Annotated in this window: 37 protein-coding genes, 1 tRNA gene and 2 pseudogenes; 21 read left to right on the forward strand and 19 right to left on the reverse strand. The window is 37.6% G+C overall.

What is annotated here, in order from left to right:
• Positions 1 to 255: 255 nt before the first annotated feature.
• From PN471_RS04840 to PN471_RS04860, 5 genes are all read right to left on the reverse strand, one after another.
• Positions 256 to 3,570 (reverse strand): type I polyketide synthase, encoded by a 3,315-nt coding sequence (locus PN471_RS04840; RefSeq protein WP_271775880.1) that lies wholly within the window; start codon positions 3,568 to 3,570, stop codon positions 256 to 258.
• Positions 3,571 to 3,574: 4 nt separating this feature from the next.
• A complete protein-coding gene (locus PN471_RS04845; RefSeq protein WP_271775881.1) occupies positions 3,575 to 4,927 on the reverse strand; it encodes a beta-ketoacyl [acyl carrier protein] synthase domain-containing protein in 1,353 nt (450 codons plus the stop codon).
• 293 nt (positions 4,928 to 5,220) lie between these two features.
• Complete coding sequence (locus tag PN471_RS04850; RefSeq protein ID WP_271775882.1) at positions 5,221 to 6,951, reverse strand: SDR family NAD(P)-dependent oxidoreductase; 1,731 nt, start codon at positions 6,949 to 6,951, stop codon at positions 5,221 to 5,223.
• A gap of 285 nt (positions 6,952 to 7,236) precedes the next feature.
• Positions 7,237 to 12,582 carry a type I polyketide synthase gene (locus PN471_RS04855; RefSeq protein ID WP_271775883.1) on the reverse strand — a complete coding sequence of 1,782 codons (5,346 nt, stop codon included), beginning with the start codon at positions 12,580 to 12,582 and terminating at the stop codon, positions 7,237 to 7,239.
• Positions 12,583 to 13,387: 805 nt separating this feature from the next.
• Positions 13,388 to 13,603, reverse strand: coding sequence for a hypothetical protein (locus PN471_RS04860; protein ID WP_271775884.1), 216 nt, complete (start codon positions 13,601 to 13,603; stop codon positions 13,388 to 13,390).
• 696 nt (positions 13,604 to 14,299) lie between these two features.
• Here PN471_RS04860 and PN471_RS04865 point away from each other — a divergent pair.
• From PN471_RS04865 to PN471_RS04895, 7 genes are all read left to right on the forward strand, one after another.
• Positions 14,300 to 15,511 carry an ABC exporter membrane fusion protein gene (locus tag PN471_RS04865; protein ID WP_271775885.1) on the forward strand — a complete coding sequence of 404 codons (1,212 nt, stop codon included), beginning with the start codon at positions 14,300 to 14,302 and terminating at the stop codon, positions 15,509 to 15,511.
• A gap of 67 nt (positions 15,512 to 15,578) precedes the next feature.
• Positions 15,579 to 16,757 carry an ABC transporter permease DevC gene (gene devC / locus PN471_RS04870; RefSeq protein WP_271775886.1) on the forward strand — a complete coding sequence of 393 codons (1,179 nt, stop codon included), beginning with the start codon at positions 15,579 to 15,581 and terminating at the stop codon, positions 16,755 to 16,757.
• A gap of 195 nt (positions 16,758 to 16,952) precedes the next feature.
• On the forward strand, positions 16,953 to 17,957 hold the full coding sequence (locus tag PN471_RS04875) for an NAD-dependent epimerase/dehydratase family protein (RefSeq protein WP_271775887.1): 1,005 nt from the start codon (positions 16,953 to 16,955) through the stop codon (positions 17,955 to 17,957).
• Between the two features lie 24 nt (positions 17,958 to 17,981).
• Complete coding sequence (locus tag PN471_RS04880; RefSeq protein ID WP_271775888.1) at positions 17,982 to 18,944, forward strand: glycosyltransferase family 2 protein; 963 nt, start codon at positions 17,982 to 17,984, stop codon at positions 18,942 to 18,944.
• Between the two features lie 101 nt (positions 18,945 to 19,045).
• The gene (locus PN471_RS04885) at positions 19,046 to 19,513 is read left to right on the forward strand and encodes a DUF2141 domain-containing protein (RefSeq protein WP_271775889.1); all 468 of its coding nucleotides are present in this window, start codon (positions 19,046 to 19,048) and stop codon (positions 19,511 to 19,513) included.
• Between the two features lie 92 nt (positions 19,514 to 19,605).
• The gene (locus tag PN471_RS04890) at positions 19,606 to 20,865 is read left to right on the forward strand and encodes a glycosyltransferase (protein WP_271775890.1); all 1,260 of its coding nucleotides are present in this window, start codon (positions 19,606 to 19,608) and stop codon (positions 20,863 to 20,865) included.
• A gap of 311 nt (positions 20,866 to 21,176) precedes the next feature.
• Positions 21,177 to 22,433 carry a glycosyltransferase gene (locus PN471_RS04895; protein WP_271775891.1) on the forward strand — a complete coding sequence of 419 codons (1,257 nt, stop codon included), beginning with the start codon at positions 21,177 to 21,179 and terminating at the stop codon, positions 22,431 to 22,433.
• A gap of 496 nt (positions 22,434 to 22,929) precedes the next feature.
• Here PN471_RS04895 and PN471_RS04900 read toward each other — a convergent pair whose 3' ends face one another.
• Positions 22,930 to 23,196: a Uma2 family endonuclease gene (locus PN471_RS04900; protein ID WP_271775892.1), complete on the reverse strand. Its 267-nt coding sequence runs from the start codon at positions 23,194 to 23,196 to the stop codon at positions 22,930 to 22,932.
• 129 nt (positions 23,197 to 23,325) lie between these two features.
• On the reverse strand, positions 23,326 to 25,368 hold the full coding sequence (locus PN471_RS04905) for an SPFH domain-containing protein (protein ID WP_271775893.1): 2,043 nt from the start codon (positions 25,366 to 25,368) through the stop codon (positions 23,326 to 23,328).
• A gap of 333 nt (positions 25,369 to 25,701) precedes the next feature.
• Between PN471_RS04905 and PN471_RS04910 the strand changes: the two genes are divergently transcribed.
• Positions 25,702 to 29,334, forward strand: a complete 3,633-nt coding sequence (locus PN471_RS04910) for a DUF7149 domain-containing protein (RefSeq protein ID WP_271775894.1) — start codon at positions 25,702 to 25,704, stop codon at positions 29,332 to 29,334.
• A gap of 69 nt (positions 29,335 to 29,403) precedes the next feature.
• Here the strand turns inward: PN471_RS04910 and atpC are convergent, their stop codons facing one another.
• The 3 genes from atpC to PN471_RS04925 all read right to left on the reverse strand — a co-directional run bounded on the left by atpC (position 29,404) and on the right by PN471_RS04925 (position 32,437).
• Positions 29,404 to 29,817 (reverse strand): ATP synthase F1 subunit epsilon, encoded by a 414-nt coding sequence (gene atpC, locus PN471_RS04915; RefSeq protein WP_271775895.1) that lies wholly within the window; start codon positions 29,815 to 29,817, stop codon positions 29,404 to 29,406.
• Positions 29,818 to 29,910: 93 nt separating this feature from the next.
• Positions 29,911 to 31,359 (reverse strand): F0F1 ATP synthase subunit beta, encoded by a 1,449-nt coding sequence (gene atpD / locus PN471_RS04920; RefSeq protein ID WP_271775896.1) that lies wholly within the window; start codon positions 31,357 to 31,359, stop codon positions 29,911 to 29,913.
• Positions 31,360 to 31,921: 562 nt separating this feature from the next.
• A complete protein-coding gene (locus PN471_RS04925) occupies positions 31,922 to 32,437 on the reverse strand; it encodes a phosphoribosyltransferase (RefSeq protein ID WP_271775897.1) in 516 nt (171 codons plus the stop codon).
• A 295-nt stretch (positions 32,438 to 32,732) separates the two neighbouring features.
• Here PN471_RS04925 and PN471_RS04930 point away from each other — a divergent pair, with 295 nt between their 5' ends.
• From PN471_RS04930 to argS, 4 genes and pseudogenes are all read left to right on the forward strand, one after another.
• Complete coding sequence (locus tag PN471_RS04930) at positions 32,733 to 34,184, forward strand: MFS transporter (protein WP_271775898.1); 1,452 nt, start codon at positions 32,733 to 32,735, stop codon at positions 34,182 to 34,184.
• A gap of 187 nt (positions 34,185 to 34,371) precedes the next feature.
• A pseudogene (locus PN471_RS04935) lies at positions 34,372 to 34,734 on the forward strand (MFS transporter); the annotation flags it as partial.
• Positions 34,735 to 34,848: 114 nt separating this feature from the next.
• On the forward strand, positions 34,849 to 35,307 hold the full coding sequence (locus tag PN471_RS04940) for a DUF29 domain-containing protein (protein WP_271775899.1): 459 nt from the start codon (positions 34,849 to 34,851) through the stop codon (positions 35,305 to 35,307).
• A gap of 27 nt (positions 35,308 to 35,334) precedes the next feature.
• Complete coding sequence (gene argS / locus PN471_RS04945) at positions 35,335 to 37,125, forward strand: arginine--tRNA ligase (RefSeq protein WP_271775900.1); 1,791 nt, start codon at positions 35,335 to 35,337, stop codon at positions 37,123 to 37,125.
• Between the two features lie 126 nt (positions 37,126 to 37,251).
• Here the strand turns inward: argS and PN471_RS04950 are convergent, their stop codons facing one another.
• Positions 37,252 to 37,866 carry a chorismate lyase gene (locus PN471_RS04950; RefSeq protein ID WP_271775901.1) on the reverse strand — a complete coding sequence of 205 codons (615 nt, stop codon included), beginning with the start codon at positions 37,864 to 37,866 and terminating at the stop codon, positions 37,252 to 37,254.
• A 321-nt stretch (positions 37,867 to 38,187) separates the two neighbouring features.
• Positions 38,188 to 38,270: transfer RNA gene (locus PN471_RS04955), tRNA-Leu, on the reverse strand.
• A 280-nt stretch (positions 38,271 to 38,550) separates the two neighbouring features.
• On the opposite strand from PN471_RS04955, the gene accC reads away from it, so the two are divergent.
• Complete coding sequence (gene accC / locus PN471_RS04960; protein ID WP_271775902.1) at positions 38,551 to 39,897, forward strand: acetyl-CoA carboxylase biotin carboxylase subunit; 1,347 nt, start codon at positions 38,551 to 38,553, stop codon at positions 39,895 to 39,897.
• Between the two features lie 142 nt (positions 39,898 to 40,039).
• Here accC and PN471_RS04965 read toward each other — a convergent pair whose 3' ends face one another.
• Positions 40,040 to 40,327 carry a YggT family protein gene (locus tag PN471_RS04965; RefSeq protein ID WP_027401501.1) on the reverse strand — a complete coding sequence of 96 codons (288 nt, stop codon included), beginning with the start codon at positions 40,325 to 40,327 and terminating at the stop codon, positions 40,040 to 40,042.
• Between the two features lie 352 nt (positions 40,328 to 40,679).
• Between PN471_RS04965 and psbX the strand changes: the two genes are divergently transcribed.
• The 4 genes from psbX (at position 40,680) to PN471_RS04985 (ending at position 43,334) form a co-directional block, all read left to right on the forward strand.
• Positions 40,680 to 40,799 (forward strand): photosystem II reaction center X protein, encoded by a 120-nt coding sequence (psbX, locus tag PN471_RS04970; RefSeq protein ID WP_193893808.1) that lies wholly within the window; start codon positions 40,680 to 40,682, stop codon positions 40,797 to 40,799.
• 156 nt (positions 40,800 to 40,955) lie between these two features.
• Positions 40,956 to 41,885, forward strand: coding sequence for a Ycf66 family protein (locus PN471_RS04975; RefSeq protein ID WP_271775903.1), 930 nt, complete (start codon positions 40,956 to 40,958; stop codon positions 41,883 to 41,885).
• A 32-nt stretch (positions 41,886 to 41,917) separates the two neighbouring features.
• Positions 41,918 to 42,478, forward strand: coding sequence for a TolB family protein (locus PN471_RS04980; RefSeq protein WP_271775904.1), 561 nt, complete (start codon positions 41,918 to 41,920; stop codon positions 42,476 to 42,478).
• A gap of 91 nt (positions 42,479 to 42,569) precedes the next feature.
• A complete protein-coding gene (locus PN471_RS04985; protein ID WP_271775905.1) occupies positions 42,570 to 43,334 on the forward strand; it encodes a sterol desaturase family protein in 765 nt (254 codons plus the stop codon).
• Positions 43,335 to 43,715: 381 nt separating this feature from the next.
• Here PN471_RS04985 and gatC read toward each other — a convergent pair whose 3' ends face one another.
• Both gatC and PN471_RS04995 read right to left on the reverse strand, forming a co-directional pair.
• Positions 43,716 to 44,006 (reverse strand): Asp-tRNA(Asn)/Glu-tRNA(Gln) amidotransferase subunit GatC, encoded by a 291-nt coding sequence (gatC, locus tag PN471_RS04990; RefSeq protein ID WP_271775906.1) that lies wholly within the window; start codon positions 44,004 to 44,006, stop codon positions 43,716 to 43,718.
• An 89-nt stretch (positions 44,007 to 44,095) separates the two neighbouring features.
• Entirely contained in the window at positions 44,096 to 44,617 is a 522-nt protein-coding gene (locus tag PN471_RS04995) for a photosystem I assembly protein Ycf3 (protein ID WP_271775907.1), read from the reverse strand.
• 328 nt (positions 44,618 to 44,945) lie between these two features.
• Here PN471_RS04995 and PN471_RS05000 point away from each other — a divergent pair, with 328 nt between their 5' ends.
• The 3 genes from PN471_RS05000 to PN471_RS05010 all read left to right on the forward strand — a co-directional run bounded on the left by PN471_RS05000 (position 44,946) and on the right by PN471_RS05010 (position 48,064).
• Entirely contained in the window at positions 44,946 to 45,920 is a 975-nt protein-coding gene (locus PN471_RS05000) for an ABC transporter ATP-binding protein (RefSeq protein WP_271775913.1), read from the forward strand.
• Positions 45,921 to 46,012: 92 nt separating this feature from the next.
• Positions 46,013 to 47,827 carry an ABC transporter permease subunit gene (locus PN471_RS05005; protein ID WP_271775908.1) on the forward strand — a complete coding sequence of 605 codons (1,815 nt, stop codon included), beginning with the start codon at positions 46,013 to 46,015 and terminating at the stop codon, positions 47,825 to 47,827.
• A gap of 6 nt (positions 47,828 to 47,833) precedes the next feature.
• Positions 47,834 to 48,064: a hypothetical protein gene (locus PN471_RS05010; protein ID WP_271775914.1), complete on the forward strand. Its 231-nt coding sequence runs from the start codon at positions 47,834 to 47,836 to the stop codon at positions 48,062 to 48,064.
• 15 nt (positions 48,065 to 48,079) lie between these two features.
• Here PN471_RS05010 and PN471_RS05015 read toward each other — a convergent pair whose 3' ends face one another.
• Positions 48,080 to 49,180 (reverse strand): glycosyltransferase family 4 protein, encoded by a 1,101-nt coding sequence (locus tag PN471_RS05015; protein WP_271775909.1) that lies wholly within the window; start codon positions 49,178 to 49,180, stop codon positions 48,080 to 48,082.
• Positions 49,181 to 49,222: 42 nt separating this feature from the next.
• Positions 49,223 to 50,500, reverse strand: coding sequence for a glycosyltransferase (locus PN471_RS05020; RefSeq protein ID WP_271775910.1), 1,278 nt, complete (start codon positions 50,498 to 50,500; stop codon positions 49,223 to 49,225).
• Positions 50,501 to 50,729: 229 nt separating this feature from the next.
• Here PN471_RS05020 and PN471_RS05025 point away from each other — a divergent pair, with 229 nt between their 5' ends.
• Positions 50,730 to 51,203: a TspO/MBR family protein gene (locus tag PN471_RS05025; protein WP_271775911.1), complete on the forward strand. Its 474-nt coding sequence runs from the start codon at positions 50,730 to 50,732 to the stop codon at positions 51,201 to 51,203.
• A 101-nt stretch (positions 51,204 to 51,304) separates the two neighbouring features.
• On the opposite strand, the gene PN471_RS05030 is transcribed toward PN471_RS05025, so the two are convergent.
• Positions 51,305 to 53,707, reverse strand: a complete 2,403-nt coding sequence (locus PN471_RS05030; RefSeq protein WP_271775912.1) for a ComEC/Rec2 family competence protein — start codon at positions 53,705 to 53,707, stop codon at positions 51,305 to 51,307.
• 49 nt (positions 53,708 to 53,756) lie between these two features.
• A pseudogene (locus PN471_RS05035) lies at positions 53,757 to 53,936 on the reverse strand (glycerol kinase); the annotation flags it as partial.

Raw genomic sequence — 53,936 nt, forward strand, 5'->3', positions numbered from 1 at the left:
ACTACACAAACAAAGTCCACCTGCGTGGACTAACGAAAAATCAAGGCTTTTGAACCCACGAAGGTGGGTTTCGTCTGTGTAGCTGCGACTTCTAGTCGCCCTTGCAAGTAATAAATTAGACTTTTCAAACACCCTCTTAGTCTGATTTTCAGGCTATTTCTGAACACAGTTCAGTTAAGCATTTTTTCTTCCCTCCGTGTCCTCTGTGCCTCTGTGGTTAGTTAAAAAAGAGTTTTACACTTAACACTAAGTGAATTATTTCTCTTCCTTGAGTAAGTTTTGAGCGCAAGCTAGTTGCAATTGAATAATTTCGCTCATTTGCTGACTGAAATCCTGTCTAGCTGCTAAGAAGTTTGTGTGGGTTTTGGTTAATTTAGCAGTATTGTTACTCAAGTTTTGATACTGAGCTTTTTTTAAATCATTCATGCTAATTTTTTCACCAGATTCTTGATTTATGTTGGGCTTTAAGATTTTTGTTGACTCAAAGAATTTTAGTTTCTTTGACAATTCCAAACCGTTCTCCATGATCGTTTTCATGGTATTTTTCTGTAGCTTGGGTTGGGGTTTGGAGTAAATCTCTGTGGGTGCTATTTTTTCCGTTGTCTGTAGGGAGTTGGTGATTTTATACTCTGGCTGAGTAAAAATTGTTTGCTTGTGGTTATTAGCAAAAATTTTCCGATTTTCTGCATTTAAAATTGCAGAAGTCATGGAATTACCACCTAATGTAACTTCCCTCAGTGCAGCTTTTTTTTGTTGAGTGTTTTCCAAGGATAAGTTATATAAAGGAGCGAGATTCAAGTTTACTTGATGACTCAATAGTTTTGCTAATGCTTTAATTAGGGAGGTATGATCATCTGTACCCCGTCGGTTTAGGGATACGGTAAGATGTTCTTGATTAGCTAGATTTTTATCTATCCAGCGCGAACAAATACCACCAGCACCGGCTTCAATAAAGATTTTTGCACCGTCACTATAGACGCGATTAACTAAGCGGGGAAAGTCGAGTTGTTGACATAATCCTTTGGCAATCTTGTGAGCAATTTCTTGGCTGTCAAGTTCAATTGATTGATATTCAGCCGCAGAATAAAACTTAATTCCCGGTATTTTTCGCGCTGGTATAGTGTATAATTTTTCCAACTCTTGAGATTCTGATTGCATTGCTTGACAATGAATTACATGATCAAAAGGAGCAGGAAAGGAATTACAACCCAGGGTTGTAATTACTCGTTCACACGCGGCTGGTTCTCCGGCAATTAATACTTCTTCTGCTGTATTAATCTGTGTCAAATAAACGTGAGTTTCATTTTTTAAACATTCTCTAACTTGGTCTGGAGTAGCCATAAGAACGTAGTTAGCCCATAACTTATTTTCTGGAAATATGTCAGTTTTTGGTAATCCCCAATACTCACGGACAGCATTTTTAGGACCTGATAATCTATCTCCAAATAAAGCTGATGAGTTAAATGTGTGACTGACTTCATAAAAATTGCTCCATACTCCTTGAGCAACCATCATGCTAGTTTCACCTAAGCTATATCCGAAGATATATTTAGGTTTAATGTTAAAATCCTCGGTGATAATGGTGGAGATTAATCTGGTAAAAAGCACTTCTGCTTCAAACATTGCCCAGGAATCATCCAACAATTTCTTTTCTAGAGTTTCTAATTGTCGAGTTGACAATTTACTCAAACTTCTCGGAAATACCAATTTTTCCACATCCGCAGCCCGTTCATAAAGACTTTTGATAATGGCATCATCTAAGACTTTAGGAAATAAACGGAAAAGACTCCGACCAATACCCAGATAAGTATTAACAGCGGCGGGATAAACAAAGGCAATTTCTCCATCTTTACCCAGGGGTTTTGGTGTAAAATAACTACCTATGGGGGTTTGCCAATCTTTACCATTTGCAAAGGCATTAGTTACACCTTTTTTCGCAGAATTAATTTCTTTGATTAATTCTTTTTGATTGCGTCCAGTTAGAGATAAGGTGTATTTACTTCGAGAATGCTGTTGAAATTTAACAAAGGTTTGACTCGCAATATTTTTGAGAGAATCAGTATTTTCAATTGTTGCTTGCAAATTATCTAATGCTGTTAATAAGCTAGATTGATCATCTGCGACAATGGGTAATAAATACAAAGGTCTGGATTCTAAATATTTGCTGGTGCGTTCTGGTTGCTGGGTTTCTTCTGATAAAATAATATGGGCAAAAGAACCGTCACAACCAATACTATTAATTGCAGAAATTCGAGATTTGACTTCTTTTTGCAAAAACCAAGGTCTAGACTCAGTAGCAACATAGAAAGGACTACCTTCCCATACTTGCGGTGTTTTGACACCAGACCAATTGGGTGTTCCAGGAATATATCTGTGATAAATACTCAGTGCAGTTTTAATTAAACTGGCAATTCCAGACGCAACGAAGGTATGACCAATATTGGATTTAACGCTACCTATAGCGCAGTGTAACCCATTGCCAACGGCAGGATAAGCTTGGAGGATACCGTTAATTTCAGCTTCGTCTTCTGCGGGAATACCACTAGCGCAGACTTCCAAATAATTGACTTTTGTGGGTTCAATGCCGGCTTGTTGAAAAGCTTGTTGACAGACTTTGGTAATGGTATGGCTATCTACAGCCATTGAGGCAGATTGACCAATGCTAACACCATTAATTACTGCATAGATACGTTCATTGTTTGCTAACGCCGTATCATGACGTTTAAGAACTACTGCACCTGCACCTTCTCCCACATTCCAACCATTGGCTTTTTCGTCAAAACTTAAAGTATTGACTCCTGTATTAATTTTGCCAAATTGACTTCGCAATAAAACGTTTTCTACACCTCCTGCTAAGTCAACAGCACCCACAACTACAGCTTCTACTTCATGAGTATCTAGCAGCATTTGCGCTAATTCTAAGGCTTTGAAAGCGGCTGTTTCGACAGCACTAATGGTAAAAGATGGTCCAGATAAATTCCATAAAGAGGAAATTCGACTAGCCATAATATTGGTAACGTGGCTGAGATATTCACTCAGTTCGACTTGATTGTGAATACTGTCTTGAACTATGCCTTCTAATTGATTAATTTTTTCTGGTGATAAGGCAATTTCTGCCTCATTTAAACCATCTTTAAGTTGCCAAGATGAATTCCATCTTTGCTGGAGTTGGTGTACAGATAATTCTGTATCTGCGGCAATAATTACCGCTACGTTGCTATTAGGTGAAATTCCCGCATCTTTGAGGGCATGGTCAGCAACCCTTAATAATAAAAGTTGTTGTGAGTTGATTTTTTCAACTTCATTAGGAGGGATTTTGTACGCTAAAGTATCAACTTCAAAATTATCAATATACGCTCCCTGGGGGACTTTTCCAGCTTCTAAACCATACTCTCGCAGTAAAGTTTCTTGTTCATTAATACCATGCCATCTTGATTCTGGTAAAGGAATAAAATGTTGTTTTCCGTCGTAAATGCTGCTCTCAAAGGCATCTAATTCTCGACATTCTCCAAAAAAGGCATCCATGCCCACAATTGCCATTTTGGCGGTCTTATTTTGCTGAATATTCATTTGCTTACTTCCCCTGTTCTAGAATGATATGAGAGTTTGTTCCACCAAAACCAAACGCACTTAAAGCTACTCTTTTAGTTCCTTGACTCGGCCATTTCGTAGGCGTTCTAACAATGTTTTTTGGAGAGATAACATTGTTTTCTGAACCTATAGGTTGAGTCACATTAATAGTTGGAGGAATAGCGCCATGAGACATACTTAAAATTGTCTTGGTTATGCCTACCATGCCGGCAGCAACAAGTAAATGACCAACATTTGTTTTTGTTGAACCTACTAATGATGCTGCTTTATATGGACTAAAAAATTCTTCAATTGAGTTGCATTCGGTGGTATCTCCCAATGGAGTACCGGTGGCATGGCACTCTAAATAATCAATAGTTTGGGGGTTAAGTTTAGCTTCAGAATAAGCTCGTTGATATGCCAGAGTTTGCCCTTGAGGATTAGGACTGAGAAGATGTTTTCCTTTACCATCATTAGATAGTCCATTACCACAAATTGTTGCCAGAATCTTGTCACCATCTCTAACAGCATCACTATATCTTTTGAGCATTACCATGCCAATTCCTTCGGAGGTAATTAACCCGCGTGATGATTTATCAAGAGGACGACTAATGCCATTATCTGGATATCCTTGAATACCAGAAAATAACATTCTAATAAATAATGGATCTGAACAACTAATAGCACCAGCTAACATCAAATCGGCTTTACCAGATTGCAGATAATGAGATGCTAATTTAATGGCATAAAATGATGAGGAACAAGCAGCATCTATACAGAAATTGGTTGCAGATAGAGAAAATGCTTTGGAAACTATGGCAGCGGGTAAACCGGAAACCATAGCATTGTATGGAGAAACTTTTGTAGAGGTTGATAAACCTCCTAAATGAAAGTGTTTTTCCTGTAATAATTCACCAATTGCAGGTTGAATATTTTGCTGATAAATAGGAGCAAATAGACTATTAGAAGCTTTAGTTGGTAATCCTAAAGTTCCTAAAATTACGCCACATTTTGCCAGTGCAGTTTGATTTTCCCAATAGCCACTTTGAATAATGGCTTGTTTAGCAGCATATAATGACCATTTGAAGGTATTATCTAAGCTTTCAATAAATGCCGCAGGTAAGTTATACTCGTTAGCATCAAATTTAAAGTCGCGGATAAATCCACCTCTTTGAAAGTAGAATTTTTCCGGTTTACCTTTATTTGGATCGTAAAATATAGCGGGATCTATTCCCAAATCCGCTACACTTATAGATGATGTAGAATCTTTTTCTGCTGTGAGATTCTGCCAAAATTCTTCAGGATTATTCGCATCGGGAAATAGGCAAGATAACCCGATGATTGCTATTTTTTCCACTTTTGAAATCCTCATTGGGGGGTGAGGGAAGGAGATATTATTTACTCTTTTCCCTATGTTATTTAGGATTTACGCGATTCCCCAATGTTTACGGATTTATGGACGCAGGAAGATAATTAAGAGAAATTAACCACGAAGGAGCGAAGAACACGAAGGAAGAAGAAAGAAGAAAGAAAGTAAATTGTAGGTTGGGTTGACGGAAGGAAACCCAAAAAAGGTTTAGAAATGTTGGGTTATGCCTTCGGCACGCTACGCGAACACTTCGTTCTACTCAACCTACTGGATTTAGATTCTTACTTTTTATTTAACATTTTCATTGGCCAAATTACGGCTTTTGCTCCTAAGATTTTGGAGTAGATTTTTCCTTCACGATTGTGAATAATGAAGTTGACTGTTGCACCTGTGTCGGTTTTGGCTATGATTTCACAGGAAACATAAAAGGGGACGTTAAATGGTACTGCTGCATACTGTTCACAGTATGTTAATTGTCCTGGTAAACAAACTTCTTTATGGATGTAATTTAACCATAACCATAATGTTTGGGTACTCAAATCAATGATATAAGGATTGTGCCATTTTACGGGGAATTGTCCTTGTTCTTTGGCTGTGATTTCCTGCCAACAACATTCGGCTGTGAGTTTTTTTGGGCTAATATTTAAAACTTTGGTAATTTTCTGGAATGCAGGTCCATGAAATAAGGATAAATCACCATTTTGATAGAAGTCTTTGTCCGTATCAGTAACGATATTATCTTCTCTGAGATCCATTGCTTCATAAATGGGTGCTTCTGGCATATTCTTTACGAGTCTTATCAAAGAACTAAAGTGATAATGAGTTCTACCTTCGGGGGTTTTGCTCAATATTTTGGTCTGAAATTCGACAAAATCACCATCAACTTTGGCAATTTCTTTTAGTTCTAAAATATGTTCTTCAGCTAAGGTAGAATTAAAGGTGATGCCTTTTAAAACTTTGAAGTCTTGGCAACTAAAATATGTGTACCCTGGATAAAGTTCTTCACAGCCATTTACCATCCATGATTTAGCACAGGTGGCTGGTAATACTGGTGAACCGGCAATTGTATGATCGTGTAAAAAAGGGTTTTCTGCTAATGTCATTCGTCTGCGAATGCGATAGCTCCGGAGTTCTGAACCTAAAGGAGCAGGTGGTAGTTTCATAGGACTACCAATGACAACTTGTGGATAATTTTGATAGGCTGGATGCAGTTCATTAACTAACATTTGTGTGCCAATTTCTACGGGAATAATATCAATTCCTCTTTCGGCAAATGCTTTTTTTAATTGTGGTGTCACCATGCCACTATCCCAACCACCCCAGTTAATTGCGACTACATGACAATTGGGGTTATATTGTTTCATCAAATGGGCTGATTTACTGAGAATTTCGTTAGCGATCGCATAATCACTTTGACCGATATTACCATAAAATCCAGTCACGGAAGAAAACAATACTAAATGTTGTAATTGCTGGGGATTAACACAATTGAGGAGATTTTCTAAACCCTGAACTTTGGCTGTGTAAACTTTCTCAAAATCATCTTCTGTCTTTTTTTCAATTAACTTATCGGCTAAGTTACCAGCACCGTGAATAATCCCGGTAATTTGACCAACTTTTTGAGAAATTTCCTGGAGTTTCGCTTGCAAATTCACAGTATCAGTGACATCAACACTAATATATTCAGCCGTTCCTCCTGTCGCTTCAATAGCTGCTAAGGTTTTTTTAATTTCTCGACTAGAATTAATTTGATTAAATATCTTTTGTACCATCATGGGTGTTGGTTTCTCACCTTGAGAAATCAAATTTTCCATAATGCGCTTTTTCAAAGCCGAATCTTCAAAACAATCACTAACATATTCCGGTTCTGCGGTAATTTCAGAACGACCTAAAAGAATAAATTTACAAGGTTGATGTTGAGCTAATTTAATCGTACATTGAGCAGTGATTCCCTTTGCCCCACCACTGACAACAAAGACAGAAGATGGACTAACTTGAACTGTTGCAGTCATAAATCCTCACGTAAAAAATCAAAATATCAAACAGAATCTAAATCGAAAAATCATCCCTCTCTTCTTCTTTTCTTCCTTGGTGTTCTTCATCCCTTCGTGGTTCATTTAATCCATATTCTTCGAAAAAGAAGAGAATAATTGTTGAAATATAGCAATCCTATTTGAGTTATGAACTAGGTTTTTAACGAACCACAGAGGCACAGAGGACACAGAGGTAAGAAAATAAGAGATGTTCACATTTTATTTAGGATTGGTATAGTGGGTAATTAATACCCACTATATAAATTATTCAGCTTTAGCAACTAGGGTTACTCTTCCTTTATTACCATAACCAACTTCCCCAATGTAGCGATTAGAATCATGCAATTCAGCAACGATATATTGGGCAGATTCGTGAGGATCTAAAGTGGGATTGAGGTCAATTGCTCGGAAGAAGACTTGTGGCCATTCCCAGCGCAAACTTTTTGTTAAACCAAACAAACCGGCAGCGATCGCACTAAAATTAGTTTGATGTCCTAAGCCAAATTCACCGTCAAGATGGGCAACTGTACAAAAACTGGTTCTTCCTGGTAAAGATGCGGCATTATTCAAACTTGCTTTCAGATGTTTTGCCATTAAAAACACTTGTTTAAGAATCCCCTTTTCTGCTTCGGGATAGGAAATATGTCCAGGTTTTTCCGGTGTAAATTGAGGGTGGAGGTGAATAAATGCCCCAATCGGTCCGTGTTTAGTCGTCACACTTTGCAATAATAATTGCAGATGTTGTTCACTCATATTTGCCAAGGTGACGCGGGTAACACCTACAGGTAATGGCAATTGTTCGGGAACTAATGATTGGGGGAAACTCAAAACTACTACTTTCCAACCTTGTTCTATCAGTGCATGGGCGAGTTTAGTGGTAGTTAAAGAACCATCATCTGTAATTAAACCAATGTGTCCTTCGGGTAGCTGCGCTTCTAAAAAATCTGGTCTGGGTAAGGTTTTAAGTTGAGCAGGACGACGGGGAAGATTAGGATCTACGATAGGTGGTGGGGTTAAATCAACCACTTCAGGAGAGCCTGGGCGGGGAGACCCCGCCCCTACGGTGGGTGGGATGAGGTCAACTATCGAGTTAACATCAATGTGCGGCTTTTTTTTTTCACCCCCCACCAGTGATTGGAGGTAGTTAACGATTTGTCCGATTGTCCGTAGGTCGCCTAATTCTTCTATATTGGGTTTGGGTAAGTCAGGATACGCTTCCTGCATGGCTCCCAGTATTTCTACCCGTTTGATGGAATCTATCCCTAAGTCGGCTTCCATGTCCATGTCTAGTTCCAGCATTTCCACCGGATAACCTGTTTTTTCACTGGTGATGTTTAACAGGGTTTGTCCTAAATCTGCATATTCGTTACTGTCACCTGTCACCTGTAACCTGTCACCTGTTCCCTCTAAACTGTCACCTGTCACCTGTAACCTGTCACCTGTTCCCTGTCCTTGCAGATATTCGACAACTTGACCAATGGTACGTTTTTCTGCCAGTTCTTCCAGGTTGGGTTTAGGTAAGTTGGGATATAATTCTTGCAATCCTCCCAAAATTTCTACTCGTTTAATGGAGTCAATTCCTAAGTCCGCTTCCATGTCCATATCGAGTTCTAGCATTTCGATAGGATAACCAGTTTTCTCGCTGGTGATGCTTAATAGGTTGTTAGCTAAATCATCCAGATTTAAGTTGCTGCTTACAGGTGCGGGTTCTGGGACAAATGCAACTGGGGACTGGGGAATAATAATTGGTTCAGGTTCAATGACTGGCGCTGCAATTACAGGTTCTGCAACTTTAATTACTGTGGGAATAGGTGCTTCTAATTGAATTTTCGGCTCAATTACTGGTACTGGTTGGGGGGGGATAATATTAACGGTGGGGGTAGGGCGGGGAGACCCCGCCCCTACAGAGGGGGCTGCTTGGGTGTCAGAAATAAGTTGAGAATATTCTTCTTGAATGAGTTGGAAAAAGTGTTTGGTATATTCTATCTGTTCCCGCAGATATTGTTCATGAATACGGAGGGTTTCACCTTGTTGGGAATGAAACTGAATCATACTCCGCTCTAAGCTTTCCATAATTACTTGCTTAATTTGAGCGGCTTCAGTGGATGATTTAGCATTAGCAAATAAGGTGTTTTGCTGCTGCATTAATTGAAAGAAGGTTTTGGCGTATTCTATTTGATGGTTGAGATATGTGCTGTGAACTTCTAAATTCTCGCTTTGGTTGTGCTGGAACTGGCTCAGAAGTTGTTCTAAGCTGGTGAGAATTTGTTGGCAATTTATCAGTTTATCAGGTGTTTGCATCTTCTCGCTGGATTGGGGTGCGAACAGTTGTGGATTGGATTGTTTTTGAATGGTTGCAGTGGTAGTCATCTGATGCTGTAGCTGGAACTGGGTTTCAATGAGGGGTTGTTTTTTATGTCCGTTACCGTTACCGTTGCCGTTATGTCCGTTGGTTGAGGGAATTTTGGCAATTACAGGAGTTTGTATTTCTAAACTCTTGAATTCCTGAATTTCTTCCAAATTGGGCGCGGAGACCGCGCCCCTACGTTCCTGAACTCCTGAAATTTTGTGTCCGTCCTGTAAGGCTTCTTTGAAGGCGTTTTTGGTTTTGTCGGAAATGTAGTTGATGCCAGTTAATTTGACGCTGAGGGTCTTTTTGGTAGAAACGGGGGGAAGTACGGCAGGAAGTTTGTAGGGGTCAAGATTGCCCAAATTCATGCCAATGACGCGCAATTGGACGGCGGCTTCTCGGAGGGAGCGATCGCTGTTTTTGGAGGCACTGGGATTGAGAGATATGGTAAGATGGGGGCGATCGCCTAAAATATCTTTTACCAAGTTACTCAACACCCGTTTGGGTCCAAATTCTACGAAGCAATAACCACCAGCGGCATAGATATTTTCAATCTCCTGTTTAAACAGTACTGAACTAGCCAAATGGCTTTCTAAATTCTTTTGAATCGCCGCTGCATTTTGCGGATAATGTTTACCAGTGACATTACTAAAAACCGGAATTTGCGGACTTTGGAAAGTTACCGATTTAGTGGCGATCGCAAAGGATTTTTGTGCGAAAGCAATCAACGGAGTATGAAAAGCCGCAGACACAGGCAATAAAACTGCACTGTATCCTAATTTTTGGCAAGCAGCTTGGATTTTCTCAATTTCCAGCTTTGGACCGGCTAAAACAATTTGGGTAGGAGAATTAAAGTTAGCAATACTTACTTTCGGAAACTGTTTCAACAGCGGTTCAATTTTGCTGATATCTTCTTTCACCGCCAACATACTACCAGCATCATGATCTGGGTCTTTGGGTGCAGCCATAGCCTGTCCTCTAGCCTTCACCAGGAACAAATAATCAGCCTCACTCAACACTCCAGCCGCCCATAAAGCCGTTAATTCTCCAAAACTATGACCGGCGGCGAAATCTGCCTTAAAACCAGCCTGTTGCAAAATTCCATACAAACCAGCACTAAACACCCCAATTGCCGGTTGGGCATATTCCGTTCTTTGCAAAGTTGCAACTTGGGCTTTTTTCTCAACTTCATCAAAGCTAGAACGAGGGAAAACCACTTCAGAAACCGGTTGCAAATTACCCTGCTTAAACAGATGATCCATCTTCCCATATAACTGTCGTAAGCTAGGGAAATTCATCACCGCTTCTCGTCCCATTTCCAAGTATTGAGAACCTTGTCCAGAGAATAAAGCGACAACCTTTCCACCCAAATCCATGCCAGCAGAACGGTAATAAATACCTTGAGGATGTTCCCAAGAAATTGCATCAGCCTTACTTTTTAATAAACCAATTCCAACTTCCAGCAACTTACAAGCCTCTTGTAAATTATCGGATACAAATCCAATTCTGACCGCAGTTTTAGGAATAGTTAGAGATTGACAATCTAGAACTAATTGGGAATAGAATCTTTCCCCATCATCAGCTTGCAAATTATTTAAAGTCACTTCTAACTTGCTAATTAATTCCCCGTGAGTAGCACCAAACAACAGCACCTCACCCGGATCACCATGTAAACGATAGGAACTTTGTTGTTCCGGTTCGTATTCTTCCAAAACAACGTGGTAATTTGTGCCACCAAAACCAAAGGCACTCACCCCCGCCCGTCGAGGAGTTTCACCTTCTGCCTTTATCCAAGGTCTAGTTTGAGTATTTAGATAAAAGGAAGAATTTTCAATATCTAATTTGGGATTTGGTTCAGTAATATTGATAGTTGCTGGCAATATTTTATGATGCAATGCTAGGGCAGTTTTAATTAAACTAGCAGTACCCGCAGCGGCTTTTGTATGTCCAATTTGGGACTTCACACTTCCCAAAGCAATATGTTGTTTTTGGCTGTCATATTTGCCAAAGAAATCCTGCAAAGAACTAAATTCTGTCGGATCTCCAGCCATTGTTCCTGTACCATGTGCCTCCATTAAACCCACAGTAGCCGGAGAAAAACCAGCATCATCATAAGCCCGTTCTAAAGCCTTAACTTGTCCTTCTTTTCGAGGGGCATAAATACTCTTATAACGCCCATCACTAGAAGTACCAATTCCCTTGATTACCGCATAGACTTTATCCCCATCTTTTTGGGCATCTTCTAAGCGTTTGAGGAGAATCATCCCAATCCCTTCACCTAACATCATCCCATCGGATTTAGCATCAAATGGTTTGACATTATCGCTAGGAGTAACCGCAGGAGTTTTGCTGAAGGAAATGTAAGCCATGATTGTGTTATCGGTGTCTACCCCACCAGTTAACATCATATTGCTACGATGTTCAACTAATTCACTAATGGCCATTTTTAATGCCCCAAAGGAACTAGCACAGGCAGCATCAACTACACAGTTTGTCCCACCAAAGTTGAGACGGTTAGCAATTCTGCCAGCAACCACATTTGCTAACATTCCAGGGAAAGCATTTTCATCCCATTTCACATAGGCAGATTTGATTTTATCAACAATTTTTTTAGTATCTTCGTCAGACAAACCACTGCTTTTTAGCACTTTTTCCCAAATGGGATATTCTAATCTGGCAGCTAATGGCATTCCCAATTGTTTGCCCATAGCCACACCCAGAATTACACCAATATTTTCGCGGCTAAATTCACGGGAGTCACCATAGCCAGCATCTTCCATTGTTTCTTTAGCAACTACCAAACTTAATAGTTGTGAAACATCTGTAACTTCTAAAATGCTGGGAGGTATGCCAAATTCCATCGGGTTAAAATCAACTTCAGGAATAAACCCACCACGTTTACAATAAGTTTTATCTTCTGCTGTTCTCGGATTAGGATCATAGTAATCTTCTACACTCCAATGGCTAGAAGGAACATCCGTAATACAGTCAATTTTATTAACAATATTTTGCCAGTAATCTCTTAATGTTCTCGACTGAGGCATTAAGGAACTCATGCCAATAATAGCTATAGGAGTTGTGTGCAGTTTTCTATTAATTTCCTTATTTGACATAGAATTTATTGAGTTTTCTAAGTTTTCTGAATTCATTTTTCCTTCCTCTATAAACTTCAGCACAGCCTGTTCAAAACTATTAATTTGGGCTTCTAATTCCGTCAAAGAACTTTTTATGGTGTCTATCTTTTGAGGGGGGCAAGACATAGGACATAGACTAATTTTGAGTACCGTGAATTGTGCAGCAGACTATTGACAGATAGTTATCCAATCTGCATTTGTGCGTGCCGCAGGTAAGTTTAAATGCTTGACTTAACAAAATTTTGAGTATTTTTTGGATATTTTTCCACAATTTTAGAATCTTGTATTCGTGAATAAATACTAGAAAATACTCAACTTGTGAATAATGAAATCCAGTCAGCAAATTGTAAAGTTTGTAGGGGCGCGGGGCTTGCGCCCTCGATTATATTGCACCAAGCGTGATTACCGCTATAAAAAGTGTCAATTACATTGTGTTAATAACTGGCAAAAGGACATACTTAAACTGGAAGTGGTTTTATCTCTTAATCATTGAATGTTTTACCTATTGGATAACAATGTTGTGTATGTTGATATATAGTAATCCTATTTGAGTTATGAACTAGTTTTTTTAACGAACCACTCCAGACACAGAGGACACAGAGGTAGGAAAATAAGAGATGTTCACATTTCATTTAGGATTGCTATAGAAATTGCCAGTTGTGAAAGTCCAGGATAACCTATTTTAGATGATTAGACTCATCAAAGTTGCCAAAATCGTTACAAAAATAATAAACACTCTGTGGAGAATTTTGTAAATAGTGAAAAAATACTCAAACAGTTTTCAATTATTTAGTAGTTGCTAACTTAGTGAGATCCAAAACACCGGTTTATTCAGGGATAGGTTTTGTTTCTTTAGGCAATCCTACTGTAAAAAACTGCATGGATTTTAGTATTTCTTCTGTGAATTGAAATCAAATCAACAATTTATTTTTTATCTATAAATGTTGAATGTTGAATTAATAGAAAGACTAGCATAATTTATGAAAGCGGAATAGTTCATTTTTGCTAATTTTTGGGAAAAAATATTTGTCAGATTACCCCATTGTCCATAAAACATAACTAGGCAAGTATAATCTAGAACTATATCTATCCATAGCATATCCCAAGTAATTACGGATTTAATATCAATCTTAGCTTGACTATTCAAGAGTTGTAGTTAAATTGTCTTACAAGCAACTAATCAACAAATATACACAGGAAACATTTGAACATAATTGGGTCTTCTTTGAGGAAACTATCATAATCAAGTCTTTGTTTTTGATGAATTTATAAGATAACTTACCTTTTCTAGATAATTGGTTATTTATAAACCAAACATTAATTTATGGGATGTTGATCATTAACCTGTAAACATATCAATTGTGATGAAATATGGACAATTGACATCTATTTACGATAATTTGCTAAAAAAAGTACAGATTTTTAAATTAATTTATGAGTAATTAAATATAGTATATAGTCAAGGATTTTATTAATTCAAACAACCGAGTTTAGTTGACAATATCCAAGTTATTTGGGATAATTATAGGTAAGTTTATTGATTTACCTAAGTTATTAGCATCATCACAACTTGGGCGGTGCAGATTTTTGTTTCTCCTTAAAGATATCGTATTTTAGGCTACTTAATTAAATGGCAAATCAACCTAAAATTAATAGCATGGCGTGGCATAAGCTATAGATAATTGGAAGTAAAAAACCGCTAATTTAGGTATTTATAACAGCTAAAATGCTGACAACAATTCATACATAAATAATTAGACATATCTTTTCTCTAAAAATAACAGAGAATAAGTCTATAAACATGACAAGTATTTTTCCGAAATAATACCGTTGGAATAAAAATATGGCAGTAAATAAAGAACCCCAACTATTCAACCTGACTGCATTAAAATGGAGAATAATTCTGGCAACTTCTCTAATTTTCTCTACAGGTTTAGTATCTTTATACATTTTCCATCAATTAAAGATCAATTCTCAAACTCAAACTCCGGCTGTTAATTCCGTTATTAAATCTCAATCTACTCCTGTTAAAGTTGCCGTAACTGCTTTAGGAAGATTACAACCACAAGATGAAATCACGTATTTATCTGCTCCTAATTCTATCAATGGTGTTCGCGTAGAAAAACTATTGGTCAAAGAAGGGGATAATGTAAAAAAAGGACAAGTATTAGCTTATCTAGAAAACTATGCTCGTTCTCAAGCAGCTATCCAACAAGCATTTGATAAATTATTAATTGCCAGAACCAAACTTGCACAGGTACAAGCTGGCGCAAAAACTGGAGATATCAATGCTCAAAAAGCCACAATTACCAGATTAAATTCCCAATTAAAAGGGGACATTGCGGCTCAAGCAGCAACAATAAACCGCATTCGGGCTGAAGTCGAAAATGCACAAAAAGAGAGCAACAGATATCAACAACTATCAAAAGCTGGTGCTGTTTCTGCGTCTGTTGCTGACAGTAAAAAGTTAGTTCTCAAAACTACACAACAGCAGTTAAAAGAAGCCGAAGCTACTTTCAAACGTACCCAGGACACATTACAAGATCAACTTAAAGAAGGAAGATTCAAACTTAATAGTATCAAAGAAGTCAGGACTGTAGATGTAGAGTTAGCAAAAAGTGAAGTTAAAAGTGCAGAAACTGCAATTAAACAAGCAAAAGCTGACCATGATTTAACTTATATTACTTCTACTATAGACGGCACAATTTTAAGAATTCACACCAAAAATGGCGAAGTAATTGGTACTTCTGGTTTTGCTGAAATTGGTAATACATCAAAAATGCAGGTTTTAGCAGAAGTATATCAAACCGATATTCAAAATGTTCGAGTTGGGCAAAAAGCTATCATTACCAGCACTACATTTCCTGGCAAATTACAAGGAACTGTGAGAGAAGTTGGTTGGCAAGTTGATAAACAAGGCATCTTTAGTATTAATCCCAATTCTGACGCAGACCGGAGAGTAATTGAAGTCAAAATATCTATTGATAATCCCACCGATAGTCAAAAAATATCTCGCTTAACTAATTTACAAGTTGATGTTGCTATCCAGATTTAGTCATTGGTTATTGGTCATTGGTTATTTTCTAAAACTGACAACTAACAACTAACAACTAACAAATAATATGAATATCAAAATTCCTTTAGGTTGGCTACAGCTTGTCCAACAGAAACTTCGTTTTGTGATAGCTGTAGCCGGAATTGGCTTCATTGTCCTGTTAATGTTCATTCAGCTTGGTTTCCAAGATGCACTATATTCTAGCGCCACAGCACTACATCAACGATTGCACGGTGATTTATTTTTAGTTAGTTCTCAATATAAATCTTTGACAGCAATTCAAAGTTTTTCTCGCACTCGATTATACCAAACTTTAGGTTTTGATGGCGTGGATTCCGTTAGTTCGATTTATTTGCAATTTGCAAAATTAAAAAATCCTGTTAGCGGAGAGAAATATTCAATTTATGTTATTGGTTTTGACCCTGGAAAATCCGTGCTAGATATTCCAGAAGTTCAACAAAATTTAGATAAACTCAAAATTCCTGATGTCATGCTATTTGATAGAGATGCCCGCGCAGAATTTGGACCAATAGCAGAATTATTCAATCAAGGAAATATTAAAGAGCCAATTGAAATCTTTCCCTTTGATGCTGTCAAAGGTTATCGGGTGAGAGTTGGTGGCTTATTTAGTTTGGGACCTTCCTTTGGTGTTGATGGTAATTTAATTGTTAGCGACTCAACTTTCTTAAGGATAAATCCTAATAGCCGTCCAGTTGAAAAAATAGATATGGGGGTGATTAAACTTAAAGATGGTGCTGATATAAAACAGGTTTTAGCAAATTTAAAAGCCAATCTACCAAATGATGTAAATATCTTCACTCGTCAAGAATTTGTTGCTTTTGAAAGAGAATATTGGTCAGTGAGAACCCCCATTGGTTTCATCCTGAACTTGATGCTAATTATGGCTTCTGTTGTGGGAGTGGTAATTGTTTACCAAATTCTGTATAGCAATATTGCTACTCAATTTATTGCCTATGCCACTTTAAAAGCTATTGGTTATGCTAATGGATATTTATTGAACGTGGTTTTTCAACAAGCAATAATCTTGGCATTATTGGGTTACATTCCTGGTTTTATTGTTTCTATTGGTTTATATGATTTTGCTATGAGGGCAACTAAATTACCCATCATGATGACAAGTAATAATGCCTTACTTGTTCTAGTATCTACAGTCTTAATTTGCATTACCTCTGGAGCGTTAGCTATTAATAAACTCCGTTCTGCTGATCCAGCTGATAGTTTCTAGGAATTGGTTGCATCTCAAATTAATCAACTTCTGCTAAATATTTGCCAAATTAACACTAACCAAAGATAGAAGTTTAATGTTATTTACAACGGTAAAATGCTTTTGCAAATACAACAGTTCTTAGTTGTATTTGATCTCAATTTTTCAACTTAGATTGTATAACTTCTTCATTACCGAACACTTATCTACATCCCCATGAACTTACAAAACAAAACTCTGCTAATTACTGGAATTGATGAATTTATTGGCTTACGTGCAGCGGAATTAGCTGTAGCGCAAGGCATGAAAGTTAAAGGTATTCAAAGTTCTCCAGTTAAAGATCAAACAGTCCAAAAATTAGGTGTAGAAATTTTTGTTGGTAATATCACTGACCCAGCAGTTTGCTCGAAAGCTTGCCAGGAAGTAGATATAGTTTTACATAACGCTCAATTTGCCGAAGAAGCCGGGGATATTAAGCATTTTCGAGAAATAAATGTCAGTGGTACTATAAGTATTGCTAAGGCTGCTAAACAAGCTGGTGTGAAGACATTTGTGCATCTTTCGACTGCCTTAGTATATGGATTTGATTACTCAGATAAAGTCACAGAATCAGGTGTATTGTCTGGGGAAAATAATGCTTATTGTCAAACAAAAATTGAAGCGGAAATCGAAGTTCTAAAACTCAATAATGCTCCAGAATTTGGAGTGATTGTGATTCGGGCTGGTGATGTTTATGGTCCAGGAAGTCTACCTTGGATTGTCCGTCCAATTCAGATGATGAGACAAAAATTATTTGCCTATGCCAATGAAGGCAAGGGTGTAATGAATCATCTATATGTAGATAACTTAATTGATGCCATCTTTTTAGCAATAGAAAAATCGGCTTATGGAGAGGTTTTTAATATTACCGATGGTAAAGAAACTTCTTGGAAGGAGTATTTTATTCATTTAGCCTCATTGGAAAATTTACCAGCGCCAATGTCTTTACCTAAAGAGGAAATGAAATTATTTCTAAAAGTGCGTCTTCAGGGGCAAAAACTATTTCGGAAAAAGGCGGATATTCTCCCAGAATCAGTTGATTTCATGAGTCGTCCCCATGCCTATTCTATTGCTAAGGCAGAAAGTATTTTAAATTACCAAGCTAAGGTTGATTTAGCGGAAGGAATGCGCCGCACTCATGAATGGTTGCAAAAAACAGACCTTCAAAAACTGATGAAATAACGGCTAGATTTCAGGAATTTGTGTATGAATAACTCTCAACCAAAGTTAAACATTGGATTACCTGTATATAATGGGGAGAAATTTCTCAGAAAATGCCTAGATTCGCTTTTAGTTCAGACATTTTCCGATTTTGAGTTAATTATCTCCGATAACGCATCTACAGATAATACTGAGGCTATTTGTAGGACTTATGCAGCCCAAGATCAACGGATTCGTTACTATCGTAATCAAACTAATATTGGTTGTGCTTGTAACTTCAATCGTGTTTTTGAATTATCTCACAGTGAGTATTTTAAATGGGCTGCTTATGATGATTTGCACGCCCCCGATTTTATTGAGAAATGTATGGATGTATTGGAAAAAGATCCAACATACATTTTATGTCACTCCCACACATATTTTATTGATGAGCAGGGAGAATTTATCCAAAATTATGACATTAAACTCAATACTAGTTCCCTAAAAGCTCATCAAAGATTTCATGAATTACTAACTAAACATTTGTGTTATCAAATTTATGGAGTTATTCGCAGTAGTGCATTAAGACAAATACCTCCTATGGGTGGTTATGGAAATGCGGATGGAATTTTATTATTAAGGCTGGGGATGCTGGGAAAATTTTATGAAATTCCCGAATATCTATTCTTTGCGAGAATCCATCCGCAACAATCCCTGAGTATGTTTTTTCCTGATTACTTGTCATTTAATCAAAATAATCCCCAGTATTCATTGAATATGTTGCCTAATTTTTATGATTATGCAGTCTGGTTTGATTCAACGAATAAGGGAAAAATTCTGTTACCTCATTGGCGAATTTTACAGGAATACTGGGTTTCTATTCATCATAGTAAACTTAGTTGGTATGAGCAAGTTTTGTGCCATATCAGCATCGCTAAAAAGCTATCAGGTACAGAATGGCTATTAGTGAAAGATTTGTTAATGGCTGCCAAAATGTTGTTTTTGCGTAAGTTTGGTTATCAAACCTAAACTATAGCAATATTAGCAATTAATCGAAGAACAAATTAATTTTAGTAGTAAAAAGCTGCTATTAAATTACTCCAAACTTATTACGGGTGAAATATTGATCTATGTTGAAAATATTGCAAGTTAGTAATTTCTTGCTTGCTACTTTACTAACTGTTAGCTTCACAGATATAGCCCATGGTGAATCAACAGCATCTTTAACTGTGGTTGTTAATGGTATTACTAACAAAACTGGGGAAATTTGTATGAGAGTTTATAACTCTGAAAAAGGATTTCCCGATCATGCTAAAAGTGAAGTTAAAAGTGGTTGCACTAAAATTACAGGTAGTTCTATAAAGCGGGTATTTTCTGGATTAAAACCGGGAACTTATGCTGTAGCTGTAGTTGATGATCAAAATGGCGATCGCAAACTCAATAAAGACTTTTTTGGCATCCCTAAAGAAGGTTTTGGAATTTCTAAAAATCCTCCTGTGTCTATCAGCACTGGCTCACCAAAGTTCAATAATTCCAGTTTCAAGGTTGACAAGAATACCACCATTAACATCTTTCTCAAGTATTCTCTTGATCCCTAATTGAGAATTTGAATATTGGGCGGGGAAACCCCGCCCCTACTGACTCCTTTCTTCTTTCTTCTTTCTGACTCCTTTCTAAGACTATAGAAATAATGCCAGATTTTATGATATTTCTATCTAAGTCTTTGTTCGGTTGGCTGGTAATTCAAACTTGTTTAACGTTAGTATTTTTATGGTATTTACGTTCACACAAACCCAAGTCATTGCCAGATGAACAATTACCAAAAACGGCAGTAATCCTCTGTTTACGGGGTGCTGATCCTTTTTTACCTAATTGTTTGCGATCGCTCTTACAACAAAATTACCCAGAATACGATTTAAAGCTGATCATTGATAGTAAAGAAGATCCAGCTTTGAAAATTGCCACCGAAACCATCAATCAACTGGGTGCAACCAATATCGAAATTAGCACATTAAGAGCAGTCCGTCACAATTGTAGCCTTAAATGCAGTTCTTTAGTTCAAGCTGTTGCTGATTTGGATAATGCCTATCCAATTATAGCTTTTATAGATGCTGATACCGTAGCTCATCCTAATTGGTTACGGGAATTAGTTACCCCCCTCCTTGATGATAAAGTTGGACTCACCACCGGAAATCGTTGGTATATTCCTACAGGTAATTATTGGGGTTCATTAGTTCGTTACTCCGGTAATGTTTCCACAGTAGTGCAAATGTTTCTCTTTCAAATTCCCTGGGGTGGAACATTAGCAATCAAAACAGAAGTATTAAACCGCATCAACCTTTTAGATAAGTGGGGAGAAGTATTAACAGATGATATGCTCCTCCATAAACTTATCAAGCAAGAAAAGTTACAAATCAAATTTATTCCTTCTTTATTGATGCTAAATCGGGAAGAAAGTAGTCTACGTAACTTACTAGAACCATTAAAAAGGTTAATAATTAGTTCTAAACTTTATCATCCCCGGTGGTTAGCCATAATCGGTGAAGCATATTCTAGTATCATCGTCCCCAATTTAGTCATCATCGTTACTTCTCAGCTATTGATTGAGGCTAAATGGGACGCAGCTACCTTGTTATTTTCCGCCTATATTTCCTACACCATTGGCTTAGTATTACTAATGCTATTAATGGAATTTGGCATACATAAAGTCCTGCACAATCAAGGTGAAAAAATACCCAAATTATCGCCTTTAATCATCCTGAAAATGTTGATAGTTATTCCCCTAACACAATGGGTTTATGGGTTAACAATATTATCTTCTTTGTGGGTATCAACAATTACTTGGCGTGGACTTACTTATCGGGTTAAAGGGCGTGAAAATATTCGGTTAATTGAATATCGTCCTTACCAATGGCTAGATCAACCAATTGATCCCAAAGCATCTCTTTAAGTAATATTGCTCGGTTAACTAAATGTAGGTTGGGTTGAGAAAACCCAACATATTTATTTAAGTTGTAGGATGCGCCAGACTGCATAAATTCTGTAAATAAACAGATTGTTGATATCTGACAGACCTTACTAATGTGCCATTTCCGTAAGTCCTGTGTAGGTTTGGTTAAGAAAACCCAACATATTTATTTAAGAGAATAGGGAAATTTTAGATTTTCTATTTCACTTCAACATCTAAAATTCCCAATTCAACAATTATTATAAACCAGCGGATCAGTAATCTATTTTTGTAAGAAATATTTCCTCAAAGTCATGAAAAACAAACCTCTTCGCATTGCCTTATTTACAGGATTATATGCCCCATTTTTAACCGGAGTTTCTGTCGCTGTTCATCAACGAGTTCACTGGCTATTAAAACAAGGACATGAAGTTTTTCTAGTTCACCCAGAAATCAATAATAAATATCCTAAACAAGTGGGAAATCGTCCGATGTCGGGAATAGAAGAACTAGAAACATTTATTAATTTTTCCTCCTATTCATTTCCGACAGAACCACTGGTATTTTATAAATCTTTACCCCAACCATTAAACCATCGTCATTGGAGTGATACAAAACTACTTAATCACTTTCAACCCGATATTATTGTTGTTGAAGAAGCCCCACAAATGAGAGGTTTATATTCGGGCTTCTTACAAGGTTATGGACGCTCTGTAGGAGTAGAATACGCAAAAAGAACAAAGACACCTATTATTTCAGTCTTTCATACAGATATCATTGCCTATATCCAATATTATTTCGGGAATACATTCTTTAACCTAGTTCGTCCTCTCCTCCCACTTTTAGTTAAACAATTTAGTGAAACTTATGATTTAAGTTTATTCTCTTCCCGCGAACAATTAACTAAATACCAAAAACTCAAAGCGCAACGCAGCGAATATTTACCCTATCAAGGAATTGATTGCGAAAAATTCCACCCTCGCAATATTTGTTATGATCCAATTCCTGATGATAAACGTCCAACTATTTTATTTGTGGGCCGCATTACCCCAGAAAAAAATGTCAATCAACTTTTAGATATTTATCCCCTCATTGCTGCCAAAATTCCCGATGTCCATTTAGTAATTGTCGGTAGCGGTCCCCTAGATGCAGAAATTCGCCGTCGTGCCGAAAAATTCCCCAATGGTGTGACAATTTGGGGTGAATCTCATGGGCAAGAACTTTTAGGTTGGTTTGCAGAAGCAGATATATTTGTCAACCCTTCCGTCACCGAAAATTTCTGTACCACAACCAACGAAGCCTTAGCTTCTGGAACTCCCGTAGTGGCTGTTGTTGCCCCTTCAACCGCTGAACAGGTTATTTCTGGAGTAAATGGATTTTTAGCCGCACCTAATAGCCCTGAAGACTTTGCCCAAAAGGTAATTACCATACTGGAAGATCCTGATCTTAAAAATCAATTGACTGCACAAGCACGTCCCTCGATTCTAGAATTTGATTGGTCAGCTTGTACCCAAAAGTTTGAAAATAAGCTTTACGAATTGGTTAATATCCGTCGCAAGATAGATATCTAATTGAGAGTTGAAAAAATGCCAAATTGGCTACTGAGATAAAAAGACCTCTGCTAGAGTATTTAAGTAGTTGACCTGTGGGCTTTTAGGTTCTTCTTTTGAGATGCTGACAAGGCTATTTTGTGATCAGTTTAAAGATTGCCTACTCCAACTGATCACAACATTGCTATTGTTCTCAATCGTTCCTAAAACTTTTTATACCTCAGAAGTTTTACTTCTGGGGTTTTTGTTATTAAGTAGGGTTTGCTGAATAGCCCTAAGTAGTGAGGATGAAAATCTTGTTGTTGAGGAAGTTTTAATTTCCAGCCTACTTTTTAATAAGAGAAAGATTGTTAATTATAATCGTTGCTGTTTTTGAAAGGTTAAATCAGCACTTAGAGTCTACACGGACAAAAGCCACGCAGGCGACTTTGTTCCTGTAGCCGCAACTTCTAGTTGTCAGAACTTGATATTTACCTCTTTCTTTGCAACCAAGAAAATACTTCCTCAACTGTGATGATTAAATTGACACCTTAGCAATCACCAGAACACCGGGAACTACAGAACGATTTCCACAGCTACAGCGCATTTCTGGAAATGCTTCATAGTCATTGGTTGCTGTGTCAATAACTGCAACTAATTTTTTTTGTAATAAACTGTCTTTACCCCCACCCATTGGTTTTTGAATTACTTCTGAGTTAATATATTCCCAGGCTGGTGATTCGTCAATAAAACCCAGCTTTAAAAATTCTTCTATGGTCATGATTTTTGCAACTGTTGTTGTCATTTATTTAAACCCAGAATTTAGTCTTAATTTTATCACTACTCTCAATAAAAACATTCACAAGAACAAGATACCCGACTTCTCTAAGAAGTCGGGTATCTGAAACTTTTGACCTTCAAAAATCGCAAAAGCTTAACTATTGTGATTAGGAAGAGGTGGAGGTGTAGGAATTTTCGGTTCTAGATGGGTTTTGCTATTAGTTTGATTCAAAAGAATCATAGATAATAAACCATCTGCTAAACCATTATTACTACCATTATTACCACCAACAATGATATCAGGAATAATGCGGACATTGCGATCGCCCACAATTTGCATTAACTGCATCGCTGTGTAACCTTGTAAACCCAAAGCTTGTACCCCTGTCCGGTAGGTTTCCGCTTTCGCATTACCTGTCGCCCGGATACCTTCAGCTTCCGCTATGGCTTTTAGCTTAGTTGCTTCCGCTTCCCCATTCGCTTCCTTAATGGCTGCTTGGGATTTTAACTCGGCTATTTGCACACTTTGTTCAGATTGAACCATTTCTTGCTGAATGTTCGCCAAGGCTGTTTCCCTTACCAGTTGTTGGCGTTGGGTTTGTGCCATTTGCTGCACTTCGTAAGTCTTACGTTCTTCTTCAGCAATTTTTCGGTCTGTCTGTGTCTGCATTAAAGCCGCAGGTGGTTGAATATCACCGATTAAGGTGTCAATTGCTTGCACATCATAGGCACGCAAAGCGACTTTAATATAGTCCGCAGCCTCAGTTTGGCGTTCACTCCGCGCTGTCAAAAAGTCCAAAACAGTACAGTTTTGGGCAGAATTGCGGAAATAATTACCAATGGTTGGTTCGAGGACATGATCCACTAAATTTTGCATTGCCCCCACGCGAGAAATCACCTTTGGTGCATCTAAAGCCCCGACATGGATAATTTGCGCCACTTCCAAATCAAAAGCGAACCCATCACGCGATCGCACAGTTAAAGATTGTAGCTTCTCATCATAGCTATGTCTTTCGGTTCTCCCTGACCAATTTAAAACAATATTTGTTGTTGGTACTAACTCAATTTTCATAATCCGCGAGTTAGTCGGATGTTTACCAGGATACAGAGGTTCTACCCAAACACCCTTATGTCCCTGATGTACCAAGTTACCGTGAGTGAAAGCTGCACCACTGATATCTTCTTGATCCTTACCCACGAAAGAAATCACCACACCCACATACCCAATCGGTATTTCTGTCATAGGTACTTGTTCCACCTGCACAAACCAGGGATTCAAATTCCAAGAACCAGATAATAAAATCTGCTCTTGTAAACCTCTTTTCCCACCACCATTAATAAACTTTTGACCATTTTGAAAGTTATCATGGCCTTCAATTACAGAACCAGCAATTTCTCCAGAGGAAATGGGCAACCCATCCAAAGTAGTGACAATACCGACTTTATCAGATTTAACACTGTACACATTCAATTGTTCCGCACTCATACCATGAGCAGAAGCATTAGCGGCTGTAATTACTTTGAAAAGTGCCGTATTAATGCGGTAACTACCGGCAGTCAAAAAGCCCATTTGTCGGCCTTTTTCTCCACCTTTGGTCAAGAATTTGCGAGCATCTTGAAAATTATCACATTCGACAACTTTGCCCAAAATCCGTTCCGGGGGGTTTTGTGCGCCATCAGCGGCGACAATCAGAGCAATTTGACCTTGGGGGACAACAATTACCGATTCTTTTTTAACCGCATATTGCCAAGGCCAATGACCCCAGTGCCAACCAGGGGCGAGAGTATCAGCTTGTAAACCCGCTTCACCATTGAGGGCGATTAATCTACCTGCGGGTAATCCTTTACCGGACAGGGTGAATTTTTTGACAACGATGCCAACTTCCCGTTCACCGATAACTACCAGTCCACCAAAGAAGAAACAACCACCAATAATAATCACGGGAATAATGATCAACGGCTCAATTCCCATTGATTGATAGGGGATTGGACGAGTTACTGATTGAGTAACTCCGGGTTGAGTTTGGGTAGAGGGAATAGAAACAGAAGTAAATTCTTTTGCTGTCAGTGTTTTTATGGGAGTGGCATTAACAGCATTAACACCACCTGCTAAAGCTAAGGCTGCGATCGCAGATGTAGCCAAGCAGACAAACTTATTTTGCTTACTTTTACCAAGAGAAAACGGAAAGCTTTTCATATATGTGCCTCTTTGGGCAACTAATCATCTAACTTATCACTACATCTCGATAGAATGATTTTTCTTAAACTTAATGTAATTTTTTACCAGACTTCCGATTTCTTTAAGAAATTAGATATTTCATGGTTTAACTTTTATTAAAAAACATTACAATATATTTCTTGATTTTAATTTGATGCTAGAATATAAGGCTGAATTGCGGTATAAAAGTCGAAAATTCCATCTCTCAAACTCTTACTCTCTGCGCCTCTGCGTCTCTGCGTGAAATAAAATCATACTTTTACTCAGCAACACCAATATTAACAATAAAATTATAGTTTTTGGTAATTCAATATGATTAACAACAAAATTAAACCTAGACAAGCATTAAGCAAAGCATTTCTGAGAATTAAACCAATTAGAAATGAGTTTGAGATATTTAAAAGCAATCTGATTACACTCCTTAATCAAATTGATGAAAACGAAAGAGAGGAATTTCATAAAAATATTCTGACTGACTTTTTGAAGAATACCTATTACGGTGTTGATTACTTAATAAATATTAAAGCGAGTAATGATCTAGTAATTTATAATGGCAAAGATACTAAAAGCAATGTTGGAGTGATTTTAGAAGCGAAAAAGGTAAATAACAATGAAATGCTCAAGGTTGATAATTTAAATACCAAAGCATTACAACAATTAGTTTTATACTTTTTACGGGAACGGATTACAAATAAAAATCCAGAAATTAAATATTTAATAGCTACTAATATTTATGAATGGTTCATTTTTGATGCAACACTTTTCGACAATTTGTTTGCTCAGAACAAACAATTAGTCAAGCAATTTACTGATTTTGAAGAAAAACGTCTATCTAATTCTCGCACAGACTTTTTTTATAAAGAAATTGCTCAACCTGCAATAGATGAAATTCAAAATCAATTAGTTTTTACACATTTTGATATTAGAGATTATGAACAGTATTTAATTAATCAAAATTCTGAAAATGATCAAAAACTGATTCCTTTATTTAAGCTGTTTTCACCACAGCATTTATTGAAACTACCTGTTATTAATGATAGCAATAGTTTAAATAAAGACTTTTATAGTGAATTACTACACATTCTTGGTTTAACGGAAATCAAAGAAGGTAGTAAAAAATTAATTCAGCGTAAACCAATTAATCAAAGAGAACAGGGTTCATTAATTGAAAACACTATTACTCGCTTGCAAGAATTACGCAAAATTGATAGATTAGAAAATTCCGAACAATTTGGAGAAAATACCGAAGAGAAACTTTTTAATGTTAGTTTAGAATTAACTATTACTTGGATTAATCGCATTCTCTTTTTGAAGCTTTTAGAATCCCAATTAATTAACTATCATCAAGGTGATAAATCTTTTGGATTTCTCAATATAGCAAAGATTCAAGATTTTGGTAATCTCAACCGTTTATTTTTTGGTGTTTTATCTCGTAAACCAGATGAAAGAGACGAACATATAAAAAATATTGTTGTTAATATTCCTTATTTGAATAGTTCTTTATTTGAGGTATCAGAAATTGAACATCAAACCATAGTTATTAGTAATTTAATCAATGATGAAAAACTTTCTATTTTTAACAAAACAGTCCTTAAAGATAATGGTAATACACGGACAGGGAAATTAAAAGCACTAGAATATATTTTTGTATTTCTTGATGCTTACGATTTTAGCAGTGAAGGTACAGAGGAAATCCAAGAAGAAAATAAAACTTTAATTAATGCTTCTGTTTTAGGTTTAATTTTTGAGAAAATTAACGGTTATCAAGATGGTTCTTTCTTCACTCCTGGCTTTATTACTATGTATATGTGTCGGGAAACTATTCGCAGAGCAGTTTTACAGAAATTCAAAGAAATTAAAGGTTGGAACTGTGCAAATATTGACGAATTATATGATAAAATCACAGATAAAAAAGAAGCTAATCAGATTATTAATAGTTTAAGAATTTGTGATCCAGCAGTAGGTTCTGGACATTTTTTGGTTTCCGCTTTAAATGAAATTATTACTATTAAAAGTGACTTGAAAGTTTTACTTGATAGACAGGGAAAAACTTTAAGAGATTATGATATAAAAACTGAGAATGATGAGTTAATTATTACAGATGATGATGGAAAATTTTTCACATATAATCCTAAAAATTCAGAAGGTAGACGGATACAAGAAGCAATTTTTCATGAAAAACAGACAATTATTGAAAACTGTTTATTTGGTGTAGATATCAATCCTAATTCAGTTAATATTTGTCGGTTACGTTTATGGATTGAGCTTTTAAAGAATGCTTATTATAAGACATCATCCCTAACTCCTCTGCTACCAGGAGAGGGGAATATAGGAGAACTGGAAACTTTACCAAATATTGATATTAATATTAAAATTGGTAATTCTTTAATCAGTCGTTTTCCTTTAAATTGGGATTTACGGACAATTTTGAAAAAAAGCGATTGGAATATTGAAAGTTATCGAAATGCTATAAAAACCTATCGTAATCCTGATAACAAAGATCAAAAACAGGAAATGGAACGATTAATTAATGATATTAAGGGTAATATACGCACAGAAATTAGTAGCAATGATCCGAATATAGAAAAGCGAAATCAAAAAGTTGCAGAACTTCGTCATTTACGAGATCAAAAGTCATTATTTGCAGAAAGTAAAGCAGAAGCAAAAAGTCGTCAACAAAAGCAAGAAAAATTAGAACAAGAAATTAATGAACTCAATGCTGAAATTGAAGATAAAAAAAGTGGTAAATTGTATCAAAATGCTTTTGAATGGCGGTTTGAATTTCCTGAAGTTTTGAATGATGAAGGTGATTTTATCGGTTTTGATGTAATTATTGGTAATCCTCCTTATGGAATCAGTATTAATAGAAAAAATAATCCTGAATATACTAATATTTACTCTGAAATATTAATTGGTGAAATAGAAACTTATATAATATTTTATTATCGAGGTTTAAAGCTATTGCATAAAAAAGGAAGATTGGCATATATAACACCTGATAGTTGGGTAACAAATTCTTCCGCAAAAATTTTTAGAAGTTGGTTACAGAGTAATTTTGATATTTTTGATGTGTTCGATTATTATAAGCCTTTTACTGATGCTAAAGATACCAGATGTCATTCTTTAATTATTGAAGAATTAAAATCAATTCCATTGATAAATATTAAACAAGTTTTACCTGGTAGTCAAAATCTGATTTATAGAAATTACACAGCTACCCAAGATGAAATAAAGTCATTTTCAGAAAAAGAATGGAGATTATACCTGACAAATGATGAAAGAAATCTAGTGACCAAAATGGATGATATTTCCGAACCTCTGGAAAGAAACTATAATTTAAAGTATGGATTAAGAACAGGTAATAATAAAAAATATATTTCTGAAACTCCAGGTATATATCCTTTAATTGCTGGTGCTGATATAGCAGATTTGTATGCAATTAAATGGAAGCCTAAATATTTAAAAACTATAACAGGGCTACCGTCAACTTACTTTAATGAATATTTTTCTACAGAAAAAATTATTATTCAAAGGATTAGAACAAACAGTTTAGATATGAATGCAAGGTGGCTAGAATGTGCCTATATAATAGGTGATTATATACCTATGGATTCCCTTAGTTATGTATATCAAAAAAACTCAGGACACGATATTAAGTTTTTACTGAGTATCCTCAACTCAAAATTGATGAATAAGTATTATAGGCTTTGTTATACTGATGTTAATGTTAAGCCAATATATCTAAATCAATTACCAATACCTGATGTTAGCATTGATCATCAACAACCATTTATCAATCTTGTCAATGAAATCCTGGCTATCAAACAAGTTAATCCTAATGGGGATACTACAGCATTAGAACAAGAAATAGATAAACTTGTTTATCAACTTTATGGGTTAGATACAGAAAAGGAAATTCAAATTGTAGAAGGTAAGAGAAATTAAATAAAATACCAATAAAATAAGGGTGGACAAAATCGCCCACCCTCATTAATTTTCGATGCTCTACACAATTTACACCAAACCGCCGGCAGCTTGAAAACGAGCGCGAGCGCGTTTAAAGGCTTGATTTGCTTGGAATTGTGCTTTCCGGTCGTCTGCGCTAACTTGACTTAAGCCAGATTGTGCTGCGTTAAAAGCAGCACGAGCTTCCTCAAGGTTAATTGTGTCGCCACGTTCAGCACTATTGACTAAAATTGTGACTTCATTGTCATCAACTTCAGCAAAACCACCTAAAAGAGCGATCGCTTGCCAACTAGCACTTTTATTAGCCCGAACCCGCATTACACCTATATCCAAGGCTGTCAGCATAGGAGCGTGTCCACTGAGAACACCTAACTGACCAGTGGTGCTAGGTAAAATTACTTCGTCAGCTTCAGCATCCCAAACAGTTTTGTCTGGGGAAATTACACGAACGGTCAGAGTCATAATTCTTTAGTTTCTACTTGTGATTGGTGATTGGTAATTGGTAATTGGTAATTGGGAGGAATTTCTTACCCATTACCCATTACCCATTACCTATTAGCCTTTCAGCTTTTCAGCTTTAGCTTTAGCTTCGGTGATATCGCCTACTAAGTAGAAAGCTTGCTCAGGTAAAGCATCCAACTCACCAGAAAGAATTTGTTGGAATCCCTTAATGGTGTCTTCCAACTTCACATACTTACCAGGAGAACCAGTAAATACTTCAGCTACGAAGAAAGGTTGAGACAAGAACCGTTCAACTTTCCGCGCCCGTGCCACAATTAAACGATCTTCTTCAGACAATTCATCTAAACCCAAAATGGCGATGATGTCTTGGAGTTCTTTGTAACGTTGCAGGGTGGATTGTACAGCCCGTGCAGTGTTGTAGTGTTCATCACCAACGATGTTGGGTTGCAACATGGTGGAAGTAGAACCCAAAGGATCAACCGCAGGATAGATACCTTTAGCCGCCAAACTACGAGACAATACTGTTGTCCCGTCTAAGTGAGCAAAGGTGGTTGCAGGTGCGGGGTCGGTTAAGTCATCGGCAGGTACATATACAGCTTGAATAGAAGTAATAGAACCTTCGGTGGTGGAGGTAATCCGTTCTTGTAAAGCACCCACGTCAGTACCCAAAGTAGGTTGATATCCTACCGCAGAAGGCATCCGACCCAAGAGCGCGGACACTTCAGAACCAGCTTGCACAAACCGGAAAATGTTATCAACAAATAGTAATACGTCTTGCTTGTTGACATCACGGAAATACTCAGCCATTGTCAAACCAGACAAACCAACCCGCATTCTAGCTCCGGGTGGCTCGTTCATTTGACCATAAACTAGAGCAATTTTGGATTCATTGAGGTTATCTTTGTTGATAACTCCAGATTCCATCATTTCGTTGTAGAGGTCATTTCCTTCGCGTGTGCGTTCACCCACACCCGCAAATACAGACACACCACCATGTTGGGTAGCGATGTTGTTGATCAATTCCATCATGATCACGGTTTTACCAACACCAGCACCACCGAACAGACCGATTTTACCACCGCGTTTGTAAGGAGTTAACAAGTCAACAACTTTAATCCCAGTTTCAAACACAGAAGGTTTGGTTTCCAAATCTGTGAATTTAGGAGCGTCACGGTGAATAGGTAGAGATGCTTCCGCGTTTACGGGACCTTGCTGATCTACAGGTTCGCCTAAAACGTTGAAAATCCGTCCCAAGGTAGCTTTACCAACGGGAACGCTGATAGGAGCGCCAGTATCAACTACTTCTAAACCACGAACTAAACCGTCGGTGGTACTCATAGCAACTGCGCGAACTTGGTTGTCGCCTAGTAGTTGCTGTACTTCAACAGTCAAGCTGATGTTTTGTCCAGCTTCATTTGTACCTGTGATGGTTAAAGCGTTGTAGATTTGGGGTAATTTACCGCCGGGGAACTTAACGTCTACAACCGGACCAATTACTTGGGTAATGTAACCAATGTTTGTTTTTTCTGCGGTGGTGACCATGCTGCGCCTAAATGAATGAAGCTATTTTTCACAAGTGGGTTCGTTTAAGACCCCAGATCAAGCGATATCATCTTTTAGGTTAGCACTTAACGACTCCACCTTTGCCTTAAATTCATTATTAAGAACAGATCCCTAATTTTGGGAAAGTAGTTGGAGATTTCTGGTATCAACTACAAAAATGCTATCTAGTACAGCACAGCGGAAATAAACCAACCATTTTCAATTGCCAAAAGGCTTGCTCAATATTACTTTTGACTTTTGACTTCCCCCTACTTTTAGGTCTAAAGACCTTACTACAAACCTTTAATTATTTACGTTACTCTACTTAGGGGGAGAAGAGGGGCAACAAGGGTTGCAGCTATAGGTGCTAAAGGGCTGTCGCTGCTTGGAGTCACAGGTGATGGTTGCATTTGCGATCGCTAACAGTCCATTTTCAACCTTAGCAGGTTCAGTTTGATACCTCATGATGCGATCGCCCAAAATACGACTCTCACAGATTTAGGCGATGCCTTCGGCGAGCGCAGCTATCGCTTTCCCACAAAATGACAGATAACTTTAATTATCATCGTTGACTCATCTTGTTTGCCAGTTCAGAAGGACTAATAGATTCGTAATGTTCAAAAGGTTGATGAATCCAAGGATTATCAGCTAGATAATCAACGTGGTAATCAGGAACAACAACTGAACAAGCTTTATACCAAATTACAGCGGTGCGAATTTCTTGAATAGGAAAATCATCATGTTTCTGTAACCAGGGAACTGTTTGTTGAATAGTGATACCAGAGTCTACTAAATCATCTACTAGCAGAATCCGTGAACCTAAATTTTCGCTAGTCATGGTTAATTGCCGAGAAATAATTAAATTACTTCTTTTATATGTACCTGCGCCGCTGTAAGATGAGGTAGATAAAATTGCTAATGGTTGATTGTATATGCGGGAGAGAATATCTCCTACTCGCAGTCCCCCTCTGGCTAAACAGACGATTTGGTTAAATTCCCAACCCGATTGATAAATCTTTACAGCCAATTGTTCAATTTTGTGGTGATAATCTGACCAAGAAATGTAAAGGTCTGACATAAGAGTAAAATAAGTGTGTTAGAGGTTGTTTGAACAAGTCTAATTTATTACTTGCGTTGGCGAATAGAAGTCGCGGAACTACACAGACAAAACCCATCTGTTCCTGCGGTCCCGTAAGGGATACATGGGTTTCAATCCCTTAATTTTTTGTTAGTCCACGCAGGTGGACTTTGTTTGTGTAGTAGCCTATCCCTAACGGGAGCCGGAGGCATCTTTCTCATCGCCGTCAACTTTTCAAACACTTAATAATTGTTAATTATCTATTGTCTATTGTCAATTCATAAGGGTGTAATTTATGGTTAAAGATAATTCTCATAATAATGATTTTCATCAATCTCTGTCCAGTGAAAAATTAGATTTTAAAACTAAATTAGCTTATGGGGCTGGAGATTTCGGTCCGGCTATTACTGCAAATATTGCTGTATTTTATCTGCTGGTTTTCTTTACCAATGTGGCAGGAATTCCGGCGGGTCTGGCAGGTAGTATTTTGATGATTGGCAAAATCTGGGATGGTATCAATGATCCTATGGTGGGAATGTTGACTGATAAAACCCAATCCCGACGCTGGGGTCGTCGTTTACCTTGGCTTTTATATGGGGCAATTCCTTTTGGATTTCTCTTTTTTTTGCAATGGATTGTCCCCCAATTTACTGCCGACAAAAGTATTAATGTTTGGTGTTTATTTTGGTATTATGTGGTAATTGGGATTGTCTCTCAGGTATTTTACACTGTTGTGAATTTGCCTTATACAGCCATGACTCCTGAATTAACTCAGGATTACGATGAACGGACTAGTTTAAATAGTTTTCGCTTCACGTTTTCCATTGGTGGTAGTATTTTATCGTTGATTTTATCAAAAATTATTTTCTCACAAATTAGCGATCGCCAACAACAATATTTAGTTTTAGCGGCTGTGTGTACCGTGATTTCGGTATTGTCCTTGTATTGGTGCGTTTATGGGGTGCGCGATCGCATTTTGGCTTTTGAAGCAAAACGGATTTCTTTACCACAAGAAGCCGAAATTCCCTTTCTGGAACAGCTAAAAATTGTCTTTAGCAATAGACCTTTTTTGTTTGTAATTGCCATTTATCTTTTTTCTTGGTTAGGTGTGCAAATCACCGCCAGTATTATTCCCTATTTTGTGGTTAATTGTATGAAGCTGAACGAGGGAGATGTTCCCACAGTCATGATTGCAGTTCAGGGAACGGCTTTATTAATGTTATTTATTTGGAGTAATTTAAGTAAAAAAATTGGCAAAAAACTCGTTTATTTTTTAGGAATGAGTTCCTGGATTATTGCTGCTGCTGGATTATTTTTCCTGCAACCAAATCAAGTTGTCCTCATGTATGTCATGGCTGTTATGGCAGGTGTGGGAGTTTCTACAGCTTATCTAATTCCTTGGTCAATGATACCTGATGTGATTGAATTAGATGAATTGCAAACCGGACAACGACGGGAAGGAATTTTCTATGGTTTCATGGTTTTATTACAAAAATTTGGTTTAGCTTTTGGGTTGTTTTTAGTCGGTAATACTTTACAAGCTTATGGTTTTAAAGAAGCTGTGGCTGGGCAAAGTTCTTTACCCATACAACCGGAATCAGCACTTTTAGCAATTCGGATTGCTGTTGGACCCATACCAACAATTTGTTTAATTGCAGGTTTGGTTTTAGTTTACTTCTATCCCATTACTCGTGAGATTCATGCAGAAATGATGCTAAAACTGCAAGAACAACGAGAGAATAAATAAACATAACCGCTATATAGCAATCCTAAATAAGATATAAACACCTCTTTTTCTCTACCTCTGCGATCTCTGCGCCTCTGCGGTTCGTTTTAAAAATTCCCTTCATAAATCAAATAGGATTGCTATATAACACCAGATAATTCTAAGTGTTGAGATAATTGTTCTAGTGCCTAGACTAAATCTTCCAAGTTTACCTTGGTTATTTTATGGGGCAATTCCCTTTGCACTTTCGCATTTTTTGCTGTGGGTTGTCCCTCAATTTAGCAGTGATGAAAGTAGTAATATTTGGTAGTTATTTTCCTATTATGTAATTATTGGGATGATATCCGAGGCGTTATTTACTGCGGTGAATTTGCCTTATGTAGCAATGACTCCCGAACTTACTCAAGATTACGATGAACGGACTAATTTGAATAGTTTTCGCCTTGCATTTGCTATCAGTGGCGAGATTTTAGCCTTAATTTTGGCGACAATTATTTTTTCTGTAATTGCTGATCCACAACAACAATATTTAGTGTTAGCAGGAATTTGTAGTTTGTTTGCGGTTGTAGCGTAATTTTAGAAAAATGAAATATAATTTATATAAAAATTATCTCTTCAATGTTATAATTAACCAAGTTAGATGATTAATAAGTAAATCTCCCAAAAAATACTAGAGAAGAAAACTATGACATCATCTCTTCATGACACCGATTACAACCAATGGACACAAGAAACTATCCAACAAATCCAAAACCGTGATTTTGAAAACATAGATTGGGATAGCTTAATCGAAGAACTAGAAATTATGGGGAAAACCGACAAACGCGCCCTGATTAGTCTTTTAACCCGTGTTCTAGAACATCTCCTCAAATTGTCTTACTGGGAATCTGAAAAACGGAGATCCGGTAATCACTGGGCTGCGGAAATTGTCAACTTTCGCGCTCAAATTCAAGGACGTTTGGAAGATAGTCCTAGTCTTAATTCTCAATTACAAACATTCTACGAAAAAGCTCATCCCGTCGCTATTAAATCCGTTTCTAAGTTATGTTCACTGCCTCCAGATGCTCAGATTAGCCTTTTGCAAGCTCTAGATGACAATTGGTTTCCCAATGACATCTCCAATGATCAAACATCACATCATTAAACAACAGACAAAGATACAATTTACATAATGAACGCTACACAAGAACAACTAAAACTCAAATTAACACAAGCTTTAGTGGCTGCTTTTGGTACAGATTATACCAATACAGATCCAATTTTGGTTTCTGCAAGTAATCCTAAATTTGGTGACTATCAAGCTAATGTGGCTTTATCCTTGAGTAAAAAGTTAGGAAAGCCACCCAGAATTATCGCTGGGGAAATTGTCAATAAACTAGATGTATCTGATATTTGTGAACCTCCAGAAATCGCTGGACCCGGTTTTATTAACCTCAAATTACAAACATCTTATTTAGAAGCACAACTTAACGCCATTCAATTAGATTCTAGATTGGGAATACCTAAAGCGACAATTCCCCAAAAGCAAATTGTGGATTTTTCTAGTCCGAATATTGCTAAAGAAATGCACGTTGGACATTTACGTTCTACGATTATTGGTGATTCCATTGCCCGGATTTTAGAATTTTGTGGTCATGATGTTTTAAGATTAAATCATGTTGGTGATTGGGGTACACAATTTGGGATGTTAATTACTCATCTTGTTGATTGTTATCCCGATCTACAGGGTATTATGTTTATGGAAACTCCTCTAGGCAACTATTTACTTGGTGATGTAAATATAGGAGACTTGGTTGAGTTCTATAGAGAGTCTAAGAAGAAATTTGATAACGATGAAGAATTTCGAGAAAGATCCCGAAAAGCAGTAGTAAGCCTACAATCCGGGGATAAATTCACAAAAGACGCATGGGATCTTCTTTGTGAGGCTTCTCGAAAGGAATTTAAAATCATTTATGATTTACTGAATATCAAATTAATAGAAAGAGGTGAATCTTTTTATAATCCTTTATTACCAAAAGTTGTTAAAGATTTAGCAACAACGGGATTACTAGAAGAAAGTCAAGGGGCAAAATGTGTTTTCTTGGATGGTTTTACAAATAGGGAAGGTAGTCCTTTACCCTTAATTGTCCAAAAAACTGACGGTGGTTATAACTACGCAACCACAGATTTAGCAGCCTTACGTTATCGGATTCAAGAAGATAAAGCCAAGCGGATTATTTATGTGACAGACGAAGGACAATCTAACCACTTTGCCCAATTTTTCCAAGTCGCAAGAAAAGCCAATTGGATACCTGATGATGTGGAATTAGTTCATGTTCCTTTTGGGTTAGTATTAGGTGAAGATGGCAAAAAATTTAAAACTCGTTCTGGGGATACTGTGCGGTTACGAGATTTATTAGATGAAGCTATTAACCGCGCCCGTGCAGACATAGAAAAGAGATTACAAGAAGATAGCCGCACAGAAACGGAAGAATTTATCCAAAATGTCGCTGAAGTAGTGGGGATTAGTGCGGTTAAATATGCTGATTTAAGTCAAAATCGCACCAGTAGTTATGTCTTTAGTTATGACAAAATGTTATCTCTCAAAGGCAATACAGCCCCTTATCTTCTCTATGCTTATGTGAGGATTCAAGGTATTAGTCGTCAAGGGAATATTGATTTTACCAACTTGGGAATAAATCGCCAAATCTTACTAAAAGAAGATGCAGAATTAACTTTAGCTAAACATCTTCTGCAACTTGAGGAGGTAATTAAGGAAGTCGAGCAGGATTTATTACCAAATCGTTTGTGTGATTATTTGTATCAACTCAGCGATAAGTTTAACAAGTTCTATGAAAATTGCCCTGTTCTCAAATCTGAAGAACCTGCCAGAACTTCGCGGTTAATGTTGTGTGATTTAACTGCAAAAACTCTCAAGTTGGGATTATCTTTGTTGGGAATTAAGGTTTTAGAAAGGATGTAATATAGAAGCAGTGGGTAGGGGTTTAGGGTTGATTGTGACACAAATTTGACATTAAAAGTCTATTAGTTTCCGCAACTGCTGTAGATGTAACCTTTCTCTGGTTTTGGGGATTAGTCATTGGCAAGATTAACCTTCATAATTCATAGCGCCTAAATATTTAGTTAAAAACGGCGAAAAAACTTCATAAATCAAAGTTAGCGGTTGTCCATGATGCCAAAACAAATAATGACGACCCCAAAAAGGTCCTTCTTCCTGAAAACCTGACTCTAACGCCTCTGAGTTACCATAATAAATACCTTGGACATCTCTATACAATTCAGTCCGTAACCGTGCTAGACTTGCCCAAATTGGTAAAGACTTGTTTTGTAAATACTCATCTACGTGACTTGCTTCCCACCAAGAAGCAGCATAATATAATCGCTGTCCAGAGGCAGTTCTTACCCACACCTGTCGGCGTACTCTTGGTCCCGGTAACATTTGAATTATATCTGGTGCATGATCTGAATTCATACCAATGGATGACATATCAATCACATCAACTTCCGTCGGCTCACCAGTCAGCAATTGAACGTGCCGAGTCGGAGAACCATCACCCAAAAGCAATAATTGCCAGGTTGGAGCTAACTGAGTGTGAGGTAAACCCTTTTTAACAACTTCTTCCCCACCTTGCCATAAGGGAGTTAGGCAATGCCAAGCAGTTGGCAAGATTACGTTATGTGTCGGATTAAAAATAGTAGTCAATTTTCTTTACAAAAGTTCATCTATCTATATACTATAGCGATCGCATTTGATTTAGAGTTCTCCAATTAAAAAAATATCCCAAAATTTATGGTGGTGCGGGCCGAAAAGCCCGCTAATAATACAAGAACGGGCAAGATGCCCATCCCACGAAATTGGATCATCTTTTTTGTGGAGTTCTCTTATCAATACTCCTAATTTCTCCTTCTGCCTTTGCGTGAGATCAAAAAATGTGGTTTATTTCCCCGAAAATCTTTGTAATACTTAAAAACCCGCTGCTATAGTCATTTTTCTGACCTAACAGCGGGTTATTTACATTCAAAATGCGGATGGCGAGACTCGAACTCGCAAGGGCTATGCCCACACGCACCTCAAGCGTGCGCGTATACCAATTCCGCCACATCCGCGCGGTTTTGAACACAGATTGTAGTATAACATAAAAAATCTCTCAAACACAAGATTTTTCAAATATTTCCCAAATATTTTTTGAATGGGTATGAGACTAACAGAAATATAGTTGCAGCACAAGTCATATTAAAAGGTCTAGGAAAGATGCCACATAATCTAATAGTCTGTTAAAAATTATGTTTGGGGATCTCCTGTCACGATTTACAGTAATGCAACAGCTTTATGTCAACAGGATGGGAGAAAATGTGAATCTACTGGTACTGATATCGTAACTAGAAAATGAAATTTGACAAAATATTAATTGCCAATCGAGGGGAAATAGCCCTTCGCATTCTCCGAGCCTGTGAAGAAATGGGAATTGCCACAGTAGCTGTTCACTCGACTGTTGACAGAAATGCTCTCCACGTCCAACTTGCAGATGAAGCGGTTTGCATTGGTGAACCTGCCAGCAGTAAGAGTTATTTGAATATTCCCAATATTATTGCTGCTGCACTAACGCGCAATACTAGTGCCATTCATCCTGGTTATGGTTTTTTATCAGAGAACGCCAGATTTGCCGAAATTTGTGCCGACCACCACATTGCTTTTATTGGTCCTAGTCCTGAATCTATCAGGCTCATGGGGGATAAGTCCACAGCCAAAGAAACAATGCAAAAGGCTGGTGTACCTACAGTTCCCGGTAGTGAAGGGTTAGTAGAATCAGAAGCAGAAGGATTAGCGATCGCCAAAAAAATTGGTTATCCTGTGATGATTAAAGCTACCGCAGGCGGAGGCGGTCGAGGAATGCGGCTAGTCCGTTCCGAAGACGAATTTGTCAAACTTTTCTTCGCCGCACGGGGGGAAGCCGGAGCAGCTTTTGGCAACGCAGGCGTTTATATAGAAAAATTTATTGAACGTCCCCGCCACATTGAATTTCAGATCTTAGCGGATAACTACGGTAATGTTATCCATCTGGGTGAAAGAGACTGTTCAATTCAACGTCGTAACCAAAAACTCCTAGAAGAAGCCCCTAGTTCTGCTCTTGACCCTGACTTACGGCAAAAAATGGGCAAAGCTGCCGTTAAAGCCGCCCAGTTTATTAACTACACCGGAGCAGGAACTATTGAGTTTCTTCTAGATAAATTCGGTAAGTTCTACTTCATGGAAATGAACACCCGGATACAAGTTGAGCATCCAGTCACGGAAATGATTACTGGTATAGACTTAGTTGTTGAACAAATTCGCATTGCTCAAGGTGAAAGACTAAAGCTCACACAAAAAGAAGTGGTTCTGAGAGGACATTCCATTGAATGCCGGATTAACGCCGAAGATCCAGATCATGATTTTCGTCCGGCCCCCGGCAGAATTAGCGGTTATCTTCCCCCCGGAGGACCAGGAGTGCGGATTGATTCCCACGTATACACGGACTACCATATCCCCCCTTACTACGACTCTCTCATAGGTAAATTAATTGTGTGGGGAGCAGACCGAGCCACCGCCATTACCCGGATGAAACGCGCATTAAGAGAATGTGCCATTACAGGAGTCCCTACAACCATTCCCTTTCATCAAAAAATTATGGAAAACCCACAATTTTTAGAAGGTAATATTTACACCAGCTTTGTCCAGGACATGAAAATGCAGTAATTAGTCATTGGTCATTGGGTAATTTTCTTCTTCCTTCTTTCTTCCTCCCGACTCCGAACTCCTGACCCCTGACTCCTGACCCCTGACTTCTGACTCCTGACTCCTGACTCTGAACTCCGAACTCCTGACTCCGAACTCCTAATTACTTGTCTAACATGGTCAGTAACCCTTGCTGACCTAGCAAAATTTCCCGGATAAAGCTGAAAATTGCCACCAAAATAATCGGGGTAATATCCACACCACCAATAGGTTGTACAAACTTCCGCAACGGGATTAAAAAGGGTTCAGTCGGCCAGGCGATTAGACTAAAAGGCAAACTATTGAGATTGATTTGGGGATACCACGTTAGAATAATGCGGAAAATAAATAAAAACGTCATCACTCCCAAAACCGGACCAAGAATCCAAGCAGTCAAGTTAACACCAGTCATTTTGTTTAGCTACCATCTGTGAGAGAATCCAAAACTTGGGCGCAAGTTGATAAACTTTAAGTTTTGTAACGTATTCTTCCCTCAATTTTAACTAAATAGTGCCATTTTATTGTGAAAATAGAAAAACAAAGTTATTGACTTGGGATCATCAATCAAGTAAACACCAAGTTAGGTGTGAAGTATGTACTTAATTGAGATACATTCAGGAAATCGTCAAACCTGTAGGAGTGGGCTTTCTCAGCACTCGATTGTATTACATCCGACCAATAACCCAGATAATCCTGTTTTACTTTTCAAGAAAGTAATCCAAGATTAAAATGAAAATAAACTGTGTAAAAAAAGGTTGAGAACTATGACACCCTCTTTAGCAAATTTTCTTTGGAGTCTCCTTTGGGGGACTGCGATCGTCGTTATCCCTGCTACCATTGGTCTAATTTTCATTAGCCAAAAAGATAAAATCCAACGTTTTTAATTTTTGGGACTGGGGACTGGGGACTGGGGACTGGGGAAGCATCTTCTTTTTCTTTCTTCTAGACTCCAGTATTCCTCTTCCACAATATTATGACTGGTTAAAATAGTGATAGTAAGTGTAACTCGTTAATATAGATTTGATATTAGGAAAACACCAATGGTTAATTTGGGGCTGAACTCAGCCAGTGTTTTGGCTCAGGTGAATTTTGGAGCAAACTCAGCCAGTATTCTAGGAATTTTCCTAGCTGTAGCTGGAGCAGCATTGTACTTTCTTCGTTCTGTCCGCCCAGAACTCTCAAGAGATCAAGACATCTTTTTTGCCGCAGTTGGCTTGTTGTGCGGCTTTATTCTCGTATTTCAAGGATGGCGACTTGATCCAATTTTGCAATTTGGTCAATTGCTTTTGGTCGGTTCTACAGTATTTTTTGCTGTCGAAAGTATTCGTCTGCGAAGTATCGCTACTCAACAAGCCAAACGAAATACTCCCATCGTGGACGATGAACGCGAAGTTAGCAGAAAATATTCTTATTCTGAGCGGCGCAAATATCAAGCCGAAATGGACGCGGATTTAGAGCCACTACCCTATGAAGAAGACGAAGAAGCCCCTCAACGTCCAAGAATTCGCGGTAGTCGAGATGAACGTTCCACCCGTGACGACTATTACGAAGATCAGCCACCACGCAGTTCACCAAACCCACGTACCAGGGAAAAACCAGAATCACCAGAAAGAAAGCGTCGTAACAATTCTGGGCGTTCAGTCGGTCGTCCCAGTGAGGGTTATGAAGATGAAAATTGGGGTTCTACTCCCAAACCAGTTGACGATTGGGAAACTTCAAATTCCCAAGATGCAGTGAGAAAACCAGCACGTCGCAACAATACCGGCAATAATCGCCCTCAACGTCAAGAAAATCGTGAGGATGATATTACCCCTACTCCTAGACCCAGAAAACGTCGTCCACCGAGAGATTCAGTTGCTCCCAGAAGACAGGATGATGATGAAGCTATCCCAACGGAATATGTTCCTTACAATCCCATTAACAAGCCAAATAACGAGCCAGATAATTCCGATTTTGATGATGACATTTAACACTTTTGGGGTTGACGACGGAAAACAGTAATGTGAAAACATTTATACCTAGCTTCTGGCTCCAAAAGTCAATTTATTGGAGCCTAATTTTTGGTTTGACAAGTTTGCTGATATCTTGTAGTGCTGATAATATCCCTCTGGGAGTTACTTCTCTCAATAGCCGATATACTGAAGAACAACCTGCTATCAGTGGTAATGGGCGTTTTTTGGCTTTTGTCTCCAATCGGTCTCGTTATCAGCAGTTGTTATTATACGATTTAGAAAATCAAAGTTTTATTCCTACACCGAGATTAAACAGGCAGTCGGTAATTATAGAAAGTCCTAGTTTGAGTTATACAGGACGTTATATTTGTTATCTTACCAGTGATCAAGGTAGACCTGTTGTTGCACTTTACGATCGCGCTTCCCAACAATCACAAGTTTTGACCCCTACTTATCGTGGTTGGGTGAGAAATCCTAGTATCAGTCCTGATGGTCGTTATGTTGCGTTTGAATCCTCTAGTCGTGGACAATGGGATATTGAAGTTCTTGATAGAGGTCCAACTATTGAGTTAGATATTCCTAATGGTGCAAGGGTGTCAACTGAAAATTGACCGTTGGAAAATTTCTACACTTACTTATTCTCTAACTGAATATTTCAAGTGCATACCGCTATAATATTTATTACTAATAAAAGCTAATTTTATGCTCCCTACTCTGAAGCAATTTGGTATTTTAACTGTATTTATGTTTTTTGTTCTTTCGACAAGATACCTAACTGTATCTTCGGTTCTCTATTGGTTGCTTTGGGTTCGTCGTCCCCCCTCTTGGGAGGTTCGTCGTCTCCATGATATGCACCAACGCAAGAGTAAAATGAAGAGTGAAATCAAGTGGTCTCTTTTTTCCTGTTTGATTTTTGCATTACCAAGTGCTTTTATGATCGAAATGATCAACTTGGGATATACCAAGGTTTACTTAAACTTTATGGATTATGGTTGGGTTTATTTACCTTTGAGTCTATTTATATATTTGATTCTCCACGACACTTATTTTTATTGGACTCATCGCTGGTTGCATATTCCTAGTATATATCGCTGCTTTCATCAAGTCCATCACGAATCTATTAATCCTACACCCTGGACTTCTTTTTCTTTTGATCCTGTTGAGAGTATGATGCAGGCAATTATCATTCCCCTGATGGTTTTTATTATTCCCATTCACATTAGTATGGTGGGACTATTACTAACGTTAATGACGATATTTGGTGTTGTCAATCATACGGGTTATGAAGTTTATCCGTATTCATGGATGCGTGGTTTTTGGGGTAAACATTGGATTACACCAACGCACCATAGTATTCATCATCACAAGTTTAATTGTAACTATGGTCTTTATTTTCGGTTTTGGGATAAATTCATGAACACCGATGAAATGGTCAGAACGCAGATAAACGCAGATAAACGCAGATAAATTTGTACTTCGTTAGACTAGGAAATACTATAAAAGATGATGGTTTTTGAGGAGAAATAGAGCTTTGTCCATTTTATAATTGAAAATCTGGATATAGAATTATGTTCGTTCTAATACTAGTAATAGAAAAATAATTCTCAACTACTTGGCAAATAAAAAATCATCTGCTATATTTAGGTCATACCCAAAAACCTAATCCCCTAATCCCCTGTCCCTACGGGGATGTAGAGACGTTCCTCGGAGCGTCTCTACTCTTTTGTGTTCATATTGTTATCAAGTTGAGGGAGAACAACTTTCTTAAATTTTGGATCTTGAATCTTCCATCCAAAATCCAAAATCCAAAATTTAAAATCTAAAATCTAAAATTCAGTTGCTTCCTAGCTAATCAGCATTAAGAATTTTGGGAACTCGGAAAAAATCTCCTTCCTGTTGAGGCGCACTGTTGAGGATTGCTTCTCGTTCGGGATAGGGTTGGAGAATATCTTCTCTGGTGACGTTGCTAACATCAATAGCTCTGGTTGTCGGCGCTACATTGGTGACATCCAGTTGATTTAGTTGTTCTATATAGTCTAGAATACCACCCAGTTGAGTGGTAAATTGTGCTTCTTCCTCTGCTGTTAATTCTAAACGAGCGAGATTAGCGACTTTACGAACTTGTTCACTATCAATCATAATTTGTTAATTGTCAGTTGTCGGTTGTCAGTTATTCGTTGTCAGTTGTGAGGCAAAATTTTACAACCGACTCATGGCTAATGCCTAAGTTAAAAGAATACGTCAATTTGCGATCGCCCGGTGGTTTTTATCCAGTTCTGAGCTTCAATATAGTTATTGGGAGCCATACGAATCGCTCTAATCCAATAATCAGCCGCTTGATCAAACAATGCTTCACCACCGTCATTATCCCCTGTTTCCTTAGCTCTCTCACCTTGAAAATGATAAATCACAGCAATATTATTCAAGGCTTGGGGTAATTGTGGATTTAGTTCAATGGCCTGATGATAATACTCTAAAGCCTTATTATGATCGCCGTTACTGGCATAAATTAAACCCATGTTATAAAGGATATAACTCCGATCATTAGAGTCTTCCTCCATTTCTAAGGCTTCTGTATAGTAGTCTAGTGCTTCGGCATATTCGCCTTCTGCCTGTGCGGACATTCCATCTCGATAATAAACAAAGGCTTCTTTCGCCTTTTTGTTGGTTGGTAATATCTTGAGGATGATATCTGCCATCACGGTAAAGGATTTGTCAACAAAGTTATCGTTTTTCTGTGTTCTTGGCATATTTGTCTCTATGATTTCTCAATTGCAGCATACCGCTAATTTAACCGATCTGTGAGAGTTTGAGTTAGGGAAGAGGCCAGGGGGAATAGGCAAAAATTTTAAAAATTTTTACTTGTTCAGTTTAAGGTAAGGATTCAAGATACAGAATGTTTGATATGGCAAGGAACGCAGGGAGAGGAATTTTGTGATTTCTTCTTCCTTCTTTTTTCCTCCTGACTCCTGACTCCTGAATTTTTAAATTGTTTTGTTTCCATTTCCGAAACGGAAGGAAATACTATTGTATAACCGAGTTAAGTTAACTATTGCACACAAGCCACACCCAGCCGCGATGGTAAAAGAAATAGCAATTCGCACCACTGGACTCACTAAGCAATTTGAAAGACATATTGCTGTCAATGATGTTGACTTAGAAATCCATACGGGTGAAGTTTACGGATTAATTGGTCCTAATGGTGCAGGTAAAACCACCCTAATTCGGATGTTAGCCACTGCTGAAGAACCAACTACGGGGGAAATTTATATTAATGGCGATCGCGTAGCGGGTCCTTTGGACCATCGCCTTCTGCAAGATCAAAACAACCTGAAACTTAAACGTCGTCTTGGTTATTTACCTGATGACTACCCACTGTATGAAGATTTGACAGTTTGGGACTATTTAGATTATTTTGCTCGATTGTATCGCTTACAAGGAAAGCGCCGTACCCAACGTCTCCACGAAGTTTTAGAACTAATTCAACTGGGTAATAAACGCCATAGTATGATTTCTACCCTGTCACGGGGGATGAAACAGCGTTTAAGTTTAGCTCGCACCATTATTCATGAACCGATTTTACTACTTTTAGACGAACCTGTTTCGGGACTCGATCCCATTGCGCGGATGCAGTTCCGGGAAATTATTAAAGCTTTGCAAGAAGCTGGTATGACAATTTTAATTTCCTCTCATGTACTTAGCGACTTAGCAGAGTTATGTACATCCGTAGGAATTATGGAATTAGGTTTTTTAGTAGAAAGTTCCTCACTCAAACATCTCTATCAACGTCTTTCCCGACAGCAGATTTTTATCACCACTTTGGGCAATATAGATATATTAGTGAGTGAGTTAAAAAATCATCCCTTAGTGGAAGAATGGGAATTAATACTTAGTCAAAATAGTGTGCGAGTGAATTTTTCCGGTAAACCAGAAGATTCCGCCGATTTATTGCGATCGCTTATCAGTGCAGGAATTCCCTTAACAGAGTTTCATTGTACCCAAGAAGACCTAGAAACTATTTTCCTCAAATTAGGTCATAAACAAGCATCATAGATAATTTTGGATTTTAGATTTTGGATTTATTTTCTACACAAAGTTAGAAATTGTTCCCAAATAAAACTTCTCAACTTTTAGAGGTATTGACAATGTTACTAAATTTCATAGACAGAGTTGGAGAATTAAATCCCCAGTTATTTCGAGAAATAAAAGGCAGATTCAAACCTTTTAATCTGATCATATCTATGGGTTCTTCTTTGCTACTACAACTCATAGTTTTCATATTTCAATTCCGAGACTTCCCCGATGAAAACTACTATCTCCGAGCAACCTACTGCACTTTGCGAGAAGTATACCAAAATCAGGAACAAGAACTTTATAAACAACAAAACTTACTTAACCAAAAAATAACTAATTATCAGCAAATTCAACTATCAGATAATACCATAATTCCCAATTTAGAAGCCCAACTTGAGCAAGTTAAAACCGAATTAGCTGACCTTCAGAACTATTTATCGAAAAATATTTGTCCTTTAGATAAAATAGACTGGCAATTATGGTGGCGAGATCATTGGGAATACACATTTTTAACACTTAGCGTAATTTTCATTTTTACCCTCTTAGTTGGCGGAACTTATTTACTTATCAGTGATTTAGCCAAAGAAGAACAACGAGGAACATTGAATTTTATTCGCCTAAGTCCCCAAACAGAAACAAGCATTTTAACTGGAAAAATTATTGGAGTCCCCAGTTTAATTTATCTTTTTGTCCTTACAGCCATTCCTTTGCATTTATGGGCTGGACATTCTGCTAAAATCGCCTTCAGTTACATTTTCAGTTATTATGCTGTGATTGCAGCGAGTTGTCTTTTCTTCTACAGTGCAGCCCTAATTTTTGGTTTAATGAGTCGTTGGTTCGGCAACTTTCAACCTTGGTTGGGTAGCGGTGCTGTACTTGTATTTTTGTTTATGACAATGACAATGGTATCGTCTTATGGAGACTTTAATAATCCCCTAACTTGGATTAGATTTTTTAGTCCCTGGGATATCACCAATTATCTATTTCCTAATCTGTTTCGTTCCTATAAAGATTCATCAATAAGCCAATTACAATTTTTCTACTTACCAATAGGAAAAAATTTCCTTACCTTAGTCGGCTTTCATTTAGTGAATTACGGAATTTGTTCCTACGGTATTTGGCAAGCAATGAAACGCTGCTTTCGGAATACAGATAGCACAATATTGAGTAAAAAACAAAGTTATTTATTTATAGCCTTTACTCAGGTAATGTTTTTGGGATTGACTATAGGTGCAGTTGAAAACAAATCAGATATAGGGATTATAATCCTCATGGCTTTACTTAATTTTGCCCTAGTTCTAATTTTAACTATTGTGCTTTCACCTCAGCGGCAAACTATCCAAGATTGGGCAAGATATAGACACCAAAATCATCGAGATAAATCCATATTACAAGATTTAGTATTTGGTGAAAAAAGCCCAGCTATTGTTGCCATAGCAATTAATCTATTAATTGCTACCACCCCCATAATAATCTGGATTCTGTTCTCACCTACTAATTTTTATAATGGTAGTGTTGATAAGAATAAAGTCATATTAGCTATGGTTTTAGCTTTCACACTGATGTTAATGTATGCCACAATTGCTCAATTGATGCTACTCATGAAACATCCCAAGCGTTATGTATGGACAGTGGGAACTATTGGTGTAGCGATGTTTTTACCATCAATTGTTCTTGCCATTTTGGGTGTTAGTCCTTCAAAACATCCCCTTTTGTGGTTATTCTCCACCTGTCCTTGGGCAGCGATAGAATACACTCGGACGACAACAATTTTTCTGGCACTTTTAGCAGAGATAACAGTTGTAGCTTTGTTAAATTTCCAATTAAATCGCCAAGTCAAAGTTTTAGGAGAATCCGCAACCAAAGCGCTATTAACCGCCCGATAATAGTTAGTGACTAGTAGAGTTTTACCGATAGGAATAATATTTGATTTTTGTATTCCTATCGGTGGACATCCTCATCATCGAGAAGATTTATATCCTGATTCTAAACAGTTTAGACCAGAACGTTTTTTAGAACGGCAATTTTCTCCTACGGAATTTGTACCTATGAAGGAGATAAAGAGAGAAAAATCAGGCCATTCTGAAAAAAACGCTTTAGTTGAGGTTGTTGATCTCCACTAATACACACATTTTTAGTTAGTTCAAAATAAATTCTTCATGCCATTGTTTAGCAACTTTATCCCAACCAAAAGCATCTCTGAGGGATAATGCTTCTTGTCTTAAATTTTCTTGTTTTTCAGGATTTTTCAACAAGTCTATCACTGATTCAACGAAAATATGATTAGTTTCCTCATCTCCCGCAGGTCCTTTAATTCTAATTCCTGATTGGACAGTTTCTTCTAAACCTGCATAAGTTGTGACTACAGGAACACAACCAGTAGCTTGCGCTTTCCAAGCACTAATACAGAAAATTTCAATAGCAGTATGACATGGATAAACCCAAATACCTGATTTAAATAATTCCTCAACCAACTGCTTGTGTCCAATTCTGCCATGTTCATAAACATTTTTTTGATCAAACAGTTGCATTATTTGCTTCTTTTTATCTGGTAATTGGGGAAATCTATCAATATAAGGTGAATTAATGAGTGCATCAACTCCTTGCCAACCATAAAAAATATGCAACTCCACATCCGGTACTTCTTTAAGAACCTTATCCCATTGCATTAATAAATTTTCAATGCCTCTTGTATAATCGCTAATCGAAATTAGTCTTTTCGGATTTCTAGCAATTCCTGTTAAATTGAAATCTTCTAAATTAATGCCATTAGTAGTCAATAAGATTTTATTTTCAGGTATCCAGTCTGGTAGCATAGCTTTATGGAAATTTGACAGCATAAATAGCTTGTCAAAACTTCCTAAAAATTCCGCACGTTGAGATTCTTCTATAACAGAAAATAATTGAGGGTTGTCGTGCATCCAAATAGCAATTTTTTTAGCCTTGACTTTCATCTGCATTGGTTGTGTCCAAGCACGGTGACAAATAAAAACATTGAAATTATCTTGGGGATTAAATTTATCAACAGACTGATAAACTACACCGTTATATTCTCCCTCCATATCACCGCATCTGTTAAACACAGTGACTTGATAACCCAACTTTGTTAGTTCTTGACTTAAATAAATTATCGCTTCTTCACTACCACCAATACCTTTGCTAATAGAAAGAGGAGACCAATCTTCTAGATGAAATGGAAAATTGGAATAAATTACAATTGAGTTATTGTCCCAGTCCATATTGTTTTATTCCTTTTGTCTATTGTTATTTTTGAAAAACATTTATTTCTGAGCTAAAACAGGCTTACCAGTAGAGACAGCCTGTTCAACAATATCAATCGCTTGCTTTACTCCCCCGGCTTTTCTAATTGCTGCTTGTAACCGCAAAGCATTCTTGCGGTAACTATTTTCCGTCAACACTTTTTTAATAGCAGTCCGTAAATTATCAACATTAACTTTCTTCACAGGTACAGCTTCCCCACATCCTGACCAAACTATTCGAGAAGCTACTGCTGGTTGATCATTAGCAACAGGAATGGCTACCATTGGTACACCATTTGTTAAACATTCCAATGTGGTATTTAATCCTGCATGAGTAATAGTTAAATCTGCTTTCTCTAATAATTGTAATTGCGGTGCATAACGAACTACTAAAGGATTTCCTACTATTCCTTGCAGAACTTCAGGATTAGCCGAACCACCCAAAGAGATTACTAATTGTGCATCCAACTCTTGACAAGCTGCGGCAATTTTTTGAAAACCTGGTAATAACCGATTTTGTAAAGTTCCCATAGAAGCATAAATTAAAGGTTGTCCTGTTAATTTATCAAAAGGAAAATCAGCAACTTCTCGACCAATTGCACTATGATATGGTCCTGTAAAATGAAACCAATTAGGTAAATTTTGCCGAGGAAATTCTAATTCCGCAGGTTGTTGACTAATTTGAGCTAATTGAGAATAACGTTGATTTGCGTTAGAATATGTAGGTAAATTTTTCTCTCGACGATATTTGTCTATTAATTCTGTGATAGGTTGAGTAGCCCGATTTAATAATTGATAACCTAATTTGTTCCGCAGTTTTGCCCACCAAGCTGGGCTATAAGACCAATTTGTCATAAAAGGGGGAACACTGGGTTCTCGATTTAAAACTACAGCACTACAAATAGTAATAAAGGGAATACCAGAAACATCTGCAATAGTACCTCCATATGACATAGTTTGATCTATTAATAGTGCTTCTATACCTGCGTCTTTGATAACAGTTGGGGCATCCCTGAAGCTAACATTAGTATTATCTCTAAAAATAGAGATGGTATATTTTAGTGCTTCCTTTCCGCTTAATTCTCCTAATTTATCAAAAGATGCTCTCGCTGAACCCATGGGAAATTCTGATTCACCAATCACTCGAAATTCTAAACCGGCTGCTTGCGCCTTGGGTTGGGCATCAGGAATACCAATTAAGGTAACACGATGTCCACGCTGTTGTAATTCTTTTCCCAAAGGTAGTATTGTGTTCCAGTGTCCGGTAGATGCAGGACACATTAAGCCATAATGAGTCATAATCGTATTTTCTGGTTATTTATAATGATATATACCAGAAAACTGCCCCATAGATTCAATACAAATCACTGTAGTAGATTTGGATCTATACCCTATCCATCTTGAAAACTTGAGTTTTCGCCTTAGAAAAAACTATAGGTTTCAACTTGGACGAGGTTTATGTTTAAAATACCTTATTAATGTAATATTATTGCGTCAGACTTTCACCAAAGTCAGCACCAAAACAATTATGATTAAATCTTGGATGATAATTGGCACTATAGCATTCTTAGTAGGCTTCGCTGGTAACTGGATTACACCCAAACAGAGTCAATGGTTTCGGCATTTACAAAGACCGAAATGGTTAACATTTGAATCAGCAATTCCTCTGATTTGGACTATAATTTTTATCTGTGGTGCTTGGTCAGCTTATATTATTTGGGAACACAGTCCAAATACCGATATAACTCGCCTAATGATGGGTTTGTACCTACTTCTAGAGATATTTACCATAGCCTATAGCCCCATAATGATCCGTCTTCGCAGTCTCATTGCTGGTACAATCATTGGTGGCACTGGACTACTAATTTGTATATTAATCACCCTTGCAGTCTTATCTGTATCGCTGTGGGCAGCATTACTATTATTACCTTATTTAATTTGGAGTCCCATAGGTACATACACCACATGGCAAATGAGTCGTCTTAATCCGCAAGATGCTTAAAGCAGGAAAGTTGAAAGTCTTAATGATGTTTGACCTTCAACTATTTACATTCTGCCTTTGCGTCTTTGCTCCTTTGTATCTTGGCGCGAAAAAATACTCTCTTACAAAACAGAAGATTTATTTTCTGTAGTCTGAATGAAAGTTTGAAAATCCCCATTGGGTGTCCATTGAATCGCACCATCTTTACCAGTAAAGAAAAGTTTTGTTTCTCCTTTACTCAAAGAAGATAATGTTTTCCTATCTAGGTTATTAGCAGGAGAAATAGCTATTTGTGGTTTGAGTGCTAAAACTAAATCTTGCAAAGATTCTGATGGACACCATAACACCTGGGGAGAAGACAAATCACCACTTTTAATTAATTCTTTAATTTGTTGAGATTTAATATTCCCTACTAATAACCAACTTTGACCAAAAATTTGTAACTTTAAAATCGGTACTTGGTCATTAATTAATTGTGCTGTGATTGTGGAAGTATTTATAGGTTGTCCAACTCCTAAACTTTGATAAATTCCTTGCTGTTTTTGGAGTTCCTGTTGTAGTAATTGAGTTGCAATATTGTCCTCCAACATAGGAGCATATTCATACAAATTTTTAATTGGTAGACTTTGCATAATTTCTAACCAAGCATCATTAGTATAACCTGTAAACTTACTAGCGATCGCCCAATTAATCTGATTTATCCCTTGCTGTCTCAAAAATGGTAAAATCGTAAATCTACCCGTACCTTCATTTCCCCCATTAATTACCGCAACATTCCCCCGATCTTGAATTACTAAAACAGGTTCAGTTCTCGTATCTAACAAAGTAATTCTCACCAAATTATTAGCAGAATGCCAAATGGGAACAAGTACCAAACCAACTGCTATGAAACCTGCAAACCACCAACGTTTTTGCCACCATTGGACTAAGCACACTAAAATAATTAAAAGATAGATAGTCAACATTTGCAAAATTGATATACTCCCAACTGCCACCAAACTACCTGGCAAATTAGCAAAAAATTCCACCATTTGAATTAATAAATGGGTTGGATAATATAAAAAACTGGCTAAAGTGCTACCTAAATCTGGGGAGATTAAACTTACCAAACCGCTAATCATGCCCCCAATACTAATGATAGAAATAAATGGTGTTGTCAAAATATTTAGAGGCACACTATAAACAGGAATGACACTAGAAAACTCTAGCAGTCGGGGTAAAGTCCAAATCGTCGCTGCTAAAGGTACAGATATTAAAGAAGCGATCGCAGGTGGTAGCCAATCTAAACGTTGGGTGATTGCAGATGCACTGACAATTAATCCCAAAGTCGCTAAAAAACTCAGTTGAAAACCTAAATCCCAAATCCAGAGAGGATTAAATAACAATAATAATGTTGCGGCTATTAATAAAGATCCCAATTGCTTCACATTTCTTTCTAAGGCCAAACCCAACAAAGCGGCAAAACCCATAATTACGGCTCTTAATACTGCGGGTTGAAAACCTGATAAAAACAGAAAAGTAATTAATCCCAAGCTACCAAGAGTAATTTGTGTGGCTTTATTTGTACGTCTTGTTAGCTGTAAAACTACACCCAAAATTAGAGAAGTTTGAAACCCAGATGCGGCTAAAGCATGGGCTAAACCTGCTTTTACGAATAAATCCCGGATATCATAGGGTAAATCAACGGCTTTACTACCTAAGACCATTGCACTAACAAGGGGACCTTCAGGAACACCTAATAAACGAGATTGCGATCGCCCAATCTTCTCACGAACTTGCCACCATCCCCAAGGATGTTCATCATCCAAAATATTAATCTGCCTACCAATTAAACCCGTAAAAGTCCCCTCCTGCCGCAGATACTTCTGAAAATCGAACCCACCAGGATTAGAAGCCGCAGTCGGCTTATACAAAAATCCAGTCACCGCAATTTGTTGTCCAGGATATAAACCAGTAGATTGTAATATCGGCACAGTCACATATAACCTACCCGTCACCCCCTTGGGAATCCCCCCCGCTTCCTGACCCTCTTGCAGCGGCACTAGTTCCCTCCGGGACGCTCCGCGAACGCTATCATTTTTCACCTCATCTAACTGAGTCGCTGCTAACCAAAACTGTCCCCGTTGACTACGAGTTACGCGGGGATTACTATCCACCACCCCCCGCACAATCACCAACTGTTCAAGATTACTATTATCCCCAGCCGCAAACTGACTAATATCCTTAATTCCCGGTTGAGGAACACGCAATTGCCAATAAACAGTGGCCAACAAACCCACCAACCCAGCTATTAACCATATTCTCGGATGGGGAGTACCTATCCAATTATTCGCAACAGCCTTAGTTTTGCTAACAGCACCTTCTTTTCTAACAGCAAACTTCCGCAGATTAGCATATATGCGGCGAAAGAAAACCGCTCCAACCACACCCAATACCAGAATCCATGCACCACCCCAAGGAATTGCCGTAAACAGCAACCCCAAAATATAACTAAAACAGATAATTACACCACTAGTCTGCATCATAAAAACTTAATTGCCAAAGCACCCAGTTCAGAGAATACCGCATAAAGATTTAACCTGCCTGGGAAAGATATAACCCACATTCCGCACCCCCCCCAGTGTCACAATCGGTAATTTCGGATTTTTGAATACCTTTGATGATAATTTTGATACAAAATCGTCGAAATCTTAGGTGGCGATAGCGAAGCGCTGCTGCAAGCAGTTCGCCGATCTCAAATCCCCAAACGACCAT

The sequence above is a fragment of the Aphanizomenon sp. CS-733/32 genome, from assembly GCF_028330045.1.
In the GTDB taxonomy this organism is placed as follows: domain Bacteria; phylum Cyanobacteriota; class Cyanobacteriia; order Cyanobacteriales; family Nostocaceae; genus Dolichospermum; species Dolichospermum gracile.

Excerpts from the sequence above, each read along its gene's own strand:
- PN471_RS04840 (WP_271775880.1), bottom strand. The coding sequence starts at position 3,570 with ATGAATATTCAGCAAAATAAGACCGCCAAAATGGCAATTGTGGGCATG.
- PN471_RS04850 (WP_271775882.1), bottom strand. The coding sequence starts at position 6,951 with ATGACTGCAACAGTTCAAGTTAGTCCATCTTCTGTCTTTGTTGTCAGT.
- PN471_RS04855 (WP_271775883.1), bottom strand. The coding sequence starts at position 12,582 with ATGTCTTGCCCCCCTCAAAAGATAGACACCATAAAAAGTTCTTTGACG.
- PN471_RS04865 (WP_271775885.1), top strand. The coding sequence starts at position 14,300 with ATGGCAGTAAATAAAGAACCCCAACTATTCAACCTGACTGCATTAAAA.
- devC (WP_271775886.1), top strand. The coding sequence starts at position 15,579 with ATGAATATCAAAATTCCTTTAGGTTGGCTACAGCTTGTCCAACAGAAA.
- PN471_RS04875 (WP_271775887.1), top strand. The coding sequence starts at position 16,953 with ATGAACTTACAAAACAAAACTCTGCTAATTACTGGAATTGATGAATTT.
- PN471_RS04880 (WP_271775888.1), top strand. The coding sequence starts at position 17,982 with ATGAATAACTCTCAACCAAAGTTAAACATTGGATTACCTGTATATAAT.
- PN471_RS04885 (WP_271775889.1), top strand. The coding sequence starts at position 19,046 with ATGTTGAAAATATTGCAAGTTAGTAATTTCTTGCTTGCTACTTTACTA.
- PN471_RS04890 (WP_271775890.1), top strand. The coding sequence starts at position 19,606 with ATGCCAGATTTTATGATATTTCTATCTAAGTCTTTGTTCGGTTGGCTG.
- PN471_RS04895 (WP_271775891.1), top strand. The coding sequence starts at position 21,177 with ATGAAAAACAAACCTCTTCGCATTGCCTTATTTACAGGATTATATGCC.
- PN471_RS04900 (WP_271775892.1), bottom strand. The coding sequence starts at position 23,196 with ATGACAACAACAGTTGCAAAAATCATGACCATAGAAGAATTTTTAAAG.
- PN471_RS04905 (WP_271775893.1), bottom strand. The coding sequence starts at position 25,368 with ATGAAAAGCTTTCCGTTTTCTCTTGGTAAAAGTAAGCAAAATAAGTTT.
- PN471_RS04910 (WP_271775894.1), top strand. The coding sequence starts at position 25,702 with ATGATTAACAACAAAATTAAACCTAGACAAGCATTAAGCAAAGCATTT.
- atpC (WP_271775895.1), bottom strand. The coding sequence starts at position 29,817 with ATGACTCTGACCGTTCGTGTAATTTCCCCAGACAAAACTGTTTGGGAT.
- atpD (WP_271775896.1), bottom strand. The coding sequence starts at position 31,359 with ATGGTCACCACCGCAGAAAAAACAAACATTGGTTACATTACCCAAGTA.
- PN471_RS04925 (WP_271775897.1), bottom strand. The coding sequence starts at position 32,437 with ATGTCAGACCTTTACATTTCTTGGTCAGATTATCACCACAAAATTGAA.
- PN471_RS04930 (WP_271775898.1), top strand. The coding sequence starts at position 32,733 with ATGGTTAAAGATAATTCTCATAATAATGATTTTCATCAATCTCTGTCC.
- PN471_RS04940 (WP_271775899.1), top strand. The coding sequence starts at position 34,849 with ATGACATCATCTCTTCATGACACCGATTACAACCAATGGACACAAGAA.
- argS (WP_271775900.1), top strand. The coding sequence starts at position 35,335 with ATGAACGCTACACAAGAACAACTAAAACTCAAATTAACACAAGCTTTA.
- accC (WP_271775902.1), top strand. The coding sequence starts at position 38,551 with ATGAAATTTGACAAAATATTAATTGCCAATCGAGGGGAAATAGCCCTT.
- PN471_RS04965 (WP_027401501.1), bottom strand. The coding sequence starts at position 40,327 with ATGACTGGTGTTAACTTGACTGCTTGGATTCTTGGTCCGGTTTTGGGA.
- psbX (WP_193893808.1), top strand. The coding sequence starts at position 40,680 with ATGACACCCTCTTTAGCAAATTTTCTTTGGAGTCTCCTTTGGGGGACT.
- PN471_RS04975 (WP_271775903.1), top strand. The coding sequence starts at position 40,956 with ATGGTTAATTTGGGGCTGAACTCAGCCAGTGTTTTGGCTCAGGTGAAT.
- PN471_RS04985 (WP_271775905.1), top strand. The coding sequence starts at position 42,570 with ATGCTCCCTACTCTGAAGCAATTTGGTATTTTAACTGTATTTATGTTT.
- gatC (WP_271775906.1), bottom strand. The coding sequence starts at position 44,006 with ATGATTGATAGTGAACAAGTTCGTAAAGTCGCTAATCTCGCTCGTTTA.
- PN471_RS04995 (WP_271775907.1), bottom strand. The coding sequence starts at position 44,617 with ATGCCAAGAACACAGAAAAACGATAACTTTGTTGACAAATCCTTTACC.
- PN471_RS05000 (WP_271775913.1), top strand. The coding sequence starts at position 44,946 with ATGGTAAAAGAAATAGCAATTCGCACCACTGGACTCACTAAGCAATTT.
- PN471_RS05005 (WP_271775908.1), top strand. The coding sequence starts at position 46,013 with ATGTTACTAAATTTCATAGACAGAGTTGGAGAATTAAATCCCCAGTTA.
- PN471_RS05015 (WP_271775909.1), bottom strand. The coding sequence starts at position 49,180 with ATGGACTGGGACAATAACTCAATTGTAATTTATTCCAATTTTCCATTT.
- PN471_RS05020 (WP_271775910.1), bottom strand. The coding sequence starts at position 50,500 with ATGACTCATTATGGCTTAATGTGTCCTGCATCTACCGGACACTGGAAC.
- PN471_RS05025 (WP_271775911.1), top strand. The coding sequence starts at position 50,730 with ATGATTAAATCTTGGATGATAATTGGCACTATAGCATTCTTAGTAGGC.
- PN471_RS05030 (WP_271775912.1), bottom strand. The coding sequence starts at position 53,707 with ATGATGCAGACTAGTGGTGTAATTATCTGTTTTAGTTATATTTTGGGG.